The following is a 43,490-nucleotide window of genomic DNA, read 5'->3' as shown; positions in this document are numbered from 1 at the left end:
GTAGTGAAGTTACACCAACATGTAACGGTAAAAGTAACCGAAGTCGATGAGGATAGAAAGAGGATTCAATTGACGATGGTGATTTAGTAATTGAGTCACTGCAAGTATAAAAAAAACCATCTATACTAAAGATGGTTTTTTCATATAAAGCTATAAAAGTATTGTTTTACAAAAACAATAGTATCAATGTCAAGACAATTCCTGCGGCTGTAAAGTACATTCCTTTTTTGAAAATAGTTGTCTGGGGTAAAAACATCCAAAAAGAAGAAATCACAAAAAAGAATAGTGATAATCCAAAGAAGATATTCAAAAAGAACAAAGGATCACCTGATTTTGCTTTGTGCAAATGACTCATTTTTTCAATTATAAAAGGTTGGCTTGTGGTTTTATAATCAGCCGCTCCTGTTTTTTTATTGTAGGTTCCTTCTTTGAAAAAAACGATATCTCCTTCTTCACGTTCTGCTTTTAATTTTTTAAGATGCAATTCTTTTCCTAAATCTTCCTCATTCAAATTGGGAGCTATGGTTTTTACAATATTCTTTTCTTGCTTTAGAAAATCGGTATCTCTAAAAATTAAAATAATTCCGCTCAAGGCATAAACAGCCATTATTCCCGCAAGAAAAAAACCCAAATATCGGTGTATGATGCGCATTAAATTACTTGATTTCTTCTTTTTTGTCATGGCTGCTACTATTTTAAGTATTATTTTGCTTTTTTGAAGTGCAAACATACATAATTAAGATTAATTCTAAATAAGAGTTTTGTAATTTTTTTAGCAGTGTTTAATTTTTTTTAATGACCAGTAAATTAAGAATATGAGTCGTGGTTTTTTTGAGCCCTTTTTCGAATTACCATGAGGTTAAAAATAAAAAATTCTCGAGCAAATCGAGACTTTTAGGTTATAATTTCAAAATCCAGTTACTCATTTTATCAAGTACTTTAGGTGAAATGGTTTGATCTATTTCTCCATATTCAGAGAATGCACCCGTTTTAGATTCTTGAAACAGATGGTTCATGCCCTCGAATTCGTAGGTTTCAAAGTTTTTGTTTTTAGCTTTAGTTAGTGAATTTTTAATGGCAGCTAAGTTTTCTTTAGCTGGGACTTGAAAATCCAAACCTCCGTTAATTGCTAATACAGGTATTTTAATTTTTGATAAGTAAGTATCAGGGTTAAAACTTATAAAGTATCGGAACCAAGAATTTTTCAATTGATTAACTAAATCTTCGTTTGCTTTTTGACCGTCACTTTTTAAAAACGATCGTAAGTCTTCTTCATAAGTAGTTCCTTTGTAATTTTTTATAAAATTATAAATTGTAGCGTTCGTTTTTTTATTTTCTTGTAAATCAGCTTCGTTCATACCGGCTAATTTCCCCGCTAAATAATTTTGCTGCAACAACAATTCATCAACAGCTGCGCCTGGACCAGCCATTAAAACCAAAAATTTTACCTCTTTAGAATTAAGAGCAACCATGGGTGCAATCATGCCGCCTTCACTGTGACCTAATAAACCAATGTTAGTAAAGCCCTTATCTGTTAAAAAAAGTACTGCAGCTGTAATATCAGTGGCAAAATTAGCCGAGGTATCATTCTTAGTTCCTTTGCTAGAACCACCAATACCGCGATCATCAAGACGTAGTGTAGCAATTCCTTTTTTTGCAAAATCATCAGCGATTACCGCAAATGGTTTGTGGTCAAAAAGTTCTTCATCGCGATTTTGACTTCCAGAACCTGTTATCATAATTACAATTGGACTTGATTTACTAAAATTTTTTGGTGTTGAAAGTGTTCCAGCTAGACTGTTTTTGTCAGTTGAATTTACAAAACTAACTTCCTCAGTTTGGTAATTAAAAGGTGCTTTTGGAGTTTGCGGCCTCATAACGGTAGGAACATTTTCACTTTGTCGAGTTAAAGTCATTGGAAATTCCATTCCACCTTGTTTGAAGGTTCCTTCGATAGTACTAGCATTCAATTTTCCTGAATAACTCAAACCCAGTGCGGGTGCATTTATTGTTACTAAATTATCGATGAATGTTGTAGTACCGAGTGGTATGTTTTTAGCCCCTTGTTTTGGGCTATCCATTGTAGACACTTGTCCGTTTAAATCTTTTTTAATATGAAAGCTAAGTGGTAACGTCATTCCTTGAACGCTAAGTTCTCCTGACCACGAACCGGTTATTTCTTGAGCAAAAAGGAATTGCATACTGAGGAGCGCGATAATTAATAGTTTTGTTTTCATAATGATAGTTTTTGTTTGTTAAGGCGGCAGAACTAAAGGTTTAAATAGTGAATATATATCTGGTGAAATAAAGTAAATAAGAACAGAAATAGGATAAACAAGCCAATATGAAGCCCCTTTTTTAAGTTGGTCGCTGTTTTAAAACCATTGTAGATCAGCACAAAACCATATACTATTAGGGCAAGCATTAAAACGATTCCAATTAAAAAAGGAACGATGGCAATTGTATTCAAATCTAAGGAGGGAACCGCTCCATTGCTGGTATTAACGGTTTTAGCCATTGTTTCAAGTCCGCTAAATTTGATGCACAGCAACACTAAAAAGTTAGGAGCTTGCGACAATAAAACGGTGTTAACGATATCTACAAAACGGGTTTTTTTATTAAAGAGTAGCGCTAGTAAAAAAAGAAATAAAGTTGCAGTTACAGTGCTAATGGTCACATAGATAAATGCATTTGCTAACAAAAGATCTGGTTGCGGAGAAAAATGAAAAATACTATCCATTTTTGTGGAAGTATAAAAACAGACTACTGAATTAACAATAAAAGACAGGATTCCAATTGAGAGTAATTGCTTTTCGGAAAATTTTGAAAACGGATTAAAAACGGTTTGCCAAGTCATGATTACGATTTTAAATTTTTTATTTTTTCAATAAGGTCGTCCATTTTGTTTCGCATTGTGGGGTAGGAGTTGCCCGCTTGCTTGGCCATTTCCTTAATACTACCACTGCTTAGAAAAAATTCTAGGACAAAATCTTGCTCCTCTCGCTTTAATTTTAAATACAAGGGTAAATCGTAATTTCCGTTGACTTCGGTTTCGCATTGGTCACATTTCATTTGGCTTACACGCAATGAATTCTCGCAGCTGGGACAAACAATTGGTAGTTTCATTTTAATAAAGTTAAATTTATTTTAAACAAAGTTAAAAATAATTTTCTTTTATTCGTGTTTTTTTGCCTTTTTTGATATTATTATTTTTTAGAAGCCAAAAATTGGGCACAAAAAAATCCCAAACACCAGTATTTGGGATTTGGGATTACCTTACTTAAACCGTTTAACGTGTTTAAATAGAATCGTTAGATTTTACTCTTTAGTATCTTCTTTTTTATCAGCAGGCTGATCTTCCTTTGCGGCATTTTTGAATTCTTTAATTCCGCTTCCTAAGCCTTTCATCAATTCTGGAATTTTTTTACCTCCAAAAAGTAATAAAACCACTGCCAAAATAACTAGGATTTCTGTAACACCAAATCTTCCCATGATTGAATAATTTATTGCCGAAGCAAATTTGTAATTAATGTAGGGACAAAGGTAAATAGAATAACGATACCTGCATTCATTTAACCGTAAATATTTAAAGCGTGTAAAGTTAAAAATATATTAAAAACAACTTATTATCGCTGTTCATAGGCGAACTATGGTACTAAAGTACTATGCTTGACTTAAATTATTATATTTGTCATATAAAGAAAAATTATGTCCAAGAAACGATTAAAAAGAAAGAAACTTCACAGTAAATTATTCACTAAAAACCGCTTGGTTATCTTGAATGAAGACACTTTTGAGGAAACCTTTTCTTTAAAGTTGACCTTGATGAATGTTTTTGTAGTCGCTACTCTAGGAGCAATTTTACTTATATCGATCACTACTTTTATTATTGCCTTTACTCCTTTACGGGAATATATTCCTGGATATTCCTCTACCAAACTAAAAAAGGATGCCACTATTTTAGCATTAAAATCCGACTCTTTAACGAACGCCTTAAAGAAAAACGAAGCCTATATTCAATCCATTCAAAAAGTATTAAACGGACAGTTGGAGTATGCTAAATTCAATAAAGATTCGATTTTAGCTGCTTCTGAAGAACCGGTACCGCCATTGAAATTGACCGCATCTGAGGAAGAATTACAATTAAGAAAAGAAGTGGAAATAGAGGAAAAGAAAGCACTTACCACTAAAAGCAAAAAGAAAAACACTAAATAATTTTTGACGTAAAAAATAGCGCTAGCGCTCTCATTGATTAAACCTTATTTTGTGTTACGCACGTTACAAATCAACAACCATCATGTCTATAAAAGCAATAGCAGCAAAACTCTTTGCTAATCATATTTACAAAAAAACACAATCCTGGGCCAATAATCCTGTAGCTACGCAGCAGGCTGTTTTTAATCAATTGATTAAAGAAGCTAGGGAAACTGATTTTGGTAAGGACCATAATTTTGGTACTATTACAACCTATGCTGATTTTGCAAATCAAGTTCCTATTAGAGATTATGAAGATCTAAAGCCATATGTTGAAAAGGTGGTTGCCGGGCAAGAAAATGTGTTATGGAAAGGTAAACCACTTTATTTTGCTAAAACTTCAGGAACAACCTCAGGTGCAAAATACATTCCGCTTACTAAGGAATCGATGCCCTATCATATTCAAGCCGCTCGAAATGCAATCTTACATTATATCCATGAAACCGGAAAGGCGGATTTTGTAGATGGCAAAATGATTTTCCTTCAGGGAAGCCCCATTTTAGAAGAAAAAAACGGAATTCAGTTTGGCCGCTTATCGGGTATTGTGGCGCATTTTGTTCCTAAATATTTGCAAAAAAACAGGATGCCTTCTTTAGAAACCAACTGTATTGACGATTGGGAAGCTAAAGTAGATGCAATTGTAGGCGAAACCTTCAATGAAAACATGACGGTAATTTCAGGAATTCCGTCTTGGGTACAAATGTATTTTGAGCGCTTAGAACAAAAAGGAGGAAAGCCTGTAGGTGAGATTTTCAAAAATTTCAACTTGTTTATCTATGGTGGTGTCAATTATGAGCCGTATCGCGCCAAGTTCGAAAATCTTATTGGACGAAAAGTAGACAGCATCGAGTTATTTCCTGCTTCGGAAGGGTTTTTTGCCTATCAAGATACACAGCAGCAAAAAGGGATGCTGTTGCTGTTGGATGGCGGTATTTTTTATGAATTTATCAAAAGCGATTCTTTTTTCACAGATAACCCTAGACGGTACACCATTGGCGAGGTAGAGCTTGGCGTTAATTATGTTTTAATCATCTCGACAAATGCAGGACTTTGGGGTTATAACATTGGAGACACGGTTCAGTTTACCTCATTAAAGCCCTACCGCATTATCGTATCCGGAAGAATTAAGCATTACATATCAGCCTTTGGCGAGCATGTGATTGGTAAAGAAGTCGAAAGTGCTTTGCAAGAAGCCATGGAGGGAACTACTGTTCGTGTGAACGAATTTACGGTGGCACCGCAAATAAATCCAGCTAGCGGCTTGCCTTACCACGAGTGGTTTATAGAATTTGAGCAGGAACCGGAGAACATATCTGCTTTTGCAGAAGCGATAGATACTGCCATGCGCAAACAAAACATCTACTACGACGACCTGATTGTAGGTAACATTCTGAAAAAAGTGGTTATTACGGCTGTGGCCAAAAATGGTTTTCAGGATTACATGAAATCAATTGGTAAACTTGGCGGACAAAACAAGATCCCAAGACTGTCAGACAACAGGAAAATCGTAGATTTATTAAACTTGAAATAAAACACCTACCTTTGCAGGTTAGAAAATTATAAGAAATGAAAGAAACTAAAAACATATCACGCTCTAGAGCGCAAGAATCATCAGCAGCAATTGAGAAATTATACATTACCATGCGTCATTTATTTAACCGTGGATTTTATAAACCAATGGGAATCTCGGGTGAAACATTGCGCGAAGCATTATTAGCGTTACGCCCTGAAATTTACGGGAATATAGCCGAAGAAAAAGTAGAATTAAACGGATTATTATACGTTATAGAAAGACTACCGGTAGGAATAGAAGAATGTCGTTTTATCAATTTAACTTCTGATGAAGGGTATTCTAGATCGCACTTTAAAGCGATTGTCCCTCCTAAGAGAAGACGTAATTGCTATAGAATTGACGAGGAGCAAATGAATGTAGAAATTACTCGTGGTCGATCAGACATTTACGATATTTTAACGCATTTAACATTTATCTTTATTGAGTCTCACAAAATACGAAACAGAGTTTTGTTAGATGATGCAGGCGAAGTTTCTCGTGATTGGATGAAACTAGAGCAGGCAGTCGCTCAAACTAAAAAACTGCCTTTAATCGAAAAAGAGAAAGCAATTTCTCATGCAGCAAATATTTTAGGTAGAACTTTTGAAGAGGTTTTAAACATTTATGACGCTTTTGGGTCAGAGGCTGCTCCTGATCGTTTTTTACACGTTATTTATTGGTTAGGGAAATTAGCGATTGATGAGATTGTGGATAACAACAAGCGTACAATTACTTTTAGTCCTATTTTAAGAGAACGTTTGGGACACCACATTCACGGAGAGATTTGGGCTACCAATATCAAAGAAGTTTTAAAAGAAAACGGATTATTAGAGCGACCTATACATGTTATTAGTGCCAACATGCACTCTGTTATGAACTCTATTTTTGCTACTACGGTACTAAAAACGCAGTTCAAGGACAAAGCTGATTTCTTTATTTACGAAGAGTTAAGTAAGTCAGGCGCGCATGAGGTGCGAAATAAAGTAGAAGAAGTAGCGCTTAAACACGGTATGATCTCCATACCCGATGCTTCAGGAACCAATATTGATGTGCAAATTTTTGACACCGCTAAGATCAACTGGGCGAAGTCGTCGTTTCCTAATGCAAAATTCGAAGGACAAGAACCAGTGTTAATTGTAATGGATTATGCCTTTGGTGAGCAAGCTTATGAAACCATTGATGAGCTGCTTAAACCATTCAAGAAAAACATCTTGTTGAATGTCGAATCAGTATCGATCATGGGTAAAGCCGGAATTCTAGAAGGAGGAAAAGGGGATATCATGATTCCTAATGCCCACATCAACGAAGGAACAGCTGATAATTATTGCTTCGAAAATGAATTAAGTGCAGAGATGTTCGAAGACAATGACATTGCGGTTTTCGCGGGTCCGATGGTTACGGTTTTGGGAACTTCATTACAAAATAGAGATTTACTTAAATTCTTTCACGAGTCAACTTGGGGTGTTATTGGATTAGAGATGGAAGGATCTTATTACCAAAAAGCAATTCAGTCGGCTTCGAAAATTAGAAAAAGTGTTCCTCAAGATATTAAGGTTCGATATGCCTATTATGCATCAGATAATCCTTTAGAAACGGGAAGTACATTAGCATCAGGTGGTTTAGGAACGACAGGAGTAAAACCTACATATTTGATTACCATTAAAATATTGGAACAAATTTTCAATTCTAAATAACTAAAGAATGAGTACAAACGGACCCCAAAATCAAGATAATCAAGAGATTGATTTATTCACGCTTTTTACTAAAGTGGGTGATTTTTTTCAATGGATCAATCGGATGTTGTTTCTTGCAATTCATTTTTTTGTAAAAAACATCATCGTTGTCATTGTTTTGATTTTGCTAGGTTTTGGGGTGGGATTGTATTTAGACAAAACCAAACAATTGTATGATCACCAAATCATAGTCGCACCTAATTTTAAATCGACGGATTATCTTTATGCCAAAATCGATTTGTTAGCGACCAAGATTGCTGAAAAAGATTCCGTTTTTTTTAAAGGAATGGGAATTTATAACTACCAAAATTTACTGCGAATTAAAATTGAACCTGTTGTAGATATTTATAAACTCATTAGTAGTAATGAGCAAAATTTTGAATTACTTGCATTACTAGCGCAAAACGGAGATTTAAAATCAGTTGTTAAAGAGACCACTACTAGCAAAAACTACAATTTTCATACGATAATCGTCTCAACTAATGGGAAAACCAGTCAAAAACAGCTAATAGATCCTTTATTAGTTTATTTAAATACAACCGCCTACTATAAGGATATCCAAAAAATTGCCATTGGAAACATTCAGGAAAAAATTAAAGTAAAAGAGAACATCATTGTACAAATTGATGAAATAATTAATTCCTATTCTACAAATAAGGCCGTGGTCAGCAAAAATGATAAGATGATTTATTACAACGATAATAATCAGCTAGACAATATCATTAAAACTAAGGATACGCTCGCGAGCACAATGGCGGCTTTAAAAATTGAATTATTCAATTCCAAGAAAATTATCAACGATAGTTCGACAGTTTTAAACGTCAAAAACGACAAATTCACTAACGGAAAATTCAAATTTTTGCTACCCTTGTTGTTTATAGGACTATTTATAGTATTGAGACTCTTTTTATCTTTTTATAAAAGTCAATCAGCCAAATACGCCTAAAACTAATTGATTCGTGTAGGGCCTAGTAATACAGATTAATAAACGTAGATATGTTAAAAACAATTGGCTACTATTTTCAAAAAATCAAACAAAATTCGTTTATTCATCAAAGTATAATAACGTTAATTTTGAGAGTTTTTGGAGTGCTAATTTTGTTTGGTTTTACTTTATTTCTCACTAAAAATTTCTCACCAAAAATTGTAGGTCAATACGATTTTGTACGATCCTATTTATTTGTCATCGGTAGTATTTGTTTGCTAGGGTGCGATCAGTCGATTCTTTACTTTCGAGGCCAACTTAAAGGAACTTATTCCTTGATTGGCTTAAAGGGTATTTATGTAAAAATGGTGGGCATCCTACTAGTAATGTCCATTCTGTTATGTTTGCTCGTTTCAGTCATTAATGAACCCTTTATTGACTCTTTTTTTAGCGATCAGGGAGTATACAAACTACTTTATCAGGCCACATTATTATTGATTTTTTACGCTCTGACAACACTAAACATTGAAGTGATTAGGGCTTTAGATCATTTATATGTCGCAGAGTTATTTAGAAATTCTATTAAGTACGTTCCTGTGATAGTTGGCGCTGTTATCCTAAAGTATACCGATAATGAATCCTATTTACCAGATGTTTTTTTGGGAGGATTTATATTGCTTGCGTTGGTAACGACAGTGATTGTATGGTATTATTTTTCAAAAAACAAAGTGGATGCTAGTAGTAGTATTACTTCATATAAAGAGATTATTACTAAATCCTATCCTATTGCAGTTAGCGGAATGGCGTTGTTTTTACTGATTAGTTTTGACATCATGTTTTTAAAAAAATATAGGGGAGATGCAACAGTTGCCTTTTATGCTTTGGCAGTAAAATTGATGACTATTTTATCGATGATAATCGTGACAGTTAACATTACAGTCTCTACAAAAATAGCCGAATTTCATTCTGCCGGAAACCTAGAACAACTTAAAGGAGTTATCAAAAACAGCTCCCGATTAATTTTAGTTTTAACACTTCCAGCCGCTTTATTCTTATGTTTATTTGCGGACCCTATTTTAGGTTTTTTTGGGAAAGAATATGTTTTGGCTAAAGATGCCCTACTTATTTTAACAATTGGTCAAGTAATTTGTTCCGCCTTTGGTTCTGCGCCCGTTTATTTAAATATGACAGGTAGGCAGCATATATTTCAAAGGATAGTGGTTGTAGCAGTTTTACTTAATTTGGGTTTTAATAGATGGTTGATACCTATCTACGGCATGACAGGTGCTGCTAGTGCTTTTGTGATTAGTTCACTTTTTTGGAACTTATGCTCTGCAATTGTAATTTATAAAAGAGATAAGATTGTTGTTTTTTTAAATTGATTTCATTTTGCGAAAGCAAGCGGTAAAAAGTATAAATGAGGATAGTACACATAATAAACAGTTTAGAATCAGGCGGTGCTGAGAAGCTATTGCTTGACACCTTACCGTTATACAAGAAAAAAAAGGTAACTGTAGATTTGCTTGTGCTAAATGGATTTAATTATCCGTTTATGAAAGCACTACGATCTTTAAATTGCTGTTCTATTTATTCTTTAAATTTTGGTTCAGCATACAATCCTCTTGCTATACTAAAGATTATTCCTTTATTAAAGAAATATGATATTGCACATGTGCATTTATTTCCTACACAATATTGGGTAGTGATTGCTAAATTGCTTTCGGGTTCAAAAATTAAGCTAGTTTATACGGAACACAGTACCTCTGGAAGAAGAATCAACAGCCGTTTTTTTCAAAGATTAGATCCCTATTTTTACAAACGTTACAACAAGATAATTGCAATTTCAGAAGCAGTAGCAACAGTTATTCAAAAGCATACGGGCTTGGGCCACGCTGTTGAATTAATACCTAATGGCGTACTTTTGGAGACGTTTAGGAACAGTAAACCCACTCATCGCTCAACTTTGTTCCCTGGTAGCGATTCTTCTTTAAAAACCATCATTCAAATTGCTAGTTTTAAAGAACCCAAAGATCAAAAAACGGTCATTAGATCACTCTTGTATTTACCTACTGAAGTGCAATTAGTGTTAGTTGGAGACGGAGAATTGAAGAATGATTGTATTAATTTAGTCAATGAATTGAAATTGTCCCAAAGGGTTGTATTTTTAGGAATACGCTTGGATGTACCCGAATTGATAAAAATGGCCGACATTGTAATCATATCGTCAAAATACGAAGGGTTTTCCCTAGCTGCGGTAGAAGGTATGGCTGCTGGTAAACCGGTAATCGCAACTAATGTGGCTGCCGTAAATACCTTGGTTGATGGAGCAGGAATTTTATTTAAAGAAGGTGATGCTGAACAATTGGCGGCTGAGGTAATAAAGCTTGTGGACAATGAAATGTATTACCAAGCTATCGCTAAAAAATGTAGTTTGAGAGCGAAGCAGTATGACATTGATAGTATGGTAGATAAACAGATTGAATTGTATAAAAAATTGTAAATGATTAATTATAAATTATCTAAAAATAAAGCTACTTTTTTGCTGTTGTTTCTCTGCAATCTAATTGTTGCGCTACTGGCATTTTATGTTTTACCTAAAAAGTTTTTTTACGATGCGATGCTTATTGCTTATGATAAGGGCAACGAAATTGGGTTTTTAGGTAGTTACCCGCTTACGATTTTATTTTACAAAATTACCTATTTACGGTATTTGTCTTTTCCAATTGTAGCTTTAATTCAGTATCCGATTTTGATTTATGTGTTATATAAAGTAGGGATTCCTAAAAACTTTAACCTTCTTACAATCAAAAACCTGTTAGTTTACTTAGGCTTTTTTATGATAGCTGTATTTATGTCTATGCCTTCTAAGGAATTCATTACGTACTTGTATCTTGCTTTGATTGTTTTTATTTACAAAAGTGATCGATTTAGTTTTAAAAAATCGGTTGTTTATTCGATGCTTTTACTGTTACTATTTGGTGCTTTTTACCGCCCCTACTTTTTATTAATTCCCATTATTTCGATAGGAATGTATGGATTGCGTTATGTACAATTCAAAAATAAAACAATGATGACTTTGTTTTACGGACTATGTATAGCCTTTTTTCTTTCATTGAGTTACGGCCTTGTCAAGGGGCAATATCTATCAGAAAGCAGTAGGGAAGTAGTCAATTTAGACCGATTGAATTCGCAGGATGCCAACTCTATTATTGTATCTCCAATTAAGCCTGATAGTTGGTATGGTGAAGCTATTGGAATCGCTTACGGTTTTTTTACGGTTAACGTTCCAGTAAATGGCTTAAAACATGTATTATCTCCTCAAATTTTAGCTTTTGTAATTTGGCAACTTCTTTTGTTCTCTCTACTTTTAGTTCGGTTTTCAAATTGTTTAAAAAGTAGACGAAAAGAGAATTATGAGTTGTGGTTATTGCTTATATTGTTCTCTTACTTCATTGTTCAAGGTGTTTTTGAACCTGATTTAGGAACTGCCATTAGGCATAAAATAGGGGTTTTTCCTTTAATTTATTTCGCGTTATACTATGACAATTTCCGAGAAAAACTTCGATAGCATATTCAATTTGTTTTTACTGCTAATTGGTGCAGGAATTATTTTTAGAATTCCTTGTACCTGGCTGCTGCTTGTTTTTGCAGCTTTCAATCTGTTTTTCTTAAAAAAGATGAAAACAATTAAAAAGGCTAATGGCTTACGGCTATTAATTGCCTTGCCCTTACTGTTAGAATTACTGTTTTTTTTTAACACAGACTCCTACTATAATGAAGTGAAAATTTTAGAAAAGTACGCCGCCTTGCCTGTATTTGCCTGGTTTATAATTGGCAATTACCACAGAGTTCATTTCTATAAATTGCTAACTAGTTATGCCTATTTAACCTTACTGATAGTTCTTTTTTATTGGTTTCTTTTTATAGGTACCAATCCCATTTTAATAGCTAAATATCAAAGTGGCATTGATTTATGGGAAATGGGTTATGTGTTTTCACAAAGCATGGGTTTGCACGCACCAGCATTAAACATGCACATGGCTTTTGTAACAGTTATTTTTCTCTATTTGATCTTACAATCGTTCCAAAAACACAGGGGACTTAAAAATCATATTTTCCGAATTAGTGGTTTTGTGATTTCATTTTTTATGGTATTGTTTATCAACACCCGAATGGCCTTGGTTAATGTGTTTTTAGGAATGTTGATTGTTTTTTTCTATGCCCTAAAAGAGCAGGTTAATGTAAAGAAAACGATTAAAGTAAGTTTAATTTCTATTATAATTTCAGTAGTTGTTTTAATTGTCTTTGTCAAAAACAACAATTATATGACCTATAAATACCAAGTGGTAACCTTTGCTTATATGGACAAAGTGGGTAAATTGGACGAGATTAAAAATCCAGAGGCAAAGATTTTTAATTCTATGGTTACACGGCTATCAATTTGGAAATCAGCTTGGGAGTTATCACTTCAAAATCTACCTTTTGGGACAGGAGCTTCTCAATCCAAAACAGATTTGATTGCTTATTACAAACAAACAAATCAACAATTTTTGGCTAAGTATGAGTTTCCTACTCATAACCAGTTTCTAGATTACTTCCTCAAATACGGTTTTTTGGGTCCTATCGTTGTTTTGATTTATTTATTAGGAATTGCTTATTTGGGACTCGATTTGAAGCAGCCGGTGGTATTGTTTTTCTTCGTTTCTTTTTTCACCTCTAACTGTATAGATGATTTTTTAATCCGCTTTGATGGAATCGTGTTTAGTAGCTTTTGGTTTGCTGTATTTGGCAGTTATTGGCTTCAGCAAAAGGCTATTGCCGATAAAGTGCAACAAGTTCTTTAAATTTACGGTCATTGCTAAAAAGTTTTTGGCAGCGAACGTGTCCGTTTTTTCCCATTTGTGCTCGGGTATTTTTATCCTTGAGAAGGTCTAGGTAATCCTTTACTTCAGCGATAGAGTCAAAGAGAAAGCCGCCTTCATTTGGCACAACCACATCTCTATTTCCTGGAATGTTTGTCGCGATAACTGGTTTTTGCATCGCCATAGCTTCTAAAACCGCAATGGGTAAACCTTCCCAAAGCGAAGTTTGGATGTAAACATCAATTTTATCCAGTTCTCGAAGTACGTTGGGATGGTTTAAAAACCAACCGCTAATACGAATGTTGGTGGCGGTAAGTGTTGGTCTTAGTTCTCCATCACCTATCCAAACAAATTGATACTGTGGATTTTCTAAAGCAATTTGATTGAATAATTCAGGGTTTCTTGCAGCTGTAATTCTTCCTACGATACCGATGGTTAAAACCGAATTAGTAAGTGCAGTACAATGCGTTTGAATTTCATCAACATTAATTCCGTTTCGAACTAGGTAAGAAGGTCCCATTTTTTTTGCAATTGTATATTCTGCGTCACCGCAGGCAATAGTGGTATTTTTGAATAACTTTTGAAAAACAAGCTCGATTGCTCGGTATGTTACTTTTTTGAAAGCTGAAATATCAGTTCTAAGAAAAGCGTAGCCATGTGGTGTGTAAAACACCTTTACTTTCTTAAATAGAAAAAAACATGCAATCCTGCCAAGAACGCCTGCTTTAGAGGAATGTAAGTGTACTACATCAGGATCGAGTTTTCGAACTAATTTCAGGAGTTCTCTAGTGGCTTTGAGATCTTTTATCAGCGAAAATTCACGCTGCATACTCAACTCAATTAAGGGCACGGTATTCGAAAAAGAAGCTTTTATTTGAGCACCATCAACCTCCTTACGGTTGGCGCTATAAATAATTGTAGTGTTGATTCCAAGTGCTGTTTGCTCCGCACCAAAATAGCAGGAAAGGTCCTTGAAGTACGTATTGACTCCCCCAGCTAAAGCCTCAACAACATGAACTACTTTTAACATGAATAATTATAATTTTTGTAAAAATACACAAAATTGATTAGTTGGGATTGTACATTTTCTTCTATTAAGTGCAAATAGTTATGGCTTATATGCCTATGGGTTGCTTGTTTTTTTATACCTTGCATAGTCAAACGGTAGGTGAGCGAGCCTGACAAATACATCGATATAAGTCATGTAATTTGCCAACTACTAAAACCCAAAATGCTGCCCATAATTCAAGAATTGTACCTACTACATGACTGCTAACCAAATAGGAAGATATTCAAAATTTATACGTCCCATAGCTGTTTTTACAGATGTGTTAATCATTGCCGTAAATTGTTTTTTCTGGTTCAATCAATTCGGATTGGACAATGTGTATTACTTTGGATACTTACTAGCAGGGTGGTTTGTATTAGCCTTTATACTAGGTTTTTATAAAGTATATCGTTTTACTACTCCCATTGAAATCATTTCTAAAATCGTAAAGCAAGGATTTCTTTTCTTGCTGTTGGTGGTTGCCTATTTTCCTTTTCTGGATAATTTTATGTTTGATGTTGAGGTAGTATTGCAGTTTTGCTTGAGCGTTTTTATATTAATTACGCTGTCAAAATTTTTCTTATTTTATTGCTTAAAGCAATACCGTATCATAACAGGGAATAATTTTAGAAGTGCAATTATTATTGGTTACACTGCTGAGGCGATTCGGCTTAAAGAGCTTTTTGAAAGTAGGAGGGAATACGGTTATGTTTTTTCGGGCTTCTTTTCAAATAAAGTGGTAAATCAAAATATAAAAGGGAATATCAATAGCGTTAAAACATTTGTAGTCGAAAAAAAAATAGACGAAATCTATTGTTCCTTGAATGAGGTCTCGAACGAACAGTTAAAAGATTTAATTGATTTTGCTGACGAAAACTTTAAAACTATTAAGTTTATTCCAGATACAAAAGAGGTATTTACTAAAAGCTTAAAAGTTGATTATTACGATTTTTTCCCTGTATTATCCTTGCCAAAGACAGTCTTAGACGAGCCCGTAATTAAATTTTTTAAGCGCACTTTTGACATTGTTTTTTCATTGGTTGTAATTTTTGGCATCTTATCATGGCTAACGCCAATTTTGGCTATTTTAATTAAGTTAGAGTCAAAAGGAACTGTTTTTTTTAAGCAAGGACGTCCAGGTATTAATGAAAATGAATTCAATTGTTATAAATTCAGATCGATGCGACTGAATGATTCAACGGAAACAGAGACCTTTAAAAATGATCCTCGCGTAACAGTTATAGGTCGTTTTATGCGCAAAACTAGCATGGACGAGTTACCTCAGTTTTTAAATGTTTTAATTGGAGATATGTCCGTCGTGGGTCCAAGACCGCATTTATGGTCGCAAAACATCACTTACAGTAATAAAATTAAAAAATACATGAAGCGCCACTTTGTAAAACCCGGCATCACAGGACTAGCGCAAGTGAGTGGCTATAGAGGCGAGATTCTACAAGATACTGATATGATTAACAGAGTAAAATTAGATGTTTTTTACATCGAAAATTGGTCTTTGATTCTGGATTTAAAAATTATTTATCAAACACTTGTGAATATTTACAAAGGAGATACTAAAGCTTATTAACATGGAGTCAGCATTAGTATCCGTTATCATTCCTACATTCAATTCCGCTCAATTTATAGCTGAGGCGATTCAGTCTGTACAGTTGCAATCCTATGCGAATTGGGAGATTATTGTAGTTGATGATGCTTCTCAAGATACCACAGTTACAATCGTATCAGAACTGATAAAAGCAGATGCCAGAATTCAGCTGTACCAATTAGCTCAAAATTCCGGTACGGGTGTAGCCCGAAATTTAGGTTTAGAAAAAGCCAAAGGAAAGTATTTAGCCTTTTTAGATTCAGATGATTTATGGAAACCGCATAAATTAGAGAAGCAGCTGCAATGGATGCACATACATCAATTGCCTTTTACTTTTTCGTTCTATGACTGCATGGATGAAAATGGACAACCCTTGGGGAGAGAAATTCAAGCACCAAAAAACTTGACATACAACCAACTATTTTTTTGCAATTATATCGGTAACCTAACCGGTATCTATGATGTGGCTTTTTTTGGAAAAATTCCGATTTCACCCAATAGAAAAAGACAAGATTGGATGCTATGGCTTACGATTTTAAAAAGGATTAGAACATCCCAACCAGTGCCTGAAAGCTTGGCTTTTTATCGCATTAGATCCAACTCTATTTCAACTGCTAAAGTCAATTTGCTTAAGCACAATTACGCCATTTACAGGAAGCATCATGGCTTGACTAGTATAAAGGCTTCACTATGTATGCTCCTGTTTTTGTGGAAGCAATTAGTAGTTAAACCCAAATATGTTAAGGAGACTAAAGTAACGAGCTAAATTGTTTGAGTTTGCCTCGATTGGATCGTTTTAGGAAATCTTTTTTAGTAAAAGTAAAATGCAAGCCCGGTTCTAAATACAAGGCAATGGCTTTTTCAATTTTCTCAATTTGTTCGAAAGTTATTTCGGTTGCACTAACGTAATCAATCTCAAAACTATCCAATCTAGTTTGTGTGATCACAAATTCTTGAACGTTGCCATCATCTTCAATAATGCTTTTGGTCACATAATAAAATGTCAATCCAGGCGATTTTTTTCCGCTAGGCAGCAAAGCAACATCATTTGTTCGGCCAATTAATTTTTTCAGAAGGGGTTTTTGTACCGTACTATTTTCGTCTAAAATACCAATATCGCCAATATCATAACGAATAAAAGGATGCGCTTTATTAAACAATGACGTGATTACAATGCGTCCTTCTTGGCCGTAGGGCAAAACAGAATTATTGTCGTCAAGAATCTCTACATAAAGCGTTTCAGCATTCACTTGCCATTCGCCTTTTGGGTTTTGAAAAGCTATTAAATCCAGCTCTGAGGCGCCATATTCATTTACAACGGGAATTCCGAATTGTGTTTCTAAAAGCAATTTATCCTCTTCAAAAAGCATTTCGGAGGTTACCATAACTACTTTTAAGCTAGGGCAAATACTTTTTAAAAGTAGATTTCGTTTTCTCAAATATTTGGCAAAAAGTACAATTGAGCTCGTATAGCCATTGATGTATTTGAATTGTTCTGATCGGAATTTTTCAACAATAGTCTCTAAAACGGCATCGGATAAATCAAAAATCGGAAACCGATAGCGCTTGCCTAAAAAATCTTTGAATCGTTCTTTCTTATACCCAATAAAATCCAGCGGAATGCCATAAAAACGTGCTTGATAGGACTGATTAAAATCGATACCAAACCAACCAAAACGGTACATATTTGAAGCCCAAGTAAGGGCATGGGAATATTTATCTTTGGCAAAACTAAAAGGTGTTCCGCTTGAACCTGAGGTTTTATTGGTATAACAATTGGTTTTTGTAAATCCTTCTGAAAGCCTATCAGTTAGTGGTATTTGGAGGTCCTTCTTGGTCAAAACAGGTACATCACTCCAGTTTTTAAAGGATTGTTCTTTGGCAAAATCACGGTAAAATGAATTGTGATTCAAATGAAAATCGAGAATTTCTCTTTTTTGATTTGCTACAAAAGTGCTACAGTCAGTCTCAGAAAGGTTGATTATAGCATGCAACTGTGTCTTCGCCTTTTTTATAGGGAAGCCATTGAGCCGCAAGGTTAAATCAAATAGAGAAAGCATCTAAAGTTATGTTTCTTCAAAAATAGCGTATATCGGGGTCGAATGGAAAGGGTTGGGACAACTTTTTAAAAATTAATTATTTTTTACGTCCAAAAGCAATTATTTTTGCAGCATTCCTTACCAAAGGACACACAACTAAACACACACTACAGATGAATATTTTACTATTAGGATCAGGAGGAAGAGAACATGCTTTTGCATGGAAAATGGTTCAAAGTCCGCTTTGCGATACCCTTTTTATGGCTCCAGGAAATGCAGGAACGGCAGAGATTGCAACCAATGTTGCTATTGGAGTTACTGATTTTGAAGCGATAAAAGTGTTAGTAATCGAAAAAAACATCGAGTTGGTGGTGGTAGGTCCTGAAGACCCCTTAGTAAATGGGATCTACGATTTCTTTTTGAATGACGCCCAATTGAGTTCTATCCCAGTTATTGGGCCTTCTAAATTAGGTGCACAGCTAGAAGGAAGTAAAGAGTTTGCCAAAGAATTTCTGGTAAAACATAAAATACCTACGGCTGCCTATGATAGTTTCACCGCCGAAACTGTAGAGCAAGGTTGTGGCTTTTTAGAAAGCTTACAACCTCCGTTTGTGCTTAAAGCAGATGGATTAGCTGCTGGAAAAGGCGTATTGATCATTCATGATTTGGCGGAAGCCAAAGAAGAATTACGAAATATGTTAGTAGGGCAAAAATTTGGAGCAGCCAGTTCAAAAGTAGTAATCGAAGAATTTTTAGACGGAATTGAACTTAGCTGTTTTGTATTAACTGACGGTAAGAATTATAAAATTTTACCAACGGCCAAAGATTATAAGCGCATAGGCGAGGGTGATACTGGATTGAATACAGGCGGAATGGGAGCGGTTTCTCCGGTACCGTATGTTGATGATGTGTTGATGCAAAAAATCGAAACGCGTATTGTAAAACCTACGATTGAAGGGTTTCAAAAAGACGGAATTCCATACAAAGGATTTGTGTTTATTGGACTAATTAACGTAAATAACGAGCCAATCGTAATCGAGTACAACGTGCGAATGGGTGATCCTGAGACCGAAGTAGTGATCCCGAGATTAAAAAATGATTTAGTTGAATTGTTTTTGGCTGTAGCCAATGAAAAACTTGATACGATTACACTTGAGGTGGATGAACGTAGCGCAACTACAGTTGTTGTTGTTTCAGGAGGTTATCCTGAAGCTTTTGAAAAAGGGAAAGTCATTACTGGTTTAGAAAACATCACTGATTCTATTGTTTTTCACGCGGGAACAAAATTAGAAAACGGACGAATAGTTTCTAATGGTGGACGTGTTGTAATGGTTACTTCGTACGGAGATGATTTTGAACAGGCCATAAAAAAATCTTACCAAAACATAGCAAAGCTACATTTTGATAAGATGAATTATAGAAAAGATATTGGGAACGACTTAAAATAGTTCCCAATACTTTTTATGCTATTATTTTAAAAATGAATGAGCAGTAGTATCTTGATTTTCTGTACCTGCATCATCAAAAATTCTAAGTTGTTTGATCCAATAAACCATTGCGGCAGTGCAAATGATCATGAAAATCCAGTTAATTGTATTTGCCACAAACCAAGATGAAAGTTCTAAAGAACGTAAAAAATCAAGAGGAGCAAATAAAATGTTTACAAATAGGTATTGAATTCCTTCAAAAAATGCTTTCATATCGCTAAAAATTAGTTTGTTATGTTTATTCCTCAAAACCTATAAAACTCTTTTATTGAGAATCTTTTCAACTTGAGGGTTTACTTTTTAAACAAGTATTATATTTACAGTCACAAAAGTATAAAATATCCTTATGATTACAAGTGTTTTTAAAAAATCTACACCGTTAAATTTCTCTTTAGTAGTATTTTTGATACTAGTTTTCTTCTTTGTCTTTCAAATGCAAGATTCAAGTTGGACGAATTCACTTGTTTTACTTGGACAAAAGTTGGGATTACTAGCTGTTTTGCTCGGCTCTGTATTTATGACAAATTTTATTTCGAAAAAAAATGGCTTAAGTAAAGACAGCGGATTTACGGTTTTTTTCTACTTTTTGTTATTGATTTTCTTTCCATCGGTCCTAGACAATGTCAATTTAATTTTGGCTAACTTTTTTATTTTGTTAGCACTCCGTAGGCTGTTATCTCTCCAATCGCTAAAAGCGTCCAAAGAGAAGATTTTTGATGCTTCGTTTTGGATATTTGTAGCCGCTTTGTTTCAGTTTTGGTGTATACTGTATCTTGTTTTAGTGTTTATCTCTATTATTTTTCACGTTTCGAGAGATTATCGCAATTGGTTTTTGCCATTTATCGCCTTTTTTGCGGTAGCTACTTTGTTTTTACTGGTTTCTCTGTTGTTTCATTTTAGTATAATTGAATACCTAGAGCAAGCCGTAAGTACTAATTTCGAAATCAATTATTTTACCAATAATTATCAAAATGGTGCTTTATCAATTTATGCTACAGTAGCGTTATTTTTTGTTAGTTCTATGGTCCTAAGTTTGTCTAATAGGCCTCAAGTTTTACATAGCTCATTTAAAAAGGTGGTAGCTGCTTTTTTTATAGGCGTAGTAGTATTTGTTGTTTCCGCTAACAAGAGCAATGATTTGCTCCTTTTTACCGTTGCTCCTTTAGCTATTATGGCTACTAGTCATATCGAAATCCCACAGGTGAAATTAAAGCAAGAAATGGTGCTTTTCGTGCTCATTGCTTGTAGTTTCTTTGCTTTTTTCTCTCAATTATAGTTTAGTTCCGTAAGCTAAATCACCTGCATCACCTAGTCCTGGGACAATATAGCTGTGTTCATTTAGCTTTTCGTCAAGATCAGCAATCCATAAATGGCAATGATCGGGTAAATTTTCTTCAAGGTAGGCTATGCCTTCAGGTGCAGCAATTACTACGGCTATATGAATTGCTTTAGGCGTTCCTCGTTCCATCAATTGATTAAAAACAGCTACTATCGATTGTCCTGTAGCAAGCATTGGATCTACAATTAGTAAGTACTTATCGTTAAAGTCAGCAATGGCTTGGTAGTCTACCTTTATTTCAAAATAATCATCATTGTTAGGATGGTATCGAAAAGCCGATACAAAACCATTTTCGGCCTGATCAAAATAATTTAAGAAACCCATATGCAAGGGTAATCCTGCGCGTAAAACCGAACTAATAACCAGCTGATCTGAAATTTCAGTAGTGTTTTTGACTCCAAGTGGCGTTTCAATTGACACTGCTTTATAATGCAATTCCTTGCTCATTTCATACGCCATGATTTCGCCAATGCGTTCAATATTACGTCTAAAACGCATGCTGTCTTTATGGACGTTTACGTTTCGTATTTGACCTAAAAAATGATTAAGCACACTGTTGTTTTCAGATAAATGATGGATTTGCATGATGGTATTTGTTGTTATTTTTATTTTAGTATTTGATTATTAAGTACTAAAGTAGATTTTATAGGTGTAATTTTTTTATAAAAGTATAAAAAGTATCTTTGTATCTATAAAAATATAAAAGATGTTTTCAAAATTAGCCTATTCTGTTTTCGAGCAAAGTATCAAAGATTATCATCAGTTTGATAATGTAGATCAACCGATAAACAATCCTTTTCCTAAAGATAAATTCGAACACTTGTTATATGTTAAGAATTGGATCGATACCGTACAATGGCATTTTGAAGATATTATTCGGGATCCTAATATTGATCCTGTAGCTGCATTGACTTTAAAAAGAAGAATCGATGCTTCTAATCAAGAGCGTACCGATATGGTCGAATACATTGATAGTTATTTTTTACAAAAATTTAGCGATGTGAAAGTGAATGCAGATGCTAAAATCAATTCAGAAAGTCCTGCTTGGGCTTTTGATAGATTGTCTATTTTAGCTTTAAAAATTTATCACATGAACGAAGAAGCAACTCGTGCAGAAGCTTCAGTTGAACACAGAGATAAATGTCAGGAAAAACTAAATATTTTGCTAGAGCAAAGAACCGATTTATCAACAGCTATCGATGATTTATTGTTGGCAATCGAAAACGGAGAAAAATTCATGAAGGTGTACAAGCAAATGAAAATGTACAATGATGATGATTTAAATCCTGTATTGTATCAAAACAAAAAGTAATATGGCCAAGCCTTCTTTTTTTTCTACTGAACCCCTTTTGTTCAAGATCATTTATGTGCTCTCTTTTATAGGAACGCTGTACGTTTTTTATGAAATTCTGTTTATTGATGAAAAGCAGCATTCGGGAATCGCTATTTACTTGGTGGCTTTATTTGGTTTCTTTTTTTTAAGAATTGCTTTAAAAAAGAACAGAGATAGAAGAGCTTTAGAAAACGCAAATACTAAAGAGAAGTAGTTTGCCAATAAAACCAATACATATAGCCGTCATGCGACTGTCCGCCATGGGTGATGTTGCCATGACCGTTCCTGTTTTACGCGCCTTAGTGCAGCAGTATCCAGAGGTAAAACTCACGGTTATCTCGCGACCTTTTTTCAAACCTTTTTTTGACGGAATCCCCAATCTTACCTTTTTTGCTTTCGATGAAAAAGAAAGGCACAAAGGTTTTGTAGGCTTAGTTCGGTTATTTAAAGATGTAAAAAAGCTCGATATTGACCTTTTTGCTGATTTTCATAATGTACTACGATCTCAGGTTGTGCGATCTCTTTTTGCCTTGAGCGGAAAAAAAGTAGCTTTTACGGATAAAGGAAGAGCAGAAAAAAAGGCTTTAACAAGAGCAGATAACAAGGTTTTTAAACCTTTGCCTAGTATGTTTGAAAGGCACGCAGCGGTGTTGAAACAGTTAGGATTCCCTATCGATTTAGCGCATCCTCAGTTTCCTCAAAAAGCGTCTTTAAGTCAAGAAATTCTTCAGATTATTGGAACTCCAAAGACCAAATTAATAGGAATAGCGCCTTTTGCACAGTATGATTCTAAGGTGTATCCACTTGATTTAATGCAAGAGGTAATTGACCAATTAGCCATGAAAGCGGATGTCACCATCTTACTTTTTGGTGGTGGAAAAAAAGAAGGAGAACTATTGGATGCATTCGCAAAAGGGAAACCGAATGTGGTTAACATGGCTGGTAAAATCAAGTTTCAGCAAGAGTTAGCACTCATTAGCAACCTAAACGTTTTGCTGTCTATGGACTCAGGTAACGCACATATTGCGGCTATGTTAGGCGTACAGGTTTTAACGCTTTGGGGCGCGACGCATCCGTATGCGGGCTTTGTACCTTTTAACCAACCATTCAGCAACTCTTTAGTTTCGGATAGAGAAAAGTATCCTTTTTTGCCCACTTCAGTCTACGGCAATAAGAAAATAGTTGGTTATGAAGATGCCATGCGAACGATTAATCCTGCTATGGTAGTAGATAACGTAAACCGTTTAATAGGATAATTTTAATCCCTAGTTTGTATCAGTAATTTGCTATTCTTTTAATTTAACATTTTATTAACCCTGCTGTTTATTTTCAAGGTAAGAATTATACTATTTTTGACTTTGTAAGGTCAATTTATGATAGGAAGCTATTTTTTGTTTCATTGAAAAATGATCTGTTTTTAACAATAAAAACACCTATCTATTTATGCCTTTAAAGACATTAACTACCCTAATTCTCTTTTTTAGTTTTAGCACTATTTTTTCGCAAAAATCAACCATTTCAGGAACTGTAACTAGTGGTGCTGATAAGGCAGGAGTTTACAACTCTGTCGTTGCGCTACTGATTCCAACCGACTCTATTTTATACAAATTTACTCGCTCAGATAAGGAAGGTAAATTTATTTTTAAAGAAGTAAAAGAAGGAGAGTATATATTGATGACGTCGCATCATCAGTACGCTGATTATATAGATGCTTTATTGGTAAAAGAAAAGGAAATTAAATTGGGTTCCATCAATTTAACGAGTAAAATAGAATTATTACGAGAAGTTATTATTAAATCGGGTTCGATTCGAATAAAGGGAGATACAACAAGCTATAGGGCGAGTGATTTTAAAGTAGGTGAAAATGCCAATGTTGAAGAATTATTAAAAAAACTACCGGGTATTCAAGTAGACAAAGATGGTACGATAAAAGCCATGGGAGAAACGGTTCAAAAAGTTTTAGTTGATGGCGAAGAATTTTTTGGTGATGACCCAAGTATGGCAGTAAAAAACTTGAGAGCCGACGCTATAAAAGAGGTACAAGTTTTTAATAAGAAAAGTGATCAAGCGGAGTTTACGGGAATCGATGATGGTGATACCCGAAAGACCATTAATTTAAAATTAAAGGAAGATAAAAAGAAAGGTTATTTTGGAAAGCTAGATGGTGCTAACCAACCCTTTGCTGGTGCTGACTCTAGGTACAATACCAATATATTATTTAGTAGTTTTAAAGGTAAAAGAAAATTGTCTGGCTTTTTATTAAATGGAAACACGGGTCAAGATGGTTTGAGTTGGGAAGATGGTGATAAATATGGCGATCAAAACAACGTATCGATGAATATGGATGATGATGGTAATGTTAATTATCAATGGACAGGAGGTAATAGCGATGATGAACCCTATGTAGATACTCAAAACGGATTTGTTAAAAATACGAATGCTGGACTCCAATACACCAATAAATGGAAAGACAAGCAAACTTTGAACTTGTCACCAAAATTAAACCAGCAAATTTATTCAAATAACAATACCAGAATCTCTCAAACACAAGTTGGTGAAAATCAATTGAACGAAAATAGATCAACGGTATCTGACGTAAACAGGAGAAATTTTAAATTAAATGCTGTTTATGAAGTAAAAATAGATTCTGTAAATTCTTTAAAAATTACAACCAGAACTAATTTTTATAAAACAGAAAGCCAAGAGTTAACTAACGGGCTAATAACTGGAGATGATGGGTTGTTGAAAAACCAACAGGATAAAACATTTACAACAAACTCTGACAAAACTGCGCTATACGCCAGTGTATTGTTTAAACATAAATTTGCAAAAGCCAGACGTACATTTTCTGTCAATAGTACTTGGAGCAGCTTAAATACAAACTCGGATAATTTTTTAAAATCGACCAACGAAAGCTACGAAGCGGGTGCATTATCAGCTACAAATTTGGTTGATCAAAATAAGATTGGGGAAGTTAGAAATCAAAATATTGATGTAAACCTTACCTACACTGAACCAATCAGTAAAAAGTTTGCTTTTCAATTTGCGCATCAAATTACTTTTAATGGTGGCGAAAGTAATAATTTGACCTACGATTTCTCGAACAGTACAGGTAAGTATGATGTATTAGTTGATGCTTTTTCAAATGAATTTAAGCAAAATATTATTACCAACAGACCCAATTTAAAGTTGAGTTACAATTCTAAAAAAATCAATTATAGTTTGGGTAGTGGATTTGGTTTTACAACTTTTAAGTTGCTGGACCAGACCTTGGACAAAGAGTACAATCGAAATTACACTAACTTTTTCCCATCGGCTAGTTTTTCTTATAAGTACAAGAATAATGGTAACATTCGTTTTACTTATCAAGGTGCTACTAAACAACCAACAATAAATCAATTGCAACCTTTAAGAAACAATCAAGACTTTTTTAATCAAATTCTAGGTAATCCAGATCTAAAACAATCTTTTACAAACAGTTTCAGCATCAACCAAAACAGTTATAATATACTAACTGAAACGCAAATATATCAAGGTATTTCATATCGAACAACTAGCAATTTAATTTCGTACAGTAGCGTAATTGACCCTGAGAGTGCCAAAACAATTTCGAAACCCATCAATACTAATGGTAACTTTTCGACTAATTTTTATTTAGGATACGGTTTTAAAGTAAAGAAAATTGATTTGAGTGTTAATTTGAGCCCTTCAGTATATTACACTAAAACCGTTCAAAGCATTAATAATAATTTAAGTAGTGCTAAAAATTTGAACTCGGGATTTTCGATTTATCTAAACAAATCAAAAGACAAGAAATACGATTTTAGTCTAAGCAATAGGTTTGCAAACAATCGAAATACGACCTCACAAAATGATGTGGTAAAGTCGTTTAACACCAATACATTGAGTGTAGAATCAGGAGTTTATTTTAGAGAAAAATGGAAGTTGTCGACTGATTACGAATTTGTTTCACGACAAAAAACAGTTGATTTCCAAACAAACCTTACCAATCAATTATGGAATGCTAGGCTACAACGTACTTTTAAAAGCGACGAGTTTACCGCCTACATCTTGATAAGAGACATATTAAATCAAAACATAGGTATTAATAGGTCAGTTTATGGAAACACCATCAGTGAAGAGCGCAATGATCGACTTAAAAGATATGTAATGGTGGGATTCACTTGGAATTTTAAAAATAGCGCCGAAAAAAGTAAATAAACAATTAAACACCGCAACCATTATACTGTTAAGCCGATAAACGAGCAGGAAGTTAAACAGTATAAATTGTGATAAAAATGAATCAAACGTTCAAATAGCATCTAATGAAAAAACTACTTTTTTATATTACAGCCGTACTATTTGCCCATACGGTAGTAGCGCAACAATTTGTGGATAGTGCCACTATCGAATATGAAGTAAATACCAATGTAAAAAAAACGATGAGCAATGACAGCTGGAATGACTCGATGAAAGAGAATATGTCCGACCTTAAAACTTCCTATTTCGTTTACACATTTGCAGATAATAAAAGCATCTTTAAATTTGATAGATGGAGTCCAAAAACAAAAATGCCTAAATATCAAAAGGAATCAGACGAGGAAAGTAGCTGGTATTTTGATTTTACACAAGGGACTATGCAAATGCAAAAACAAATTGTAGGGACCAACTTTGTTATTGCTGACAGCATTCCAAAAATACAGTGGAAAATCACAAACGAAAACAGAGAAATAGCAGGTTACAATTGCCGTAAAGCGGTTGGTAAAATTATGGATGATGTTTATATTTTCGCCTTTTACAGTGACGATATTACGATTTCGGGAGGTCCATGTTCTATAAACGGTTTACCAGGAATGATTTTAGGACTTACAATTCCGCAATTGTATACTTCTTACATTGCCACAAAAGTAGATGTTAGCAACACCGCCAAAACAGAGATAAAACCAGTGAGTGCCAAGAAGACTTACGACCTAATAGGGCTTAAAACATTAATTGAAGAGCGAACAAAAGATTGGTACAGCTACGGAGATGATAAAGAAGAGAATAAAAGACAAAAAAATATCTTTTTGTTAAGCTCTTTTTTATAAACTTTTCAGGAAATAGCTTTTATGATTTTTACAAATGTTTAAAAATGAAATACTTGTAAACATTGCATCAATTTCTTTCAGCAATAAAGCCCAAAAAACAATTAAATTTTTGGGCTTTATTATTTATCAAAGGGTAAAGCCTATTGATAAACTCCTTCTATTGACCTTAGAAACACTGTATTTCTAAGTCAAACTATAGTGTCCTTGCGAATCTACGACTGCATAACCTATTATTTTTTTCTTATTTCTATTTACAATTAACGATACATAGCTATTTTCGTTTTCGGTCGCTAGCAGGATATGCTCAAATTGTTCGTTAGCGTAGCGGTACACTTTGTATACCAATTCATTTTCTTTGATTTTATTCGAAAGTATTTTAGCCGATTTTAGTTCGCTAACGTATGGCCAAAAATTAAAAATTGCATCGTCTGTAGTTGTTATTTCTTTCATCACCGGACTAAGGGTAGCGTCGAATTTTTCCTTTTCAAGCTGTTTTGGCCTTTTTTTTCTGGACATCTTTAGTATAATAATCAGTGCACAGAGCGAAGCAGTAATTGCAAAAATGATAAAAAAAGTTAAATGTACCGGATGTATTTTAGTGAAGATTGTCATAATTATTAATGTTTTAAATCAGATTAACAACAAGGTGATGAAAGCGACAAATCAATGATAAGGAAATAGCATAGGTAAAAGTGGAATTCTTTCACTAAGGTACTGAAAAAAAGACTTTTCAGGCCAAAAAAAAACTTCCCTTTTCAGAGAAGTTTGCTTTATAATTGAGATGATTTTAAACATCATCAAAATCCACATAAATTGATTCGGATGTTGGGTGCGCTTGACAGCTTAGTACTAAACCATCGGCGATTTCTTTATCGGTCAAAATTGAATTTTTCTTCATTTCAGCCGTTCCTGATATTACTCTGCACAAGCAACTACTACATATTCCGCCTTGGCAGGAATAGGGAGCATCGATTCCTTGTTTTAAAGCTGCATCTAGAATGGTTTGTTTTTGAGACATTTCAAAAGTAGTTTCCTCATCATCGACCATAATCGTGATTTTGGAGTGTCCGCCTAAGTCTTTAATCTCAGCAACTTGAGTTGAACTAGTAAAAAGCTCAAACTTGATAGCAGATTCTTTTACATTTTTCTCTTTTAAAGTAGCCGAAACTGTATTGATCATGTCCTCAGGACCACACAAGTAGAATTTATCAAATTCTAATTCCTTGTGTTTGTTGCCTACCACAAAGTTCACCACTGATTTGTCGATACGACCAAAAAGTGCTTCATCAACTTTTACTTGGCTGTACACATAATGTACAAACAGACGATTTACATATTCTAGATGTAAATCATGAAGCTGTTGATGAAAGATCGTGTCTTCGGGTGACTTGTTTCCGTAAACCAAAACAAAAGTGCTTTTCGGTTCGCTTTTCAAAACCGACTTCAAGATTGACAATACAGGAGTGATTCCGCTTCCAGAAACGAAGGCTGCATAGTTCTTTTGACGTGCGGCATCTGCTGTAAAAGTGAACTTTCCTTCCGGTGTTCCTACTTCTAGCATGTCACCTGCTTTTAGTTTTGAGTTAGCAAATTGAGAGAAAACACCATTTTTCACTGCTTTTACCGAGATGCGTAATTCACCACTTTCAGGCGAAGAACAAATAGAATACGCACGACGAATCTCTTGGCCATCAAGCGTTAATTTTATGTTTACGTATTGTCCAGCAATGAAGGTATAGTTGAGTTTTAATTCTTCGGGTACATTAAAAAGTATAGAGATCGCGTCTTTGGTTTCTCTTTTTACTTCTTTTATAATTAATTTTAAAAATGAAGCCATATTTTATTTTTTGTACAAATATACTAAAGAGATTAGGTTTCTTAAATCAAAGACTTTGAAAAATTTACATACCTAAAACTGTTATGTATAAGAATCTTATGTATATTTGTAATTCAAAATGAAATCGAAATGAAAAATTCACAATTATATAAGGGGAGTTTAAACACCATTATCATGAAGTTACTGGAAGAAAATGGTAAGATGTACGGTTATGAAATCACTCAAAAAGTAAAGGCGATTACGCAAGGCGAACTTAATATTACTGAGGGTGCTTTGTATCCAGCTTTGCATAAACTAGAAGCCGAAGGAATTCTAGATGTTGAAATCGCTAAGGTTGATAACCGAATGCGTAAATATTACAAACTTACTGAGGCAGGCACGAAAGAAACGGTAAACCGACTGGCTGAGCTGGAAGATTTTATTAAAAACATGCAGAGTTTAGTGAACCCAAAGCTGAGTTTAGAATTTTAATTTATAGGACATGCAATTAACAACCGAACAAATAGATCTTATCGAAAAAACTTTAGTTTTAAACGGTCTTATTTATGATGATTTAAAACTTGAAGTTATAGATCATATTGCTACAGAAATTGAAGTACTACTAAATAAAAATAATACGTCATTTGATGAAGCTTTAGTTGCCGTATTTACAGATTGGCAGGAACAATTAAGACCGAGTACTTCTATGTGGATATGGGGGACAAATCCCATTCCTAAAATGGTCATTCTAAAATGCAATAAAATGATGCTTGACGTTTTTAAGATGTCTTTAAGCTTAGGTTTAGTTTTTGCAATTATAGTTACAGTACTTATTAAAAATGCAGCCAATAACGAAATTATTGATAACCTAAACACCGTTTTAAAAGGTTGTGCAATTACGGCTATTGTTTTTCTGCTATTGGCCAAGTATAAACTATTGAAATCAAAACAATATTCATCCTTCCGCTATTTATTTGATCGAAATGGTTTGATCCAAATATTTAATCTTATTGCTATTGCTGCTGGCATATTACAATTTAAGGCAAATGAGGAATTATCTAATTTTAATTTTATGACTATTTTTTTGCCAGTTGTAATGATAATTGCATCAGGATTTTATGCGATGCTTGCGGTCAAACATTTTCAATTTGAAAAAAAATTAAAAATTCAATAAACCATGCAATTAACAACCGAACAAATTGACTTTATAGATTCCATTTTAGTTTTAAACGGACTTAAATTCGACGACACTAAACTGGAAATCATGGACCATATCGCTACTGAAGTAGAAGTTAAAATGGATGAAAATAAGCTTTCATTTGATGACAATTTTAAAATAGTACTTGATAAATGGTCTGAAGAATTGCAACCAACAAGTTCATTTCTGACTGGACTAAGCGTAAAGTACCCAAAGATTGTCTTAGAAAAAAAACTAGTTCTTGTAAAAAAACAGTTATGGATTGGATTACTATCATCGGTAGTTGTTTTGATCGTTTTCTATGGTTTGGCTTCATTTTTTGACGCTAAAGCAATCACACAGAATGTTCAAGTTGGAACTCGTTTTTTATACCTTCTTGGTGGCTTACTCCTTGTTGCAAGTAATATTAAATTTTTAAAGGCAAAGCACAAAACTTCATTTCAACATAATTTTAAAGAGCGACAAATCGCTTTTTTGATGTTTGTTTATCCAATTTGCTTTTCTCCAACACCTAACGAATTACGAAATCAAATACTACTTGTTATATCTTCTTTTTGGATGCTATTCAGTATGTTTTTAGTGTTACAATTGGTCTTGAAGCATTTTCAATTCGAAAAAAAATTATCATTTCAGTAATTCATATGCTGCCTTAAACTCCTAAGTGTAACAAACAATTTGTCTTGCTAAGGCACGAAGCATCTCATCAAATTGGGCAAATAAATAAAGGGATAGCATAATTATAAGTTGACTAAATTGAAGTAATTAAGTGGAACAACAAGCAGGGATGCTTCGTTCCTCAGCATGACAAAATAAAGAAAAAATATAAATACAAAATAACCACCTTTCATAATATCTAAATATGAAACTAACCAACGAACAAATAGAATACGTAGAGAATTATATCATTTCTAAAGATATCAAATGGTATGAGTTACAATTAGAACTCACCGATCACATGGTTTCGAGTATGGAGGAATTTTGGACAGCTGATCCTGAACTCACTTTTCATCAAGTAAAACACTATGCTGAGGATAAATTTGGTAGAAATGGTTTTAAAGCCATTGAAGAAGAGCGAACTCAAATTCTTAAGAAAGAGTTCAGAAAAAACCAATGGAAGTTGGCAAAGGAATACTTAAAGTTTCCTAAAATTTTGGGAAGTATATTATTCGTTTTTATTATATACAAGGCTACTTTTTATTTTAATGAACCAATTAAATTGGTTGGAAAGTCATTTGCTTTCTTAGCAATTTTAGCTATTCCAATCCTATATTCTTATTGCAGGAATAGAAAGATTCAAGGAAAACGGTTTTTAGAATTAAACATTAACCATGGAACTTATACTGGAATCTTCGGAATTATGTATTGGATACTATTTTTATTAAATTCCTTTAAAGTGTTGATTCAACAATATCCAATTTTGATATTACCTTTCTGTTTATTTTGGGTTTTGGGACTAATATTTTTAATTACTGGAATTCACATTCAAAATAAAATAGTTGAGAATATCAAAAAGCAATACCAACTAACATAACACCGTCATCACACAAATTTGTCCTGCTGAGGAACGAAGCATCTCATCAAATTGGGCAAATAAATAAGGGGAAGTAAGACTTATAAGTTGATTAAATTGAAGTAACTAAAAGGAGCAACAATCAGGGATGCTTCGTTCCTCAGCATGACAAAATAGAGGAAAATCATAAATACAAAATAACCACCTTTGATAATATCTAAATATGAACCTAACCAACGAACAAATACAATACATATCCAATTACATTGAATCCAAAGATATCAAGTGGTATGAGTTGCAATTAGAACTCACCGATCACATGGTTTTGAGTATGGAGGAATTTTGGGAACAAAATCCGGACTTGTCTTTTGAGCAAGTACAAGAAAAGACGTTTAAAAAAATCGCAAAGCCAGAATTAAAAGCGATTGAAAAAGAACGCGCCAAAATTTTAAGTAAAGAACTAGCTAAAGAACACAGAAAAATGATTGCTGAATATTTAACGTTTCCAAAAATCGTTGGTAGTCTTGTGCTCGTTTATTTTGTATATACCATTTCAGCATACTTTGTTAGTCCACAAAAATACATAGCAGTGCTATTTTGTAGTTCATTGATTATTACTTTACCTCTTTCTTTTTATTTGTGGAAAAATAAGGAAATTGATGGCAAGAAGTTTTTAATGGTAAATAGATTAACTAGTAGTGGATTGATTATATCTTTTTCAAATTTAGGGATGAGTTCTTCGAGCTATTTAAGAAACGAATTACTCCGGTATCAGTGGTTGGTTTTACTATTTTGTTGCATTTGGGTATTTACAATTTTGTTCTCTATTACTGCAATTTATCTTAGTAAAAAGACAATTAAGAATATCAAAAAACAATACCAACTAACATAAAACCGTCATCACACAAATTTGTCTTGCTGAGGTACGAAGCATCTCCTCAAATTAGGCAAATAAATAAAGGGAAGTAGTACTTATAAGTTGAATAAATAAAAAATTAAGTAGAGCAACGAGTAGAGTTGCTTCGTACCTCATCATGACAAAATAGAGAAAAATATAAATAGAAAATAACCACTTTTCATAATATTCAAACATGAAACTAACCACCGAACAAATAGACCAATTATTCCTTTTTACCCGTCAGCATTATGTCGAATGGTACGACTTGCAATCAGAGCTTGTGGATCATCTAGCGAACGCGATAGAAACAGATTGGGAGCAAAACCCAACAATTTCTTTTGAAGCTGCTCTGCAAAATGAATTCAAAAAATTTGGAGTCTTTGGTTTTGTAGATGTGGTCGAAAAAAGACGAGGGGTACTTAAGAAAAAGTACTACAAAATTGTCTGCGAGTATTTTAAAGATTTTTTTAGTTTCCCTAAAATTATATCAACAATAGCTGCAATATTAGGCTTGTTTATCATTTTAAAATTAAGTGTAAATAGTCGATATATTTTCATTGGAATTTACCTTTTATTGTTCGTTGCTATGTTTTACGAACTCTATAAAAATCACCAAAACAGAAAAAAGAGAAAAAAAAGTGGCCAAAAAAGATGGTTATTTGAGGAAGTCATTCATAATTATGGTTACTTGGCAGGTGCGCTTAGTTTTCCTTTTAATATGATGTCTCAGGTTTTTTATCAGTCTGATGACTTTTTTATTTATGATTATGAGGCAATGGGTTTGAGCTTCTTTTTAATATCATTTGGAGTTTTTCTTTTCATCATTTTCAAGATCATTCCGTCTAAGGCCGAGAGCTATTTGTTAGCTACTTATCCAGAATATAAACTTGAATGAATACAACAAAAAGCAATATTATAAGCAAGCAAATTTGTCCTGCTGAGGTACGAAGCATCTCCATAAAGTTGGCAACCAAACATCATCAAATTAGACATTAATAGTCAAAATATAACTAACTGAAGCAACAAGCAGGGATGCTTCGTTCCTCAGCATGACAAAATAGAGAAAAAATATAAATAAAAAATAACCACTTTTCATAATATTCAAACATGAAACTAACCACTGAACAAATAGACCAATTATTCCTTTTTACCCGTCAGCATTATGTCGAATGGTACGACTTGCAATCAGAGCTTGTGGATCATCTAGCGAACGCGATAGAAACAGATTGGGAGCAAAATCCAACCCTTTCTTTTGAAGCTGCTCTGCAAAAAGAATTCAAAAAATTTGGAGTCTTTGGTTTTATGGACGTGGTCGAAAAACGACAAGCTGCTTTGAGTAAAAAGTACAATCATATCGTTTGGCAGCATTTCAAAGACTTTTTTAGTATTCCTAAAATTATTTTGACCGTAGCATTGACATTGGCTTTGTTTACTATTTTACAATTTAGTGCAGTTAAGGAATATATTTTCTTTGGGTTTTATATTGTACTGATAGTTGGCATGTTTTACGAAATCTATAAAGGGTATCAAACAAGGAAAAACAAAAAACAAAGCGGAGAAAAGCGCTGGCTATTTGAGGAAATCATAAGTCATTACGGGAATTTTGCTGGAATAGTAATTTTGCCTTTTAATATGATGACACAATTGTTTAATCATTCTGATAGGTTGTTTAGCAATGCTTACTGGACAATGGGTTTGAGTTTCTTTTTAGTATCACTTAGTTTATTCTTTTATATCATTTTCAAGATCATTCCGTCTAAGGCCGAGAGTTATTTGTTTGCCACTTATCCTGAATATAAACTAGAAAAGCTGTAACGTTTTCTTACTTTAGTATACTTACCCTACAACCAAAACAATCAAACCATGATTAAAAAATTTCTCTACCTCGAGTGGAAAGCTTTTTTTAGGTCGGCTTCCTTCGCAACCAACTTGGCATTAAAAATCCTTATGGGTTTTGTAGCCGCTTATTTTATTGTAATATTCCTAGCATTGGGAATAGGTGTGTTTTTTATTTTAAAGAAAGCAAACCTGGATCCTGTAGCAACGGTCAATAAATTCATGATCTATTACTTAATTGTCGATTTAATTTTCAGGTTGCTTCTTCAAAAGATTCCTGTGATGAACATTCGACCATTATTGATTTTTCCAATCAAGAAATCGACAATTGTCCATTTCTCCTTAGGAAAAACAGCCTTGTCTTTTTTCAATATCATTCATGCTTTTTTCCTGATTCCGTTTAGTGTTGTGCTTATTGTTCAAGGGTATGATCCAATTGCAGTGGTATTGTGGTTTATCTCGATCCTGTCATTAGTGTACCTGAATAATTTCATCAATATTATATTAAGTAATAAGGATAACTTGTTTGCTATTTTTGGCGCAGTAGCGGTTTCGCTTGCCGCCTTGCATTACTATGATTATTTTAATGTAACGGATTATACAGCACCATTTTTCGATGCGCTTTTCAATACCTATTGGGCAGCAGCTATTCCAGTAGTGGCATTAGGAACAATGTATTATCTAACGTTTCAGTTTTTCAAAAAGAATTTATACCTCGATGCAGGACTTTCTCAAAAACAGGATGTGGCTAAAACCGAGGATCTTGTATGGTTAAACCAGTTTGGAACCATTGGGACTTTCTTAAAAAATGATATCAAATTAATCAAGAGAAACAAGCGTTCTAAAACTACAGTAGGACTAAGTGTAATGTTTCTGTTTTACGGTTTTTTATTCTTTACAAACAGTATCGAGGCGTACAACAATCCAATCATGCATATTTTTGCTGGAATCTTCGTTTCAGGAGGTTTCTTAATCACTTTTGGGCAATTCGTTCCTAGTTGGGATAGTGCTTATTATCAATTAATGATGACACAAAATATTCCCTACAAAGGCTATTTAAGTTCTAAATGGTATTTAATGGTCATTGCAACTATTGTAACCACCTTAATAGCATCGTTCTACCTTTATTTTGGATGGCAAACCTATTTAACAATTGTCGTTGGCGGAATTTATAATATTGGTGTCAACTCCCAACTCGTTCTTTTAGGCGGTGCGTACACTAAAACCCCAATCGATTTAAGTTCAGGTAAAGGTGCCTTTGGAGACAAAAAAGCATTTAACTTCAAAACCATGATCATCTCCATTCCGCAATTGGGCTTACCCGTATTTTTATATTGGATAGGGTCTACTTATGGCGGAGCGAACATCGGTTTAGCACTAGTTGCGGCAGTAGGTGTGTTAGGTCTAGCCTTAAAAGGCAAGGCGTTTTCACAAATAGAAAAAATCTACAAATCAGAGAAATACGCTACCATAGTGGCTTACAAACAAAAAAGCTAAGAAGCATACAGTCACACTAAAAAATCAATCCAACGATAAAACTTATAAAGATGATTAAAGTAAACAATCTTTCAAAAAAATACAACGGTACCACCGTATTAAAAATCGATTCATTAGAAATTAAAAAAGGCGAAAGCTTTGGTTTAGTAGGAAACAACGGAGCAGGAAAAACGACCTTCTTCAGTTTGCTTTTGGATTTAATCCAGCCTACAACCGGTACTATCGTCAACAATAGCGTACAAGTAAATACCAGCGAAGCTTGGAAACCATTTACGGCTTCTTTCCTAGACGAGAGTTTCCTTATTGGTTACCTTACTCCTGAGGAATATTTTTATTTCATAGGCGATTTACGCGGTCAAAACAAAGCCGATGTGGATGCATTATTAGCCAAACACGAGGAATTTTTTAATGGCGAAATTCTAAAAAATAAAAAGTATTTACGTGACTTATCTAAGGGAAACCAAAAGAAAGTAGGGATCATCGCTACTCTTATTGGTAATCCTGAGGTGATTATTCTCGATGAGCCTTTTGCTAATTTAGACCCAACTACGCAGTTCCGCCTTAAAAAAATCATCAAGGAACTAGCGGCTGATCCTAACGTGACTATTTTAGTTTCAAGCCATGATTTATTGCACACCGTTGAGGTAAGCGACCGTATCGTTGCTATGCACAAAGGCGAGGTGGTTAAGGACATCCAAACCTCACCAGAAACACTACAAGAACTAGAGCAATTTTTTGCAGTATAATTTTATTTTTTAGGGCATGACCGCGCCAAAAAAGCGCGGTCGGGCTTTCATTCCCAATCTTTTTTATTTTGAAAAAAAATAAAAAAGGATTTCCATTACATCCCTCATGCGAGTAGCCGCATTCAAATAACTTCATATAATTTTCACTTTCTCAAAAAGAAACGTATTTTTACCCGTTAGTATACTAAAAAGCTTTTTTAAAAGTTTAATGTTAAAAACGTTTATCATTGAAAACCAATAGATTTAAATTCTCAATTCCATGTGTAGGACTGCTTCTTTTGGTGGCTTGTTCTACCAAGAATAATACTTTTTTGTCGAGAAACTCACACGCCTTAAGCACCAAATATAATATTCTATATAATGGTCAAATTGGCCTTGACAAAGGCATTAAGTCTATAGAATCCGCTGATAAAGACGATTTTTGGCACCGGCTTCCTGTCGAGAGTATGGTAATCAATGAGGAAGTAGCAGGAGCCCAAAAAAATAAAAACCCTGATTTTGAATTGGCAGAGACCAAAGCAACCAAAGCCATTCAAAAACATTCCATGAATATTGACGGTCGCGAGAAAAATTATCAAATTGATGAATCGTACCTTTTATTAGGTAAAGCACGATATTACGACCAGCGTTTTATTCCCGCTCTCGATGCCTTCAATTACATTTTATACAAGTACCCCAACAGTAGTACTATTTATGAGGCCAAAATTTGGCGAGAGAAAACAAATATGCGCCTTGGTAATGACGGCTTAGTGATTACTAATATTTCAAGATTATTAAAACAAAGAGCCTTGAGCAATCAAGTCTATGCAGATGCGCATGCGCTATTGTCGGAAGCTTTTTTAAACTTGGAGGAAAAGGACAGCGCCGTAGCTAAATTAAAAGTAGCCGCCGAGTTCACAAAGCACAACAAGGAGCGAGCGCGTTATAAATTCATACTTGGACAACTGTACGAAGAGTTAGGAAAAAAAGATAGTGCGCGTTACAGCTATGAGCAAGTCATAAAAATGAATAGAAAATCCGATAGGAAATACGTAATTCAATCACAGTTTCGAAAAGCACAATTATTTGATTATCAAAAAGACGATACCTTAGCTTTTGTAAAAAAATTCAAAAAATTGCTAGCGGACCGCGAAAACAGACCTTTCCTTGATCTTTTAAATTACCAGATGGGCGTTTTTTATGACACCCAAAACAAGCAAAAACAGGCCTTAGCCTACTACAATACCTCTCTGAACAAGGCAACTACTGACGATTACTTGGTAGCATCGAACTATAGAAATATAGGAAACATGTATTTTAAAAACGCAAAGTATCCTGTTGCGGCCCAATACTATGACAGCACCTTGGTTAAAATGAATCCCAAGACTAGGGAATTCATTCACATTCAAAAAGTACGAAAGGATTTAGATGATGTTATTATCTATGAAGCCATAGCCAATCGTAACGATAGTATTCTTAATGTGGTAGGTATGTCTACATCAGGGCGCGTGGCTTATTTCGAAAACTATATCGAAAAACTCAAGGCCGCTGATGCGATTAAAAAAGCCGCTGAGGAAAAGCTAATGGAAAAGCAAGCTAACATTGATCGCAACAATCAAGCTGCAAATACAAATATTGCTGTTGCGCCTCAAAGTCCAGGAGGATCTTCTAAAAAACCACCACTAGCACCGCCGTCAATGGCAGGGGTAAATGCAGGAGATAATTTATTTTATTTTTACAATCCAACTACGGTAGCTTTTGGTAAAGTAGAATTCAAGAAAAATTGGGGAAACCGCAGTCCAGTGGGCAATTGGAGATTATCAGCTACAGCCAATACTAATTTTGATGGTAATGACGGTGCTGAAACTGATACTGCCACCAAGGGAGATACTAATAGCAGCATTGATCCATCAAGTATCGCGGAGTATACCACTGATTTTTACATTAAGCAATTACCAACAAGTACTACTGCTATTGATAGTATAAACAAGGAACGCAACACGGCTTATTACCAATTGGGTTTGATTTATAAGGAAAAATTTAAAGAGTATGCATTGGCTACCACGAAGCTAGAGAAACTTTTGGAAAACAAACCAGAGGAGAAATTAGTGTTGCCAACCTTATATAACTTGTACAAAATTTACCAAATTACGGATGCTGCTAAGGCGATAGCCATGAAGGAAAGGATCAATAGCCAATATCCTAATTCGCGCTATGCAGTGATCATAAACAATAATAATTTAGATGACAAGGCATTAGCTGATAGTCCTGATAACTTGTACAATAAACTGTATAAATTGTATAGTGATGAAAAGTTTACCACTGTTCTAGAGCAGATTGATCCATTAATCAATCAATTGTCAGGTGAGGAGATCGTGGCTAAATTTGAGTTGCTAAAAGCCAATACGCTTGGAAAACTAAAAGGATTAGCTGCCTATAAAAATGCACTCCAATTTGTTGCCGATAGTTATTCGAATACGGAGGAAGGGAAGCAAGCATTAGCGATTTTAACAGATCAAATTCCGACACTTGAAAAAATGGAATTCAGCACAGCCGAAAGTCAAAATTATAAAATTTTGTACCAACTGAACTCTCGTGAGAGTGAGGCGGCTAAAGCGATTGAAGAAAAATTTAAGAAATTTTTAGCAGCCGAAAATTTTCAAAGGCTGACCATTACTTATGATAATTACGCTAACAACGAGGTGTTTATTATTTTACAAGGAATCAAGTCAAAACAATATGCTACTGATATTGCAATTACACTGCAAGAAAACAAGGATTTTAAAGTAGCAGAGCCTGCAATTATAATTTCAAATGATGATTATAAAGTGGTGCAAATCAAGAAAAATTTAAGTGATTATTTAGCATTAAAAAAATAAAAGAAGATGTTTAATAAAAAAGAAAAATCAAATTCTGAAATCGTAGGGAAAACGAATAGAATTGTCGAAGGGACCATAATTAAAGGCAACATTATTTGTTCGACTGATTTTCGGTTAGACGGTGAACTAATAGGAGATTTTGAATCTACGGGAAAATTAGTGGTAGGATCTACGGGAAATATTGTTGGAGATATAGTTTGTAAAAATGCTGATATTGAGGGTAAATTTAACGGATCTATTCAAGTTACGGAATTATTATCAATTAAAGCTAAAGCAAGTATTTATGGACAAGTTAATGTTGGTAAGTTATCTGTAGAACCTGGAGCTGATTTCACAGCGAGTTGTTCTATGAAAGCAAATATCAAAAACATCAAAATTGCCGATGGAAAACAAGCCCAACAAAAAACAAGCTAGTAAGTGGTTGGCGCTAATTAATATTCCCATTCAAATGGGAGTTATTATTTTCCTTTTTGCCTATCTCGGAACTTGGCTCGACGAAAATCACCCTAGTCCTACAGTATATTATAGTAAGATTTTAGTAATGGTGGGAGTTGCTCTCGCTTTATATAATGTGTACAGGCAAGTTAACGAAATTAATAAAACACAGTAATTACGTTTTTAGGACGTTCATTATTTAAAATCCCCATGCTGAAACAAAGTTCTAGGTCACTACTTTATTTAACAGGTTTAGCGACCTTTTTTTATGTAGTACACAAAATAGTTTTTCATTTTTTAGTCATTGACGACCAAGATTTTTATTATGCGCTAGAAACACTCTATGCAGTTTTCTATATATTGTCTTTAATTGTATTCATAATCTTATTAAAGGTAAAAGCCAAAAGTTTTGATAATGTAGGAATGTCTTTTTTGTTAAGTACGAGTGTAAAAATGATTTTCTGTTTTTTACTTTTGAAACCAATATTAAAAAACGCATCGCCCGAAAATACATTGGAGAAAATGAATTTTTTTGTGATTTTTATGCTATTTTTAGCAATTGAGACGATTTTAACAATCCGTTTATTAAATGAAAAGCAATAAAAGGCCATTCGTACTCAAAACAAATGAAAATAATTTTTCATATGCTTTTGCGTATAAATAAAAAATGTACCTTTGCACCAAATTTTAGAAACGTTAAAAAATTAAGATATTTAATAGATATGGTAATTTCAAAAAAACCGCTTAGATTTATAATTGCAACTTTTGTTGCCTGTCTTCCATTGATGAGTTTTGCTAATCAAGAAGTTGACTCTACGCAAGTGCAGGTAGAAGCAAGTCATGAGCAAGTTGCTGAAGGACATCATGAGGGAGCTCATGCGGAACCAACAGACGTAAAATCTAAAATAAAAGCGTTTATCAACCACCACGTTTTAGATTCTCACGATTTTTCATTCACACAAGATGATGTGACTGGAGAAGCTTGGAGCGTTGCCTTACCAGTTATTTTATGGGATAAAGGTTTACATACTTTCTCTTCGGCTAAATTTCACCACGGTAAAGAGGTAGCAGAATCTGATGGTAAATTTTATGCAATCAATCATCATGATGGTAAAATTTATAGAACTGATGCTGCAGGAACAATTACTGAAAACGAAGAAACAGGTTTTCCTTCTAACATAAGACCAATAGATTTTTCTATTACTAAAACAGTAGTTTCTATTTTAATCGCTGCTTTCTTAATGGTTTTATTATTTAGTTCTTTAGCTAGATCATATGCTAAAAACGGAGGAATTGCTAAAGGACCAGGACGTATCTTCGAACCATTAGTAGTTTACATTCGTGACGAAATTGCTATTCCTAATATTGGAGAGAAAAACTACAAACGATACATGAGTTATTTGTTAACGATATTCTTCTTTGTATTGTTCTTAAACATCTTCGGATTAACACCACTAGGAATTAATGCAACGGGTAATTTATCTATTACTTTTGCTTTAGCTTTAATTACTTTTTTAATTACAAACCTTTCTGCTAACAGACATTATTGGGGACACATTTTCTGGATGCCAGGTGTGCCAAAACCAATGCGTATTATCTTAGCACCTATTGAATTGTTGGGTATTTTCATCAAACCATTCTCTTTAATGATACGTTTGTATGCTAATATTTTTGCAGGACACATTGTATTAATGAGTATCATTGGTTTAATGTTTATCTTCAAAAGTTGGTTAGGAAGTAGTTTATCATTCGGATTAGCATTTTTGCTTTCTATACTTGAAATTTTAGTAGCATTTTTGCAAGCTTACATTTTCACAATGTTATCAGCACTTTATTTTGGTTCGGCTGTTCAAGAACACCACCACGACGAGGCGCACTAAGTCAGATTCTCTAAAACGAAAAGAAATAAAGTCACATACGATTTTTGACCTTTAACTTTTAGACTTAAATTGTATGTTTAATTTTTAATTTATATATCATGGAAATTCCACAAATCATTGGAGCAGGATTAATCGTTATTGGAGCAGGATTAGGTATTGGAAAAATTGGTAGTTCAGCAATGGACGCAATTGCTCGTCAACCAGAAGCTTCAGGAAAGATCCAAACAGCTATGCTTATCGCAGCTGCACTTATTGAAGGTATTGGTTTCGCAGCGTTATTCGCTTCGTAATTAAAAAATGAAAAAACAATAGTTGCAACGGTTGGTTGTAACTATTGTTTTTAAAATTTAAACATTACTATTGTAGCAATACAATCAAAATTAGAATATAAAATTTATAATCATATATAATGGAAAAGTTAATAAATCAGTTTGAGTTTGGTTTGTTTTTTTGGCAGATTTTAATATTTGTTGGATTAATTTTATTATTGAAAAAATTTGCTTGGAAACCAATTCTTGACGCGGTAAACGAAAGAGAAGACGGAATCAAAAATGCATTGCTTTCTGCTGAAAATGCAAAGAAAGAAATGTTAGACCTTCAAGCTGACAACCAACGTATTTTGCAAGAAGCAAGATTAGAGCGTGACACTATGCTTAAAGAAGCGCGTGAAATGAAAGAGAAAATGGTTGCTGATGCTAAAAACGAAGCACAAGTTCAAGGAGCTAAAATGATCGAGCAAGCGAAAGCAGCTATCGAGAGTGAAAAAAATGGTGCTGTTGCTGAATTAAAAGCGCAAGTGGCTACTTTATCTTTGAGTATTGCAGAGAAATTATTGAAAGAAGAATTATCTAACAAAGAGTCTCAAACTAAATTAGTAGAGAAATTGTTAGGGGACGTAAAGTTAAACTAAGCAATTATGGCAGGTACAAGAGCGGCAATTCGTTATGCAAAAGCAATTCTAGACTTAGCAAACTCAAAAGGAGTTGCTGAAGCTGTTGATACAGACATGAAATCAATTGCTTTGACAATTAGTGCAAATGAGGAATTAAATACTTTTATCCAAAACCCAACGACTAGAGTTGAAGTTAAGGAAAAAGCACTTCTTGAAGTTTTTGCTAGCGTTAATGGAGTTACGAAAGGTTTGTTTCATTTATTATTTGAAAACAAGCGTTTTGAAATCCTAGAAGCAGTGGCATCAGAGTATGTAAAATTATTTGATGAAAGCAATGGTATTGAAGTAGCTAAAGTAACTACAGCGTTTCCAATGGATGCAGCTTTAGAAGCACAAGTTTTAGCTTCGATAGCAAAGTTGTCAGATAAGAAAATCACAATTGAAAAGCATATAGATCCTTCAATCATTGGAGGTTTTATCTTAAGAATAGGTGACAAGCAATACAATGCTTCTGTTGCTAACAGATTACAAGTATTAAAAAAAGAGTTAAGTAATTAGTTTTATCACACATTAGTGTCTAAATTATAAATTAAGATGGCAGAAATTAAACCAGCTGAAATTTCAGCAATATTAAGAAAGCAAGTAGAAGGTTTTGAATCTGG

45 protein-coding genes are annotated in these 43,490 nt (G+C 34.0%); 34 read left to right on the top strand and 11 right to left on the bottom strand.

Going from position 1 to position 43,490, the window contains the following annotated elements; translation table 11 throughout:
• Positions 1–3 precede the first annotated feature (3 nt).
• On the top strand, positions 4–87 hold the full coding sequence (locus tag P8M54_RS16355; RefSeq protein WP_366525154.1) for a S1 RNA-binding domain-containing protein: 84 nt from the start codon (positions 4–6) through the stop codon (positions 85–87).
• 79 nt (positions 88–166) lie between these two features.
• Here P8M54_RS16355 and P8M54_RS11830 read toward each other — a convergent pair whose 3' ends face one another.
• From P8M54_RS11830 to tatA, 5 genes are all read right to left on the bottom strand, one after another.
• Positions 167–682 carry a PepSY domain-containing protein gene (locus tag P8M54_RS11830; RefSeq protein ID WP_300288071.1) on the bottom strand — a complete coding sequence of 172 codons (516 nt, stop codon included), beginning with the start codon at positions 680–682 and terminating at the stop codon, positions 167–169.
• 217 nt (positions 683–899) lie between these two features.
• Positions 900–2,237: an alpha/beta fold hydrolase gene (locus tag P8M54_RS11825; protein WP_300288070.1), complete on the bottom strand. Its 1,338-nt coding sequence runs from the start codon at positions 2,235–2,237 to the stop codon at positions 900–902.
• A gap of 32 nt (positions 2,238–2,269) precedes the next feature.
• Positions 2,270–2,857 (bottom strand): YIP1 family protein, encoded by a 588-nt coding sequence (locus P8M54_RS11820; protein ID WP_300288069.1) that lies wholly within the window; start codon positions 2,855–2,857, stop codon positions 2,270–2,272.
• A gap of 2 nt (positions 2,858–2,859) precedes the next feature.
• Positions 2,860–3,126, bottom strand: coding sequence for a DUF2089 family protein (locus tag P8M54_RS11815; protein WP_300288068.1), 267 nt, complete (start codon positions 3,124–3,126; stop codon positions 2,860–2,862).
• Between the two features lie 192 nt (positions 3,127–3,318).
• Positions 3,319–3,492 carry a twin-arginine translocase TatA/TatE family subunit gene (gene tatA / locus P8M54_RS11810; RefSeq protein WP_300288067.1) on the bottom strand — a complete coding sequence of 58 codons (174 nt, stop codon included), beginning with the start codon at positions 3,490–3,492 and terminating at the stop codon, positions 3,319–3,321.
• Between the two features lie 216 nt (positions 3,493–3,708).
• On the opposite strand from tatA, the gene P8M54_RS11805 reads away from it, so the two are divergent.
• The 8 genes from P8M54_RS11805 to P8M54_RS11770 all read left to right on the top strand — a co-directional run bounded on the left by P8M54_RS11805 (position 3,709) and on the right by P8M54_RS11770 (position 13,308).
• Positions 3,709–4,215: a peptidase gene (locus tag P8M54_RS11805; protein WP_300288066.1), complete on the top strand. Its 507-nt coding sequence runs from the start codon at positions 3,709–3,711 to the stop codon at positions 4,213–4,215.
• Positions 4,216–4,297: 82 nt separating this feature from the next.
• Complete coding sequence (locus tag P8M54_RS11800; protein WP_300288065.1) at positions 4,298–5,785, top strand: GH3 auxin-responsive promoter family protein; 1,488 nt, start codon at positions 4,298–4,300, stop codon at positions 5,783–5,785.
• 35 nt (positions 5,786–5,820) lie between these two features.
• A complete protein-coding gene (locus P8M54_RS11795; protein ID WP_300288064.1) occupies positions 5,821–7,500 on the top strand; it encodes a hypothetical protein in 1,680 nt (559 codons plus the stop codon).
• Between the two features lie 7 nt (positions 7,501–7,507).
• The gene (locus tag P8M54_RS11790) at positions 7,508–8,485 is read left to right on the top strand and encodes a hypothetical protein (protein ID WP_300288063.1); all 978 of its coding nucleotides are present in this window, start codon (positions 7,508–7,510) and stop codon (positions 8,483–8,485) included.
• A gap of 50 nt (positions 8,486–8,535) precedes the next feature.
• Positions 8,536–9,846 carry an MATE family efflux transporter gene (locus tag P8M54_RS11785; protein ID WP_300288062.1) on the top strand — a complete coding sequence of 437 codons (1,311 nt, stop codon included), beginning with the start codon at positions 8,536–8,538 and terminating at the stop codon, positions 9,844–9,846.
• A 35-nt stretch (positions 9,847–9,881) separates the two neighbouring features.
• On the top strand, positions 9,882–10,964 hold the full coding sequence (locus P8M54_RS11780) for a glycosyltransferase (RefSeq protein ID WP_300288061.1): 1,083 nt from the start codon (positions 9,882–9,884) through the stop codon (positions 10,962–10,964).
• Positions 10,965–12,032, top strand: a complete 1,068-nt coding sequence (locus P8M54_RS11775) for a hypothetical protein (RefSeq protein WP_300288060.1) — start codon at positions 10,965–10,967, stop codon at positions 12,030–12,032.
• Positions 12,033–12,141: 109 nt separating this feature from the next.
• On the top strand, positions 12,142–13,308 hold the full coding sequence (locus tag P8M54_RS11770; RefSeq protein WP_300288059.1) for an O-antigen ligase family protein: 1,167 nt from the start codon (positions 12,142–12,144) through the stop codon (positions 13,306–13,308).
• Here the strand turns inward: P8M54_RS11770 and P8M54_RS11765 are convergent.
• Entirely contained in the window at positions 13,277–14,356 is a 1,080-nt protein-coding gene (locus tag P8M54_RS11765) for a glycosyltransferase (RefSeq protein ID WP_300288058.1), read from the bottom strand. The genes P8M54_RS11770 and P8M54_RS11765 overlap by 32 nt on opposite strands.
• Before the next feature lie 235 nt (positions 14,357–14,591).
• On the opposite strand from P8M54_RS11765, the gene P8M54_RS11760 reads away from it, so the two are divergent.
• Positions 14,592–15,959, top strand: a complete 1,368-nt coding sequence (locus P8M54_RS11760; protein ID WP_300288057.1) for an exopolysaccharide biosynthesis polyprenyl glycosylphosphotransferase — start codon at positions 14,592–14,594, stop codon at positions 15,957–15,959.
• A gap of 1 nt (position 15,960) precedes the next feature.
• Positions 15,961–16,743, top strand: a complete 783-nt coding sequence (locus P8M54_RS11755) for a glycosyltransferase family 2 protein (RefSeq protein ID WP_300288056.1) — start codon at positions 15,961–15,963, stop codon at positions 16,741–16,743.
• On the opposite strand, the gene P8M54_RS11750 is transcribed toward P8M54_RS11755, so the two are convergent.
• Positions 16,727–18,037: a phenylacetate--CoA ligase family protein gene (locus tag P8M54_RS11750; RefSeq protein WP_300288055.1), complete on the bottom strand. Its 1,311-nt coding sequence runs from the start codon at positions 18,035–18,037 to the stop codon at positions 16,727–16,729. The two genes, P8M54_RS11755 and P8M54_RS11750, sit on opposite strands and share 17 nt — an antisense overlap.
• Before the next feature lie 152 nt (positions 18,038–18,189).
• On the opposite strand from P8M54_RS11750, the gene purD reads away from it, so the two are divergent.
• The gene (purD, locus tag P8M54_RS11745; protein WP_300288054.1) at positions 18,190–19,464 is read left to right on the top strand and encodes a phosphoribosylamine--glycine ligase; all 1,275 of its coding nucleotides are present in this window, start codon (positions 18,190–18,192) and stop codon (positions 19,462–19,464) included.
• A gap of 21 nt (positions 19,465–19,485) precedes the next feature.
• Here the strand turns inward: purD and P8M54_RS11740 are convergent, their stop codons facing one another.
• Positions 19,486–19,716: a uracil phosphoribosyltransferase gene (locus tag P8M54_RS11740; RefSeq protein ID WP_300288053.1), complete on the bottom strand. Its 231-nt coding sequence runs from the start codon at positions 19,714–19,716 to the stop codon at positions 19,486–19,488.
• A gap of 133 nt (positions 19,717–19,849) precedes the next feature.
• Here P8M54_RS11740 and P8M54_RS11735 point away from each other — a divergent pair, with 133 nt between their 5' ends.
• Positions 19,850–20,779, top strand: a complete 930-nt coding sequence (locus tag P8M54_RS11735) for a DUF6427 family protein (protein WP_300288052.1) — start codon at positions 19,850–19,852, stop codon at positions 20,777–20,779.
• On the opposite strand, the gene upp is transcribed toward P8M54_RS11735, so the two are convergent.
• Positions 20,774–21,427, bottom strand: a complete 654-nt coding sequence (upp, locus tag P8M54_RS11730; RefSeq protein WP_300288050.1) for a uracil phosphoribosyltransferase — start codon at positions 21,425–21,427, stop codon at positions 20,774–20,776. The genes P8M54_RS11735 and upp overlap by 6 nt on opposite strands.
• A gap of 121 nt (positions 21,428–21,548) precedes the next feature.
• Here upp and P8M54_RS11725 point away from each other — a divergent pair, with 121 nt between their 5' ends.
• The 5 genes from P8M54_RS11725 (at position 21,549) to P8M54_RS11705 (ending at position 27,262) form a co-directional block, all read left to right on the top strand.
• Positions 21,549–22,154, top strand: a complete 606-nt coding sequence (locus tag P8M54_RS11725; protein ID WP_300288049.1) for a DUF4254 domain-containing protein — start codon at positions 21,549–21,551, stop codon at positions 22,152–22,154.
• A gap of 1 nt (position 22,155) precedes the next feature.
• On the top strand, positions 22,156–22,389 hold the full coding sequence (locus P8M54_RS11720) for a hypothetical protein (protein WP_300288048.1): 234 nt from the start codon (positions 22,156–22,158) through the stop codon (positions 22,387–22,389).
• Positions 22,390–22,420: 31 nt separating this feature from the next.
• Positions 22,421–23,431, top strand: a complete 1,011-nt coding sequence (locus P8M54_RS11715) for a glycosyltransferase family 9 protein (RefSeq protein ID WP_300288047.1) — start codon at positions 22,421–22,423, stop codon at positions 23,429–23,431.
• Between the two features lie 187 nt (positions 23,432–23,618).
• Positions 23,619–26,396: an outer membrane beta-barrel protein gene (locus P8M54_RS11710; RefSeq protein WP_300288046.1), complete on the top strand. Its 2,778-nt coding sequence runs from the start codon at positions 23,619–23,621 to the stop codon at positions 26,394–26,396.
• Between the two features lie 104 nt (positions 26,397–26,500).
• Positions 26,501–27,262 carry a GLPGLI family protein gene (locus P8M54_RS11705; RefSeq protein WP_300288045.1) on the top strand — a complete coding sequence of 254 codons (762 nt, stop codon included), beginning with the start codon at positions 26,501–26,503 and terminating at the stop codon, positions 27,260–27,262.
• 183 nt (positions 27,263–27,445) lie between these two features.
• Here the strand turns inward: P8M54_RS11705 and P8M54_RS11700 are convergent, their stop codons facing one another.
• Together P8M54_RS11700 and P8M54_RS11695 are read right to left on the bottom strand one after the other, a co-directional pair.
• Positions 27,446–27,778, bottom strand: coding sequence for a hypothetical protein (locus P8M54_RS11700; RefSeq protein ID WP_300288043.1), 333 nt, complete (start codon positions 27,776–27,778; stop codon positions 27,446–27,448).
• A 271-nt stretch (positions 27,779–28,049) separates the two neighbouring features.
• On the bottom strand, positions 28,050–29,099 hold the full coding sequence (locus P8M54_RS11695) for a ferredoxin--NADP reductase (protein ID WP_300288042.1): 1,050 nt from the start codon (positions 29,097–29,099) through the stop codon (positions 28,050–28,052).
• Positions 29,100–29,228: 129 nt separating this feature from the next.
• Here P8M54_RS11695 and P8M54_RS11690 point away from each other — a divergent pair, with 129 nt between their 5' ends.
• The 16 genes from P8M54_RS11690 to atpH all read left to right on the top strand — a co-directional run bounded on the left by P8M54_RS11690 (position 29,229) and on the right by atpH (position 43,386).
• On the top strand, positions 29,229–29,570 hold the full coding sequence (locus tag P8M54_RS11690; protein ID WP_300288041.1) for a helix-turn-helix transcriptional regulator: 342 nt from the start codon (positions 29,229–29,231) through the stop codon (positions 29,568–29,570).
• A 10-nt stretch (positions 29,571–29,580) separates the two neighbouring features.
• Positions 29,581–30,252 (top strand): hypothetical protein, encoded by a 672-nt coding sequence (locus P8M54_RS11685; protein WP_300288040.1) that lies wholly within the window; start codon positions 29,581–29,583, stop codon positions 30,250–30,252.
• A 3-nt stretch (positions 30,253–30,255) separates the two neighbouring features.
• The gene (locus P8M54_RS11680) at positions 30,256–30,912 is read left to right on the top strand and encodes a hypothetical protein (RefSeq protein ID WP_300288039.1); all 657 of its coding nucleotides are present in this window, start codon (positions 30,256–30,258) and stop codon (positions 30,910–30,912) included.
• A 223-nt stretch (positions 30,913–31,135) separates the two neighbouring features.
• Positions 31,136–31,807: a hypothetical protein gene (locus P8M54_RS11675; protein ID WP_300288038.1), complete on the top strand. Its 672-nt coding sequence runs from the start codon at positions 31,136–31,138 to the stop codon at positions 31,805–31,807.
• Positions 31,808–32,009: 202 nt separating this feature from the next.
• Entirely contained in the window at positions 32,010–32,678 is a 669-nt protein-coding gene (locus tag P8M54_RS11670) for a hypothetical protein (RefSeq protein ID WP_300288037.1), read from the top strand.
• A 199-nt stretch (positions 32,679–32,877) separates the two neighbouring features.
• Positions 32,878–33,579, top strand: coding sequence for a hypothetical protein (locus P8M54_RS11665; protein WP_300288036.1), 702 nt, complete (start codon positions 32,878–32,880; stop codon positions 33,577–33,579).
• A 212-nt stretch (positions 33,580–33,791) separates the two neighbouring features.
• The gene (locus tag P8M54_RS11660; protein ID WP_300288035.1) at positions 33,792–34,499 is read left to right on the top strand and encodes a hypothetical protein; all 708 of its coding nucleotides are present in this window, start codon (positions 33,792–33,794) and stop codon (positions 34,497–34,499) included.
• Positions 34,500–34,547: 48 nt separating this feature from the next.
• Positions 34,548–36,017 carry a DUF5687 family protein gene (locus tag P8M54_RS11655; RefSeq protein WP_300288034.1) on the top strand — a complete coding sequence of 490 codons (1,470 nt, stop codon included), beginning with the start codon at positions 34,548–34,550 and terminating at the stop codon, positions 36,015–36,017.
• Between the two features lie 50 nt (positions 36,018–36,067).
• Positions 36,068–36,763 (top strand): ABC transporter ATP-binding protein, encoded by a 696-nt coding sequence (locus P8M54_RS11650; protein WP_300288033.1) that lies wholly within the window; start codon positions 36,068–36,070, stop codon positions 36,761–36,763.
• Between the two features lie 227 nt (positions 36,764–36,990).
• Positions 36,991–39,621 carry a gliding motility protein gene (locus P8M54_RS11645; RefSeq protein ID WP_300288032.1) on the top strand — a complete coding sequence of 877 codons (2,631 nt, stop codon included), beginning with the start codon at positions 36,991–36,993 and terminating at the stop codon, positions 39,619–39,621.
• A gap of 6 nt (positions 39,622–39,627) precedes the next feature.
• Complete coding sequence (locus P8M54_RS11640) at positions 39,628–40,035, top strand: polymer-forming cytoskeletal protein (protein WP_300288031.1); 408 nt, start codon at positions 39,628–39,630, stop codon at positions 40,033–40,035.
• Entirely contained in the window at positions 40,004–40,231 is a 228-nt protein-coding gene (locus P8M54_RS11635) for an AtpZ/AtpI family protein (RefSeq protein WP_300288029.1), read from the top strand. The genes P8M54_RS11640 and P8M54_RS11635 overlap by 32 nt, the downstream gene beginning before the upstream one ends.
• A 547-nt stretch (positions 40,232–40,778) precedes the next feature.
• A complete protein-coding gene (atpB, locus tag P8M54_RS11630; RefSeq protein ID WP_300288072.1) occupies positions 40,779–41,936 on the top strand; it encodes a F0F1 ATP synthase subunit A in 1,158 nt (385 codons plus the stop codon).
• A gap of 98 nt (positions 41,937–42,034) precedes the next feature.
• Positions 42,035–42,226 carry an ATP synthase F0 subunit C gene (gene atpE / locus P8M54_RS11625; RefSeq protein WP_170111537.1) on the top strand — a complete coding sequence of 64 codons (192 nt, stop codon included), beginning with the start codon at positions 42,035–42,037 and terminating at the stop codon, positions 42,224–42,226.
• Positions 42,227–42,345: 119 nt separating this feature from the next.
• Positions 42,346–42,846 (top strand): F0F1 ATP synthase subunit B, encoded by a 501-nt coding sequence (locus P8M54_RS11620; protein ID WP_300288027.1) that lies wholly within the window; start codon positions 42,346–42,348, stop codon positions 42,844–42,846.
• A 6-nt stretch (positions 42,847–42,852) separates the two neighbouring features.
• A complete protein-coding gene (gene atpH, locus P8M54_RS11615) occupies positions 42,853–43,386 on the top strand; it encodes an ATP synthase F1 subunit delta (protein ID WP_300288026.1) in 534 nt (177 codons plus the stop codon).
• Positions 43,387–43,490: the final 104 nt, after the last annotated feature.

It is taken from the genome of Flavobacterium sp., from assembly GCF_029242675.1.
Classification (GTDB): Bacteria; Bacteroidota; Bacteroidia; order Flavobacteriales; family Flavobacteriaceae; genus Flavobacterium.
Note: the sequence above shows the minus strand (reverse complement) of the source record. Positions and strands in the feature narration are given on the sequence as shown.

What these genes read in the sequence shown, in the direction of transcription:
- P8M54_RS11830 (WP_300288071.1), bottom strand. Translation starts at nt 682, where the DNA reads ATGACAAAAAAGAAGAAATCAAGTAATTTAATGCGCATCATACACCGA.
- P8M54_RS11825 (WP_300288070.1), bottom strand. Translation starts at nt 2,237, where the DNA reads ATGAAAACAAAACTATTAATTATCGCGCTCCTCAGTATGCAATTCCTT.
- P8M54_RS11820 (WP_300288069.1), bottom strand. Translation starts at nt 2,857, where the DNA reads ATGACTTGGCAAACCGTTTTTAATCCGTTTTCAAAATTTTCCGAAAAG.
- P8M54_RS11815 (WP_300288068.1), bottom strand. Translation starts at nt 3,126, where the DNA reads ATGAAACTACCAATTGTTTGTCCCAGCTGCGAGAATTCATTGCGTGTA.
- tatA (WP_300288067.1), bottom strand. Translation starts at nt 3,492, where the DNA reads ATGGGAAGATTTGGTGTTACAGAAATCCTAGTTATTTTGGCAGTGGTT.
- P8M54_RS11805 (WP_300288066.1), top strand. Translation starts at nt 3,709, where the DNA reads ATGTCCAAGAAACGATTAAAAAGAAAGAAACTTCACAGTAAATTATTC.
- P8M54_RS11800 (WP_300288065.1), top strand. Translation starts at nt 4,298, where the DNA reads ATGTCTATAAAAGCAATAGCAGCAAAACTCTTTGCTAATCATATTTAC.
- P8M54_RS11795 (WP_300288064.1), top strand. Translation starts at nt 5,821, where the DNA reads ATGAAAGAAACTAAAAACATATCACGCTCTAGAGCGCAAGAATCATCA.
- P8M54_RS11790 (WP_300288063.1), top strand. Translation starts at nt 7,508, where the DNA reads ATGAGTACAAACGGACCCCAAAATCAAGATAATCAAGAGATTGATTTA.
- P8M54_RS11785 (WP_300288062.1), top strand. Translation starts at nt 8,536, where the DNA reads ATGTTAAAAACAATTGGCTACTATTTTCAAAAAATCAAACAAAATTCG.
- P8M54_RS11780 (WP_300288061.1), top strand. Translation starts at nt 9,882, where the DNA reads ATGAGGATAGTACACATAATAAACAGTTTAGAATCAGGCGGTGCTGAG.
- P8M54_RS11775 (WP_300288060.1), top strand. Translation starts at nt 10,965, where the DNA reads ATGATTAATTATAAATTATCTAAAAATAAAGCTACTTTTTTGCTGTTG.
- P8M54_RS11770 (WP_300288059.1), top strand. Translation starts at nt 12,142, where the DNA reads ATGAAAACAATTAAAAAGGCTAATGGCTTACGGCTATTAATTGCCTTG.
- P8M54_RS11765 (WP_300288058.1), bottom strand. Translation starts at nt 14,356, where the DNA reads ATGTTAAAAGTAGTTCATGTTGTTGAGGCTTTAGCTGGGGGAGTCAAT.
- P8M54_RS11760 (WP_300288057.1), top strand. Translation starts at nt 14,592, where the DNA reads ATGACTGCTAACCAAATAGGAAGATATTCAAAATTTATACGTCCCATA.
- P8M54_RS11755 (WP_300288056.1), top strand. Translation starts at nt 15,961, where the DNA reads ATGGAGTCAGCATTAGTATCCGTTATCATTCCTACATTCAATTCCGCT.
- P8M54_RS11750 (WP_300288055.1), bottom strand. Translation starts at nt 18,037, where the DNA reads ATGCTTTCTCTATTTGATTTAACCTTGCGGCTCAATGGCTTCCCTATA.
- purD (WP_300288054.1), top strand. Translation starts at nt 18,190, where the DNA reads ATGAATATTTTACTATTAGGATCAGGAGGAAGAGAACATGCTTTTGCA.
- P8M54_RS11740 (WP_300288053.1), bottom strand. Translation starts at nt 19,716, where the DNA reads ATGAAAGCATTTTTTGAAGGAATTCAATACCTATTTGTAAACATTTTA.
- P8M54_RS11735 (WP_300288052.1), top strand. Translation starts at nt 19,850, where the DNA reads ATGATTACAAGTGTTTTTAAAAAATCTACACCGTTAAATTTCTCTTTA.
- upp (WP_300288050.1), bottom strand. Translation starts at nt 21,427, where the DNA reads ATGCAAATCCATCATTTATCTGAAAACAACAGTGTGCTTAATCATTTT.
- P8M54_RS11725 (WP_300288049.1), top strand. Translation starts at nt 21,549, where the DNA reads ATGTTTTCAAAATTAGCCTATTCTGTTTTCGAGCAAAGTATCAAAGAT.
- P8M54_RS11720 (WP_300288048.1), top strand. Translation starts at nt 22,156, where the DNA reads ATGGCCAAGCCTTCTTTTTTTTCTACTGAACCCCTTTTGTTCAAGATC.
- P8M54_RS11715 (WP_300288047.1), top strand. Translation starts at nt 22,421, where the DNA reads ATGCGACTGTCCGCCATGGGTGATGTTGCCATGACCGTTCCTGTTTTA.
- P8M54_RS11710 (WP_300288046.1), top strand. Translation starts at nt 23,619, where the DNA reads ATGCCTTTAAAGACATTAACTACCCTAATTCTCTTTTTTAGTTTTAGC.
- P8M54_RS11705 (WP_300288045.1), top strand. Translation starts at nt 26,501, where the DNA reads ATGAAAAAACTACTTTTTTATATTACAGCCGTACTATTTGCCCATACG.
- P8M54_RS11700 (WP_300288043.1), bottom strand. Translation starts at nt 27,778, where the DNA reads ATGTCCAGAAAAAAAAGGCCAAAACAGCTTGAAAAGGAAAAATTCGAC.
- P8M54_RS11695 (WP_300288042.1), bottom strand. Translation starts at nt 29,099, where the DNA reads ATGGCTTCATTTTTAAAATTAATTATAAAAGAAGTAAAAAGAGAAACC.
- P8M54_RS11690 (WP_300288041.1), top strand. Translation starts at nt 29,229, where the DNA reads ATGAAAAATTCACAATTATATAAGGGGAGTTTAAACACCATTATCATG.
- P8M54_RS11685 (WP_300288040.1), top strand. Translation starts at nt 29,581, where the DNA reads ATGCAATTAACAACCGAACAAATAGATCTTATCGAAAAAACTTTAGTT.
- P8M54_RS11680 (WP_300288039.1), top strand. Translation starts at nt 30,256, where the DNA reads ATGCAATTAACAACCGAACAAATTGACTTTATAGATTCCATTTTAGTT.
- P8M54_RS11675 (WP_300288038.1), top strand. Translation starts at nt 31,136, where the DNA reads ATGAAACTAACCAACGAACAAATAGAATACGTAGAGAATTATATCATT.
- P8M54_RS11670 (WP_300288037.1), top strand. Translation starts at nt 32,010, where the DNA reads ATGAACCTAACCAACGAACAAATACAATACATATCCAATTACATTGAA.
- P8M54_RS11665 (WP_300288036.1), top strand. Translation starts at nt 32,878, where the DNA reads ATGAAACTAACCACCGAACAAATAGACCAATTATTCCTTTTTACCCGT.
- P8M54_RS11660 (WP_300288035.1), top strand. Translation starts at nt 33,792, where the DNA reads ATGAAACTAACCACTGAACAAATAGACCAATTATTCCTTTTTACCCGT.
- P8M54_RS11655 (WP_300288034.1), top strand. Translation starts at nt 34,548, where the DNA reads ATGATTAAAAAATTTCTCTACCTCGAGTGGAAAGCTTTTTTTAGGTCG.
- P8M54_RS11650 (WP_300288033.1), top strand. Translation starts at nt 36,068, where the DNA reads ATGATTAAAGTAAACAATCTTTCAAAAAAATACAACGGTACCACCGTA.
- P8M54_RS11640 (WP_300288031.1), top strand. Translation starts at nt 39,628, where the DNA reads ATGTTTAATAAAAAAGAAAAATCAAATTCTGAAATCGTAGGGAAAACG.
- P8M54_RS11635 (WP_300288029.1), top strand. Translation starts at nt 40,004, where the DNA reads ATGGAAAACAAGCCCAACAAAAAACAAGCTAGTAAGTGGTTGGCGCTA.
- atpB (WP_300288072.1), top strand. Translation starts at nt 40,779, where the DNA reads ATGGTAATTTCAAAAAAACCGCTTAGATTTATAATTGCAACTTTTGTT.
- atpE (WP_170111537.1), top strand. Translation starts at nt 42,035, where the DNA reads ATGGAAATTCCACAAATCATTGGAGCAGGATTAATCGTTATTGGAGCA.
- P8M54_RS11620 (WP_300288027.1), top strand. Translation starts at nt 42,346, where the DNA reads ATGGAAAAGTTAATAAATCAGTTTGAGTTTGGTTTGTTTTTTTGGCAG.
- atpH (WP_300288026.1), top strand. Translation starts at nt 42,853, where the DNA reads ATGGCAGGTACAAGAGCGGCAATTCGTTATGCAAAAGCAATTCTAGAC.